Below are 55,523 nucleotides of genomic sequence, written 5' to 3' on the forward strand. Positions count from 1 at the left end.
TGTGCAGACGTCTTCCTCGCCGCCATCACGTTCGCAGCTATTTTCATCTTCTGGATCAATGAGTCCTGACCCTAGGCAGCAAGCTGCCAAGTCTCGCTGCCTCTCCCATCAAGGGAGAGGCGTTCTCGCTGAACAACGCCAGTTCCAGAAACAAAAAAGAGGGCGGACCCTTGCGAGCCCGCCCCCCGCGCCCGCTCAGGACGCTGCTTTCTCCTTAGGCCGGATTGGCCGGGTCGCATTTACCGCACCGCCCACCGGAGAAAATCTGAACTGGGACCCCGCGCCCGTGGGGCGCGGGGGTTTTTCCGGCGGCAGGGTCAGGCCGGGTCGCAATAACCTGGCCCTGCCCCGGAAAACTCGAAAACTCACCTGGCCGATCGTTCAGGCCGCTTCGGAAATCTCCAGCAGCGTGTCGCGATCGATAATCTTCACGCGCCCCTGTTCGAGCTCGATCAGCCCCGCGTCCGACCAGGCCGAAAGCTGGCGATTAATCTGCTCGCGTGACAGTCCCGCGAATGTGCCGAGCTCGCTCTGGCTGAGATCCAGCTTGAGCTTGCCCTCCTTCGCCCCCGAAACCATCAGGCGCAGCAGATAGCGCGCCAGCCTGGGTCCGGAAGTGAAGGCCCGGTCCGCCTCGATCACGTCATTCGCCTGACGCAGCCGCTTGGCCATGACCCTGAGCATCCGTCGCGGCATCGCCACGTGCCGCTCGGCAATCTCGTCGAAAGCCGGCCGCGACAGCGAGAGCGCGGTCACTTCGGTCAGCGCCTCGATCGAGGCCGTGCGCGGCCCGCCATCCAGAAACGCGATTTCGCCAATGACATAGCCGGGCTCGGCATAATCGAGCACGATCTCATGACCGTTGCTCGCCACCATGCTCACCCGGGCAAATCCGGTCAGGATGATCAGCAGATTGTCGCCATCATCCCCCTGCCCCATCAGTTCCTGCCCCTTGCGGTAGCGGACGAAATGCCCGCGCAGGATGATGTCCGACAGTTCGTCATTGTCGCAATCGGCGAACAGGCTGTGGCTGGCCAACAGCGCGGCAAGCTCGTTCGCGTGCATGATTGCCCCTTGTCCCTTCCTTTCTGTCGGCTTTGTCCTTGCCGAGCATCTCGCTGCGGCCGTCCCTGTCGCCGCCGACAGATGTGCTTTTGCCCGAATCGTTTTACGCCGCTGTGCGCCACCGCACAACACCGTCAAATAGAGTAAAATGGCCGTTACAGAATGTGGTAAATTGGCGCATGGCGCAGGAAAATTGCGCCAAAGGGGCCGCGCGGTTAACGCATGTCAACCGCGCGACCCCTTTGGGGTAACCTATATTGTTCAGGTCAGACCAGCCTGCTCTGCGCGACCGCCGCTTCGATGAAGCTGGCGAAGAGCGGATGCGGATCGAACGGCTTGCTCTTGAGCTCGGGATGATATTGCACCCCGACAAACCAGCTGTGATCGGGACGCTCGACGATTTCGGGCAGCACGCCATCAGGCGACATGCCGGAAAAAACGAGGCCGCCCTGTTCAAGCCGCTCGTGATAGGCGGTGTTGACCTCGTAGCGATGGCGGTGGCGTTCGCTGATCATATCGGTGCCGTAGATGCCACGCACGCGGCTGTTGCCCGAGAGCTTGGCCGGAAACGCGCCGAGACGCATGGTGCCGCCCAGATCGCCCTCGGCGCTGCGCTTCTGCAGACCGGATTCGCTCATCCATTCAGTGATCAGGCCGACGATCGGCTCGTCGGTCTCGCCGAATTCGGTGGTCGACGCCGCCGTGATGCCGGATGTGTTTCGTGCAGCCTCGATGCACGCCATCTGCATGCCGAGGCAAATGCCGAAAAACGGGACGTTGCGTTCGCGCGCGAAGCGGACTGACGAGATCTTGCCCTCGCTGCCGCGCTCGCCGAAACCGCCGGGCACCAGGATGCCATGCATCGGCTCGAGCACGGCCGCCAGCTCGTCATCGGGCAGCTTTTCGAACAGCTCGGCATCGAGCCATTTGACATGCACCTTGACCCGGTTGGCGAGGCCGCCGTGCACCAGTGCCTCGTGCAGCGACTTGTAGGCATCCTGCAGGCCGACATATTTGCCGACCACGCCGATCGTCACCTCACCCTCGGGATGCTCATGGCGCTCCATGATATCGACCCAGCGCGACAAATCGGGTTCGCGCGCATCGGTGATGCCGAAGGCGCGCAGCACTTCGCTGTCCAGCCCTTCGCGATGATACTGCATCGGCACGGCATAGATGCTGCGGGCGTCGAGCGCGGGGATCACCGCTTCCTTGCGGACGTTGCAGAACTGCGCGATCTTGGCGCGCTCGGATTCGGGTAGCGGCTTTTCGCAACGGCACAGCAGGATGTCGGGCTGGATGCCCAGCGAGGTCAGCTCGCGCACGCTGTGCTGGGTGGGCTTGGTCTTCAGCTCGCCCGCTGCCGCGATATAAGGCACCAGGGTCACGTGGACGAACAGCGTGTTCTCGCGGCCGATCTCGTTGCGCAACTGGCGGATCGCCTCGATGAACGGCAGCGATTCGATATCGCCGACGGTACCGCCGATCTCGCACAGCACGAAATCGAGATCGTCGGTTTCGGCCTGGGCGAATTCCTTGATCGCGTCGGTCACGTGAGGGATGACCTGCACCGTGGCACCGAGATAATCGCCGCGCCGCTCGCGCTGGATGATCGTCTGGTAGATGCGGCCCGAGGTCACATTGTCCGACTGGCGCGCCGATACGCCGGTGAAGCGCTCGTAATGACCAAGGTCGAGATCGGTCTCCGCGCCGTCATCGGTGACATAGACCTCGCCATGCTGATAGGGCGACATCGTACCCGGATCGACATTGAGATAGGGATCGAACTTGCGGATGCGCACGCGGTATCCGCGTGCCTGCAGCAATGCGCCCAGGCTTGCGGCCATCAGGCCCTTGCCAAGAGAGGAAACCACGCCGCCGGTGATGAAAATATAACGCGCCATGGGAGAAACCCGTTAGCGGTTCGCGCGCAAGACTGACAAGCGCGCGAATCCGCAGGAAAGACAAAAATCTGTGAACAGCCGGGGATTTCTCCCCGACCCGCCTCAATTTCAGTTGGCGGGAGCGTCGCCCTGGGCCGGAGCCGCGGCAGGTGCCTCCGTCGCTGGCGCTGCAGCCGGCGCACCAGCCGCCGACAGCGGATCGCCATTGGCGGGCGCCGCAGGGGCTGCCGGAGCAGGCGCCGTGAGCGGATCGCTGATCGGGGCGGGGGCACCGCGCTGAAGCGAAGTATCGATATCGCCCACCGAGTGCATGTTCGCCGCCATCACCGCCAGAACGATGCTCAGCAGCACGAACAGCGTTGCCAGGATCGCGGTCGAGCGGGTGAGCAGGTCACCGGCGCCGCGCGCCGACATGAGGCCATTGGGATTGCCGCCGACACCCAGACCACCCCCTTCGGAACGCTGCATGAGGATGACACCCACCAGAGCCGCTGCAATCAGCGTCTGCACGATGGTGATGAACAGGAAAATCGACGACATGAACGGTCAGACCCAGCAAATGAATTTCAGGATTGGCGCGCACATAGCGATTAGGCCGCGCCAGCGCAACCGGCGCGGCGGCTCCGCCTTCGACGCGCCAAGGTCCGATTAGCGCGGTGCGGCCTCGATGACCGGGATGAAGGTCTCTGCCTTGAGGCTGGCTCCGCCGACCAGCGCGCCGCCGACATCGGCAATGGCCAGAATTTCGGCTGCATTGGCCGGGTTGACCGATCCGCCGTAGAGAATGCGCACGCCCTGGCCTGCCTCGCCCAGCTTCGCGACCAGCGTCGCGCGCAGCGCCGCGTGCATCGCGGCAATATCCTCGGCCACGGGCACGCGTCCCGTGCCGATCGCCCAGACCGGCTCGTACGCGACCGAAAGCCAATCGCCGCTCGCCGCTGTGGGAAGCGACGCCGACAGTTGCGCGGTGACGATGGCAATCGCATTGCCGGAATCGCGTTCCTCCAGCGTCTCGCCGACGCACAGGATCGCGCCCATGCCGGCAGCGTGCAGCGCCTCGGCCTTGGCAGCGACATCGGCATCGCTCTCACCCTGATCGGCGCGGCGCTCGGAATGGCCGACAATCGAATAGGTGGCCCCCGCCTCGCGGATCATCGCGGCGGACAGATTGCCGGTATGCGCGCCCGACGCCTTGGCATGGCAATCCTGCGCGCCGATCTGCACCTTGCCCGCAGCGGCGGCAAAGGCCGCGATCAGCGTCGCGGGCGGACAGATACCGACATCGACATGGCCGTTCGCTGCGGCGGCCTCGGCGATCGCCTGCAGCACCGCGACATCGGCTGCGCTGCCGTTCATCTTCCAGTTGCCGACGATATAAGATGCTGTGCTGGCCACGATGCTGTCTTCCCCTTTTGTGTTTATGCTGTGGGGCGCGCGGCTAGCAAATCGCGAGCCGCTTGGCCAGCCACGGCATGGGCACACGGGCCACGCGCAGTTTACAGCCGGTTCAGCGGCGCCAAGGGTTGAAGCGCGCGGCAAAGCCCCCTAAAGCCAGCCCGCATTTTCACGCGGCCGGGTCATCGCACGCCCGGCGCTTTGGCGGACCGACCGATGATCACCTTTTTCCGTTCCTTCTTCAATTCCAAGATCGGGGTTGTCGTCAGCCTGATCTTTCTCGCGCTCATCGCTGTCGCCTTTGCGGCGTCCGATGTCACCGGCGGTGCGAGCTTTGGCGGAGTGGGCAATGAAAGCGTCGCCCAGATCGGCGGCGAGGAAATCGGCACCGGCGAGTTCTCGACCACCGTCACCAACGCCTTCCAGCAGTTCCGCCAGCGCAACCCGCAGCTCGACATGGCCTCGTTCGATGCGCAGGGCGGCATCGACGGCGTGCTGGAAGAGATGATCGGCAGCTATGCCTCGGCTGAATTCGCCGCCAGCATCGGCCTGGGCGCGAGCAAGCGTCTGGTCGACAGCGAGATCGCGGGGATCCAGGCATTCAAGGGCGCGGATGGCCGGTTCGACGAGACGCTGTTCCGCAATGCGCTCGCCCAGCAGGGTCTGACCGAAGCGCGCGTGCGCGAGGATATTCGCCGCAGCCTGCTGGGCGACCAGCTGCTGCTGCCCGCGACGTTCGGCGCCAAGCTGTCGCGGCAGATGGCGCTGCCTTATGCCGGGCTGATCCTGGAAGGTCGCGAAGGCCAGATCGCCTTTGTCCCATCGGCCGCCTTCGCCCCCAAGACCGCGCCGAGCAACGACCAGCTGCAGAAATTCTATGCCGCCAACGCCGCGCGCTACCGCATTCCGGAGCGCCGCATCCTGCGCTTTGCCACCTTTACCACCGACCGCTTCCGCGACCAGGTCAAGGTCAGCGATGCCGAGATCGCGGCCCTGTACAAGAAGCGTTCGGCCGAATTTGCCGCGACCGAGAAGCGCGATGTCGAACAGTTGATCGTGCCGACCGAGGCCGCCGCCAAGGCGATCGCCGCGAAGATCAACGGTGGCGCCAGCATGGCTGCCGCCGCGAAGGAAGCCGGGCTAGCGCCGATCGACCTTGGCCTCCAGTCGAAGCAGGAGCTGACCAAGAACGCCTCTGCTGCCGTCGCCAATGCCGTGTTCGCCGCCGCTGCCGGCAAGGTTGCCGCGCCCGCGCGCTCTCCGCTCGGCTGGCATGTCGTGCGGGTCGACAGCGTCAGCGCGATCGCCGGGCGTTCGATCGATCAGGTGCGCAACCTGCTCGAAAACGAGATCGCGCAGGAAAAGCTGCGCCAGACGGTGGCTGATTTCACCGCCAATCTCGAAGACCGGATCGCCGATGGTGCCTCGCTTGCCGATATCGCCAAGGACGAAAAGCTCGAGCTGCAGGTCAGCCCGGAAATGCTCGCCAATGGCCAGGCGCCGGGCAGGCCCGATTTCGCGCCGACCGGCGCCTATCAGGCGATGCTGCCCGTGGCCTTCGGACTGGAAGAAGATGCCGAGCCGCAGCTGGTCGAGGTGCAGCAGGGCAAGGAATTCGCCGTGTTCGAGGTGCAGGAGATCAAGCGCGCGGCACCGCCGCCGCTCGCCAGCGTCCGCCAGCGCGTCGCTGCCGACTGGGCGCTGGCCCAGGGCCTCGCCTCTGCACGCAAGCTGGCCGACGGCATCGCCAAGTCGTCGCGCACTCCTGCAGCGCTCGAAAAGGCGGTCGCCGGAGCCAGCGTGCGCCTGCCCAATATCGAGCAGATCCGTACCAACCGGCAGACGATCATGCAGCAGCAGGGCCGCGTGCCGCCGCCGGTGGCACTGCTGTTCAGCATGGCCGAAGGCACCACCAAGGTGCTCGAAGGGCCGAACCGCACCGGCTGGTTCATCGTGCATCTGTCGAAGATCAACCGCGGCGATGCGAGCAAGGTCCCCGAGCTGATGGCCGCGACCCAGCAGCAGCTTGGCCAGGTGATGGCCGACGAATATGGTCGGCAGCTGGTGGCAGCGCTCAAGGTCGAAGCCAATGTGAAACGCAATCCGGAAGCCATCAAGCGGGTGAAGGACCAGCTGACCGGTCGTAATCGGGAAAATTGATGGCGGGCCCTTCCAGCCAGAACCGCACACAGGCCGCCGGGGCGCTGGCCGATGGCCGGTCGAGCCTGATCTGGCGGCGGCGGATCGCCGATACCGAAACGCCGGTTTCGGCAGCCTTGAAGCTGATCGAGCCCGAGCGCGGTGACTTCCTGCTCGAATCGGTCGAGGGCGGCGAAACACGCGCGCGGCACAGCTTTGTCGGCCTCGCGCCCGATCTGGTATTCCGGGCCTCGGGCGATGCTGCCGAGATCAATACGCAATGGGCGACCGATCGCGCGGCGTTCGCGCCCTGCGAGCAGGGCTCGCTCGATGCCTTGCGCCAGCTGGCCGAGGCCTGCCGGATGGAGGTTCCGCCCGAACTGCCGCGCGCACTCGCGTTTCTGGTGGGCTATTTCGGCTATGAGACGATCGGTCTGGTCGAGAAGCTGCCGCGCGCGCCGCAGTCCGATCTGGCGCTGCCCGACATGCTGTTCGTACGCCCGACCGTGCTGCTGATCTTCGACCGGCTGAAGGACGAGCTGTTCCTGATCGCGCCGATCTGGGCGGGCAGCGGCGATCCCGAGCAGGCGATCGCTGCGGCCGAAGAACGGCTCGATGCGGCCGAACGGGCGCTGCATGCGCCCCTGCCCGCTGCCGTGCGCGATGCCTCGCTCGACCCGGACAGCCTGACGCCGCAGCCCGTGCTCGCGCCGGGCCGCTATGGCGAGATGGTGCTCAAGGCCAAGGACTATATCGAGGCGGGCGATATCTTCCAGGTCGTGCTCGCGCAGCGCTTCACCGCGCCCTTCGCGCTGCCACCGATCGAGCTCTATCGCGCGCTGCGCCGGGTGAACCCCTCGCCCTTTCTCTATTTCCTCGACCTGCCCGGCCTCGCGCTGATCGGATCGAGCCCCGAAATTCTGGTGCGCGTGCGCGATGGCGAGGTGACCATCCGCCCGATCGCGGGAACGCGGCCACGTGGCAAGACGCCGGCGGAAGATCTGGAGAATCGCGCAAGCCTGCTCGCCGATCCCAAGGAACTGGCCGAGCACCAGATGCTGCTCGATCTTGGCCGCAACGATGTCGGCCGCGTCGCAGCGGCAGGCACGGTGCGCGTCACCGACAGCTTCACGGTCGAACAGTACAGCCATGTCATGCACATCGTCAGCAATGTCGTCGGCGAACTGGTGCATGATCGTGACGCGATCGACGCGCTGTTCGCGGGCTTTCCCGCGGGCACCGTCAGCGGGGCGCCCAAGGTGCGCGCGTGCGAGATCATCGCGTCGCTGGAGCCCGAGACGCGCGGGGCCTATGCCGGCGGGGTCGGCTATTTCGCACCCGATGGCTCGGTCGACAGCTGCATCGTGCTGCGCACCGCGATCGTCCGCGACGGCACCATGCACGTCCAGGCGGGCGCAGGCATCGTCGCCGACAGCGTGCCCGAATATGAACAGCGCGAATGCGAAGCCAAGGCTGGCGCGCTATTCGCCGCCGCGCGCGAAGCCGTCCGCCTCGCCAGCGAAGCAGGATTTGGCCAATGATCCTCGTCATCGATAATTACGACAGCTTCACCTACAATCTCGTCCATTATCTGATGGAGCTGGGCGCGGACGTGCGGGTCGAGCGCAACGATGCGCTCACCGCGCGCGAGGCGCTGGCAACCAATGCGCACGCATTCCTCATCTCGCCCGGCCCATGCACGCCCAACGAGGCGGGGATTTCGCTCGATCTGGTCGCGGCCTGTGCCGATGCCGGAAAGCCGCTGCTCGGCGTGTGCCTGGGGCATCAGTCGATCGGCCAGCATTTCGGCGGCGAGGTCGTTCGCGGCGGTCTGATGCACGGCAAGACCTCCCCCGTGGTCCATGACGACACTGGGCTGTTCCAGGGCCTGCCCTCGCCGTTCCTCGCGACGCGCTACCATTCGCTGGTGGTGCCGGAGGAAAGCCTTCCGCCCGAAATGATCGTCAACGCGCGCGTCGAGGCACCGGCAGGCGAGACCGCACATGTGATGGGCTTTCGCCACGCGACGCTGCCGATCCATGGCGTGCAATTCCACCCGGAGAGCATCGCCACCGAACATGGCCACAAGATGCTGGCCAATTTCATGGCGCTGGCGGGGCTAGAGGTGAAGCCGATGCGCGCGGATCTGCTCGCATGACCTGGCTGCCCGATACCGCGCATCCGCTGAACCGCGACGATGCTGCAGCAGCCTTTGCCGCGATCCTTGACGGCACGGTCAGCGACGAGACGATTGCCGAATTCCTGATCGCACTGTCCGAACGCGGCGAGACCGCGATCGAGATCGCTGCCGCCGCGCAGGCGCTGCGCGACCGGGTGATCCCGATCGCCGCGCCCGCCAATGCCATCGATGTCTGCGGCACCGGCGGCGACGGGCACCATACGCTCAACGTCTCGACCGCGGTGTCGCTGGTCGTCGCGGCGTGCGACGTGCCGGTCGCCAAGCACGGCAACCGCGCCGCCTCGTCCAAGGCGGGCGCGGCGGACACGCTCGAAGCCTTGGGCATGGACATGACCGCCGCCGGTGCCAGCGCCGAGCAGTCGCTCGCCGAGATCGGCATCTGCTTCCTGTTCGCGGTCAACCATCATCCCGCAATGCGCCGCATCCAGCCGATCCGGCAGAAGATCGGCCGCCGCACCATTTTCAACCTGATGGGTCCGCTCGCCAATCCCGCAGGCGTCCGCCGCCAGCTGATCGGCATCGCGCGGCCCGGCTATGTGCATGTCTATGCCGAGGCGCTCGAGATGCTGGGCACCGAACATTCGCTGATCGTCTCGGGCGACGAAGGGCTCGATGAGCTGTCGCTGGCCGGTGGCAACGAGGTCGCCGATATCGGCCCCGATGGCGTCATCATGAAGCGCTGGCAGGCCAAGGACGCAGGGCTGCCGACGCATCCGATCGAGGCGATCCGGGGTGGCGATGCGGCGCATAATGCCGCCGCGCTGCGCCGTCTGCTCCAGGGCGAGACCGGGCCGTATCGCGATGCGGTGCTGTTCAACGCCGCTGCTGCGCTGCTGATCGCGGGCGAGGTCGAAAGCCTTGCCGAAGGGGCGGAGGAAGCCGCCGAGGCCATCGACAAGGGGCTCGCCAACGCGCTGCTCAACTGCTGGATCGATTTCACGAAAGCCGCCGCATGAACAAGCTGGAAGAGATTTGCGAGGTCAAGCGGCAGGAGGTCGCACGGCGCAAGGGGCTGATTTCGCAGGCCGAACTGGCGAGCCGCGCTGCGGCTGCCTCCGCCCCGCGCGGTTTCGCACGCGCGCTCCGCGAGACATCGCGCGACGGCTTCGGCCTGATCGCCGAGATCAAGCGCGCCAGCCCCTCCAAGGGGCTTATCCGCGCCGATTTCGATCCCGCCGCGCATGCAGCCGAATATCAGGCCGGCGGCGCGGCCTGCCTTTCGGTGCTGACCGATGAGCCCTATTTCCAGGGGCATGACGATTATCTGGTTGCCGCGCGCGCCGCGTGCGACCTGCCCTGTTTGCGCAAGGATTTCATGGTCGATGTCTGGCAGGTGGCCGAAAGCCGCGCGCTGGGGGCCGATGCGGTGCTGATCATCGTCGCCGCGCTCGACGATGCGACCATGGCCGAGATCGAGAGCGCGGCGCTGGACCACGGCATGGACGTGCTGGTCGAGGTGCATGACGAGGCCGAGATGGAGCGCGCGCTCAAGCTCCGCTCGCCGCTGATCGGGGTGAACAACCGCGACCTGCGCAGCTTCGTCACCGATATCGCCACCACCGAGCGGCTGGTCGGCATGATCCCCGAAGGCCGCATCGCGGTGTCCGAAAGCGGCATCAACAGCCATGCGGATTGCGTGCGTCTGTCAGAGCGTGGCGTACGCTGCTTCCTGGTCGGGGAATCGCTGATGCGCCAGCCCGATGTCACGCAGGCGACGCGCGCGCTGCTCACCGGAGCAGCCGCCTGATGGACAAGCTGACCCATCTCGACGCGACCGGCGCGGCGCAGATGGTCGATGTCTCCGCCAAGGCCGATACCGTGCGCGAGGCGGTGGCCGAAGGCGTGATCACCATGGCCCCGGCGGTGATCGCCGCCATCCGCGCGGGCGATGTCAAGAAGGGCGACGTGCTGGGCACGGCGCGCATCGCGGGCATCATGGCCGCCAAGCAGACCAGCAACCTGATACCGCTCTGTCACCCGCTGCCGATCTCCAGCGTCTCGGTCGATTTCGAGTATCTCGAGACCGGCGTGCGCGTCGAAACCCGCGTGCGCACCAACGGCAAGACCGGCGTCGAGATGGAAGCGCTGACCGCCGCGAACATAGCCCTGCTCACGATCTATGACATGGCCAAGGCGCTCGATAAGGCCATGGTCATCGGCCCGGTGCGGCTGCTCGCCAAGAGCGGCGGCAAGTCGGGCGACTGGACCGCCGACTGATGGCGGGCGGGCTTATCCCGCTCGACGAGGCGCGCGACCGCCTGCTCGCGCTTGCTGCGCCCCGCCCCGCGATCAGCCTTCCGCTCGATCAGGTCACCGGCCTCACCCTGGCCGAGCCGCTGGTGTCGCAGCGCAACCAGCCCGCCGCCGATCTGTCAGCGATGGACGGCTATGCGGTGCGCAGCGCCGACCTGCCCGGCCCATGGCGCGTCATCGGCGAGAGCGCGGCGGGACGGCCCTTCGCGGGCGTACTTGCGCCGGGACAGGCCGCGCGCATTTCGACGGGCGCGATGATCCCCGATGGCGCAGATTGCGTCGTGGTGCAGGAAGACGTCGCGCGCGAGGGTGACCGGCTGACGCTCACCGGCGATGGCCCCGCAGCTCCCGGCGCGCATATCCGCCGCGCAGGGCATGATTTCGCAGACGGGACGCAACTCGCTGATGCGGGTGCGATCATCGACGCGCGGCTGATCGCGCTTGCCGCGATGGCAGGGCACGGCGCGCTCGCCGTCCACCGCCGCCCGCGCATCGCGATCCTCAGCACCGGCGACGAGCTTGTCCCACCCGGAAACCCGCTGCCCTCGCCCGCGCATATCCCGGCGAGCAACGGCGTGATGCTGGCAGCGATGCTGTCTTCCCTACCCTGCGATCTGATCGTCCCGCCGCTGCTGCCCGATGACCGCGCCACCATCGCCGCGGCGCTGCTCGAGCACAGCCAGGCCGATATCATCGTCACCACCGGCGGCGCATCGGTCGGCGATCACGACCTCATCCAGCCCGCATTGCTCGACAGCGGCGGAACTGTCGATTTCTGGCGGATCGCGATGCGACCAGGCAAACCGGTGATGGTCGGACGTCTGGGCGATGCGATCGTGCTCGGCCTGCCGGGCAATCCGGTCTCGGCCTATGTCACTGCGACGTTGCTGCTGCTGCCGCTGGTGCGCAAGCTTTTGGGTTATCAACAGCTTGTCCCTGCCACCTCCCAGGCGATCGCAGGCGAACCCTTCCCGGCGAACGGCCCGCGCCAGGATTTCGTGCGTGCGCGCTTCCACGATGGCGCGCTCATCCGGCTGAGCAATCAGGACAGCGGAGCGCTATCGGCGCTGCTTCAGGCGGATGCGCTGGTGGTCCGGCCAATCGATGCGCCCGAGGCCAAAATCGGCGATCCGATCGATTATATCGCGCTTCGCCACGGGACTTGACACAAGCTCTTGACCTGACCGTCTTTGTTTCGTAATTGTTCCGTATTCGTTCGAACGCAGGTTCGGCGCAGAAAAGGAACATCGGCGATGCTGACCCGCAAGCAACATGACCTGATCCGCTTCATCCAGGAACGGCTGGAGGCCGATGGCGTCTCGCCTTCGTTCGAGGAAATGAAGGAAGCGCTCGATCTCAAGTCCAAGTCGGGCGTGCACCGGCTGGTCAGCGCGCTCGAGGAACGCGGCTTCATTCGCCGTCTTCCCAACCGGGCGCGCGCACTCGAAATCCTGAAGCTGCCAGAGGCGAGCGTGAAGCCGCGCGAGAAGGAGCTCGCCGCTGCTGCCGCCGCGCGCGCCGATGCCGCGCGGAGCAATGTCGTCAGCATGGACGCGGTGCGCAAGGCGGTGTTGCCGGAGCCTGCGAACAGCAATGTGCTCGAAATTCCGCTGCACGGCCGCATCGCCGCCGGTGCGCCGATCGAGGCGTTCGAGGGCACCGAGATCCTGCCTGTTCCCGCCGCCCTGCTCGGCGCGGGCGAGCATTATGCGCTCGAAGTGTCTGGGGACTCGATGGTCGAGGCGGGCATTCTCGATGGCGACTTTGCGTTGATCAAGCGCACCGAAACCGCGCGCGACGGCGAGATCGTGGTCGCGCTGGTGCGCGGCGAGGAGGCGACGCTCAAATATCTGCGCCGCGAGAACGGCCGCATCCGGCTCGATCCCGCCAATGCGTCCTACGCGCCGCAATATTACGCGCCGCACGAGGTGCAGGTGCAGGGCAAGCTGGCCGGCCTGTTGCGCCGCTATCACTGATGCCGATCAAGCGGGCCTGGCGATCGCCGGGTCCGCGTCGGAATGGGCGGGCCGCTCCCCTCGAAGCGGCTCAGGTGCGGGTGAGCCCCATATCCTCGAGCAGCCGCCCCATATGCTGCTTGAACGGGAAGAAGCCCTTGCGCGCGTGCGGCCAGAAGGTGTCGTCCCATGCCCGGCGCACCTGGACGAGTTCGATCCCTTCGCCCGCCAGCGCCTTGGCGATTTCCGTCAGCCGCGTCGCGACCGGGCCGACCGGGGCATAAGGCGTCACCACCCGGTTGACGCCCGCCTCACGCGACGCCTGCACGATCGCCTCGGCATTCAGGGCATCTATCCGCTTCACCGGTGCCCTGCCGGTTTCGCCAAGCGACGCAGCCATGTCGTGCGCAGCATCCGCAACGAAGCCGCGCGCCTTTTCACCCCAAAGCAACGCCGGATCGGCAGCGATGCAGGTGCCGCAGATATCAACCTCGCGGAGCACCGCATCATCCGGGTGCATGTCCTCGCTGGTGATCAGCAGCAGCGCCGGCGCCCCCCTGGCCGATCCTGCCGCAGGCAAGGGCGCTGCGGCAGGTACCGGTGCTTCGGTCAGCGGCTCGGCGATTTCCGCCAGGCCCTTCGGCGCAAACCGCCCCCCGGTATAGCGCGCGATATTGTCGGCCGTGGCGAGATAGGTCTTGCCCGCCGTCTGCAAGCCCGCGACCCAGCGCCAGGACAGGGTATTGCTCGCCGCATCGGCATCGATCAGATGGCGCAGGAAGAAACCCGCGCCCAGCGTCCAGGGCAGCCGCAGCGTGAAGATCCAGATCGAGGCGAACCACATGCGTGCGTGGTTGTGCAGATACCCCGTCTCGACCAGCTCGCGCGCCCAGTCATCGAAGCCCTCGATGCCGGTGCGGCCCGCTTCCGCCTGTTCCAGCGCGCGGACATTGCGCAGCCGCTCGTGCTGCTCGTCGCGCTCGACGAGGAAGCGCTCCCAGATGCCGGGCCGCATCTCGAGCCAGCCCTTCCAATAGGTGCGCCACAGCACCTCCTGCACATATTTCTCCGCCGCCGCGAGCGAATGCCGTTCCAGCACCGCCGCGCACACTTCCTGCTCGTTCAGCAGGCGATAGCGCAGCCAGGGTGAAAGCTGCGACACCGCGCTGGGCCGACCGGGCCCGAGATCGCTGTTGCGCCCCTCGGCATAGGCGCGGCCCGCGTGCGGCACGAAGGCATTCATCCGCGCAAGGCCCGCCGCGCGCGTCGGTTCGAACACTCCGCTCATACCCGCCGCTCGCGCAGCAGACCCTGCAGGCGTGGTCTGATCGTGAGAAAGCGCAGATAGGCACGCTCGAGCATCGCCAGCACCGGCTTCCAGCGCGCGATGAGACCGAGCGGTCGCAGCAGGGGAATGGCACGCCACATCGCCGCAAAGGCCGCTGCGCCAGAGAGCATCACGCCATTTTCGCGCGCATGGAAGCGTTCGAGCAGCGCCGTGCGATCGATCGGGCAAGAGCCGCCCGGCGTCGATACGTCGATGAAGTCGATCGCCCCGCGCCGGTCGAGCCGCCGCATCAGCGCGATTTCGCGCGTACAGAGCGGGCACGCGCCGTCATACCAGACTTCAAGCTTGTCCCTCATTCCGTGCGCGGCCCCGTTTTCTGCTGTCTCGTGTCGAAGATAGATACGCGCAAGACCAGCGCAACGGATGCTGTTTCGCGGAATCTGTTTTTGCTGGAAACAACCATCCCGATTAATGGGAAATTTTCCCAACAGTCAGCATTTGTTCATGTTCAACTTGGGCCTGAAAAAGCCTAAGTCGCTGGAATAGCGTGGTTTTTTCAGTTTGGCACGGCGTGTGCAAAGTATCTGGCATCTCCGGACACACCGACCGGAACCACCAGATACCCACGAAAGGACACCGCCATGACCCTCTTCTCGAACGCCCAGAGCCAGATCGCCGCCGTCGCTCTCGCCATCCTGACCTCCAGCCTGTTCATCGCCGCCAGCGTCGCTCCCGGCGTCGTCGCCTGATCCCCAGCCAGCACCTCAAACCGAAATCGAAAGGACCTTCCCCATGAACATCCTCGCCACCGCTCTCGCTTCGATCTGCTCGGTCATCCTCATCGCCACCAGCGTCGGCCCTGGCATGATCGTCTGATCCACACCGCTTCAACCATCTTCGACACAGGAAACACCATCATGAACGTCATCGCCACCGCTCTCGCCGCCATCTCCTCGATCGTCTTCATCGCTGCCAGCATCGGCCCCGGCGTCATCGTCTGACCGAATTGAGGCCCTGTTAGACCGCAGCGCCGACCAGCCTGCCAATCCCCGCCGTCAGCGCCATGGCCAGCGCCCCCCAGAAAACGACGCGGATCACGGGACGTGCCACCGGAGCACCCCCCGCCCGGGCGCTCACCGCCCCCAAGAGCGCGAGGAACAGGATCGATCCTGCCGCCTCGCCCAGCACCATCGACCCCATCGGCAGCAACGCCGCGAGCAGCAGCGGCAGCGCCGCGCCGACCGTGAAGGTCAGCGCCGAAGCGAGCGCCGCCTGGAGCGGCCTGGCAGCCGTCAGATCATTGATGTGCAACTCGTCGCGCGCATGGCTGCCCAGCGCATCGTGCGCCATCATCTGCACCGCGACCCGATCCGCCGTCGCCGGATCGACCCCGCGCCCGACATAGATCGCGGCCAGCTCGGCGCGTTCGAACTCGGGATCGTCCGCCAGTTCCGCCCGCTCGCGCGCCAGATCCGCCGCCTCGGTATCCGACTGGCTGCTGACCGAGACATATTCGCCCGCCGCCATCGACATCGCGCCTGCCACCAGCCCTGCCGCGCCCGCGACCAGCAGCGCCTGCCGATCCGCCCCCGAAGCCGCGACGCCCAGAATCAGGCTGGCGGTCGAGACGATTCCGTCATTCGCCCCCAGCACCGCGGCGCGCAACCAGCCGATCCGCGCGATCTGATGGCTTTCGGCATGGACGGGCATTCCCGGCTTGGCTGTTCGTGGCACTGGCGATCCCTTATCTGCGTCTGCTGGCCCAGTCTGGCGCAAAGCAGCGAGCCGATCCAGAGGCGAGGCCCAGCCGCAACGATCGATTCCGGCACCACGGTTCTGGACAGAGGCAGCCATCGGATGCCAAGCCATCGCCATCCCCCCTGCCCTGCCGAGCCGGAGATGCCATGAATCCCCTTTATCGCGACATGCCAACCACGATCTTCGAGGCCATGTCGATGCGTGCGCGCGAGACGGGCGCGATCAATCTGGGCCAGGGCTTTCCCGATGGTCCGATCAACGCGGCGGTGATCGCGGCGGCCTGCGATGCGATGCACCAGCGGTCCAACCAATATCCTCCGATGATCGGCCTGCCCGAATTGCGCGGAGCGGTGGCAGGCTGGTACGCGCGGCACCAGGCGCTCGATCTGGCCGCAGAGGAAGTGGTCGTAACCTCGGGCGCGACCGAGGCGATCGCCGCCGCATTGCTCGCGCTGATCGTGCCGGGCGACGAGGTGCTGCTGTTCCAGCCGCTCTACGACGCCTATCTGCCGCTGGTGCAGCGTGCCGGCGGCACCGCGCGGATCGTCGACATGGACCGGACGAGCTGGCGCATCGACCCCGCCAGCCTCGCCCGCGCGATCGGCCCGCGCACGCGGCTCATCGTGTTCAACGATCCGATGAACCCGCTGGGCACCTGCGCGCATCCCGACGATCTGGCCTTGCTCGCGCAGGCGTGTGTGGAACATGACCTAATCGCGATCTGCGATGAGGTGTGGGAGGCGCTGGTCTATGACGGAGCGCAGCATCGGTCGCTGATGCAGCAGCCCGGCATGCGCGAGCGCACGGTGAAGATCGGCTCTGCGGGGAAGATCTTCGGACTGACCGGGTGGAAGCTGGGCTGGATGTGCGCCGCGCCGCCGATTGCACGCGTGCTGGCCAAGGCCCACCAATTCCTCACCTTCACCAGCCCGCCGCACCTGCAATGGGCGGTAGCCGAAGGGTTGGACAGCCAGGACGCCTGGATCGCGATGGCGCGCGACGCGCACCAGGCCAGTCGTGACTTTTTCTGCGCCGGCCTGGCCGCCATCGGCCTTGCCACCATCCCATCGGCCGCGACCTATTTCGTGACCGTGGACCTGGCCGCATCGGAGGTGCCGATGGACGATGTCGCGTTCTGCGAGGCAATCATCGGACAGGCCGGCGTCGCCGCGATCCCGATCTCGGCCTTCTATGCCGAAAATACCCCCAACCATCTGGTCCGCTTCTGCTTCGCCAAGCACCGTGCGACCTTGCAAGCGGCGCTGGATGGGCTTGGCCGGGCGCTGCCATCGCTGCGATAAGCCGCAGAAAGAGCGGTTGGCTGCCTGGGTGCCGCTGCCTCGCTCAGGAGAATGCTAGCGATCCACCTCTGCCCAAAGGCAGGGATCAGCCGACCGCCACGCGATAGCCTATGCCGGGTTCGTTGATGATCAGCTTCGGGTGCGCCGGGTCGAGTTCGAGCTTGCGGCGCAACGCCCGCACCGCGACGCGCAAATAATCGAGATCCTCGCGATGCGCCGGTCCCCAGACATCGGTCAGCAGCTTGTCATGCGTGAAGACGCGGCCAGGATGGTCGCACAAGGCCCAGAGCAGGTTGAACTCGCGCGGGGTAAGATCGATCTGGCTACCGCGTATGGTGACGCGATGCGCGGACCGATCGATCATGCCTTCCTGAAACTGGCGGACAGCCGGATCGGCGACGGGGCCACTCTTCCGCCGAATGGCCGATCGGACGCGCGCGAGCAGTTCCTCTGTGTCGAAAGGCTTGGTGACGAAATCGTCGGCACCAAGGTCGAGCGCAGCGACCTTCTCCCCAGTCGCATCGCGCGCGGTGAGCACGATGACAGCCAGCCCATGGCCCGCAAGCTGGGGCACGATCTCCAGCCCATCGCGATCAGGCAGCCCCAGGTCCAGCAGCGCGACCAGCGGCGCAGGTTCGGCAATGGCGAGGCGAAGCGCCTCGCCGGCTGTGCCCGCCTCGACATGCGTGAGGCCGCTACGATCCAGCGCACCGGTCAAGAGGCGACGGATAGCGGCCTCATCGTCGATGATGAGCACATCGCTACGCATTCTGCTCATGGTCTTGTTCCGGTGCGGGCGCGGTCAGTGGCAGGCTTATCTCGAACACGGCCCCGCCGCCTTCCCGGTTCGACGCCGTGATGCTGCCCCTTACCGCCTCGATGAAGTTCTTGGCAATCCACAGACCGAGGCCCGATCCGCCCACGCGGTCGCTGCCCTCGAGGCGATGGAAGCGGTCGAACAGTCCGTCGCGATCGGCTGGCAGGCCGGGTCCACGGTCTGCCACTCGGCACAAGGCCGCATCGGGGCCGCAAAGCAGCTCGACATCGACGCGCGAACCGGCGGGCGAGAATTTGAGTGCATTGTCGATCAGGTTGATGAGCACGTGCCGCAGCAGCAGCGGGTCGCTTCGGATGAACGGACAGTCGGGATCGATGCTGGCCACCACGCGGCTGCCGGGCCGATCCTGCCTCAGATCGCGCAGCACGGCATGGATGATGTCGGTCAGGTCGAGGCTTTCCCATCTCGGTTCGATCGACCCGTCCTCGATCCGCGAGGCTTCGAGCAGATCGTTGAGGAACCGCTGCAACCGGCGCGTCTCGCTGCGCGCGATGCGCACTTCGTCGGCATAGGCGCCTTCGGCCGGAATGGCCTCGGTTGCAGCGATGACGGCTGTAAGCGGCGTGCGCAGATCATGCGCGATACTGCCGAGCAGCGCCCCGCGCAGCCGGTCGCGCTCGCGAAGGCCATCGACCTGTCGCGCCTCGGCTTCCAGCACCAGTCGCTCATGCGCCAGCGCAGTCTGATCGACGATAGAGGCGAGCAACGTCGCGTCATCGGGCCGGATCACCCGCTCGTTGCTTGATCGCGCCACGCCCAACGCCCCCATGGTGCCGAGCGCGGTCTTGAGCGGATGAAACTGCCAGTCCGCCGAAGCCAGCGTTCCGGTGTCGCGGCCTGCCGTCTGGCCATGCTCCAGCGCCCAGCGCGCGGCGGTCTCATCGACCATCTCGAGTTGCTGGAAATCTTCATTTCCGCGCACGATGACCGCGCCGTCTTCCAGCGACACGATCATCGCCTGCACATCCAGCAGATTGCCGATCTCGCGACAGGCGACCCTTGCGGTCTCGTCGCGGTCGGACAGCGAACCCATCAGTCCGGCAAAGCGCGCCAACGAGGCATTGAGCCGGGCGACCCCGGCGCTGGTTTCGGCCTGCCGGCGCACCTTGCCTGCGAGCGCACCGATCACACCTGCCACCATTGCCAGCGCGATGAAGGTGACAAGATCAGCCGGGCTGTGAATCGAGAGCGTATAGAGCGGCTCGATGAAAAAGAAGTTATAGCCCAGCGCCGCCCATAGCGCTGCCCAGAGCCCGGCGCGCATCCGCAGGAACATCGAAGTGATGACCACTGGAAACAGCAGCAGCAGATCGATTGCGCCGGGGGCGATCCACGGCTTCAGCAGATACAGCACGCCCACGACGGCCGCGACCGCAACAAAGGCGATGGCATTGTCACGCTGCGAATAGGGGTCATATACCGGCACCGGCTTTTCGTCGGCCTCGTTGAGCGGCACGACATGCACCGGAATGCTCCGGGCATGGCGGATGACATCCTGTGCCACCGATCCGTGTCGCCATTCGAACCAGCGGCTTCGCCGGCTCTTGCCGATGACGATCTGGCTGGCGCGCAGTTCGCGGGCCTGTTCGACCAGTGCCTGGCCGACATCCTGCGCCGCGACGGTCATCAGCGACGCGCCCAGCGAGGATGCCAGCGCGAGATTGTCCGCAAGCTGCTCGCGCTGGCTGCCCGCGACTCCGCGCGCGCTTGCGCTCTCTACGACGACGGCGGTCCAGGGGGCGTGCAGCAGATCGGCCATGCGTTTTGCTTGCCGGACCACCCGCGCACCACCGCGTCCGGGGCTGACCGCCACCATCAGCCGCTCGCCGGAGACGAAATCCGCGCGCTCCCCGCTCAGCTCGAGCTGGCTGCTCAATCGGCGGTCGACATTGTGTGCGGCAAAGCGCAGCGCCAGTTCGCGCAGCGCCGCCAGCTTGTTGGGGGTGAAGAAATTGGCGAGCGCGCGGCCTGCCGTATCGGGCAGATAGACCTTGCCCGCGCGCAGCCGCTCGATCAGCGCATCGGGCGGCAGATCGACGACGATCAGTTCGGCATCGTCGAGAAAGCTGTCAGGAACGGTCTCTCGCACGCGGATATGCGTGAAACCGGCGACCAGGTCGTTCAGGCTTTCGATATGCTGGATGTTGACCGTGGTGGCAACATCGATGCCCTCGCTGAGCAGCTCGGCCACGTCCTGCCAGCGCTTGGGATGGCGGCTGCCCGGCGCGTTGGTGTGCGCGAGTTCATCGACCAGGATCAGTCCGGGCCGCCGGGCCAGCGCGGCATCGAGATCGAATTCCTCCAGCCGGTGCCCCTGATGATCGACCGCGCGGCGCGGCAGGATCTCGAACGGGGCGAGCAGCGCTGCCGTCTCGCCTCGCCCGTGTGTTTCGGCGACCCCGACAACGACATCCTCGCCCTCTGCCCTGCGCCGCGCCGCTTCCTGCAGCATCCGGTAGGTCTTGCCGACCCCCGGAGCTGCGCCGAGATAGACCGTCAATCGGCCGCGCTGTTCGGCCTTGGCGATCCGCAGGAAGCGGTCGGCATCGCTGGTAGTGGGGCTTTCGTTCATCTCAGCGGTGGCTTAGCGCCCCAAGCGGTCAAGGGCCAGATTGAGCTCGAGCACATTGACGATCCGGGCGGGCGCGGCAGGGCCTCCCGGCGCGAAGGCCATCCGGTCGATCAGCGCCTCGACATCGGCAACAGGCAGCGCGCGGGCAGCGGCGACGCGTGCAGCCTGATAGCGCGCTCCGGCCAGCGAGATATGCGGGTCGAGCCCGCCCCCCGATGCCGCGACCAGATCTGGAGGCAGCGGGTTGTCGGCGGCGGCCGCGTAACGCGATACCGTCTCGGACGCGCGCTGCTTGAGCTTGTCGCTGGTCGGCGACAGGTTGCTGCCCGCCGCTCCCACGCCGTTATAATCGGCAGCAGACGGGCGCGGCCAGAAATAGCGCTCCTGCGCGAAATTCTGCGCGATCAGCGCGCTGCCCACCGGCTTGCCGTCGCGCATCAGGATCGAGCCTTCGGCCTGGAACGGTGCCACCGTCTGCGCGAAGCCGTACACCAGCGCCGAATAACCGAGCGCGCACACCAGAAGGCTCACGATCCAGAGCCGGAGCGAGGGGAGAAGATAGGTCGTCATGTCCTTATGTCCTTTGCTTTGGTCCGGTTCAGCGCATCAGCGTGACGTGTTCGGCAATCGGGCCCAGGGCAGCCGCCGGCAAGAAGGTGAGCGCGCCGAAGATCAGGATCGTGATCAGCAGCATGATGCCGAAGGTGCTGCTCTCGACGCTCAGCGTACCTGCGCTTTCCGCGCTGCGGCGCTTGCTCATCAGCGAACCGACGATCGCCAGCGGCACCAGGATGGGCAGGAAGCGCGCGATCAGCATCACGATACCCGTTGCCCAGTTCCACGGGCCGGTATTGTCGCCAAGCCCCTCGAAGCCCGAACCATTGTTCGCCGCCGACGAGCTGAACTCGTAGAGAATCTCCGAAAAGCCGTGAGCGCCGGTATTGTTGAGCGTGTCGGTGCCCCAGGGGGTGGCGGCGAACAGTGCCGTGCCGCCCAGGATCAGCAGCGGATGGCTGATCAGCGCGAGCACCGCGAGCCGCATCTCGCGCCCCTCGATCCGGTGGCCCAGATATTCGGGGGTGCGGCCAACCATCATGCCAGCCACGAACACCGCGACGACGATGTACAGGAACATGTTGATCATGCCGACGCCGACGCCGCCAAAGGTCTCGTTGAGCCACATGCCCGCCATGGGGACGAGCCCTGCCAGCGGATTGAGGCTGTCGTGCATCGCGCCGACCGATCCGTTGCTCGTGGCGGTGGTGAGCGCCGCCCAGAGCGGACCGGTGGTCGCCCCAAGCCGCAGCTCCTTGCCCTCCAGGTTGCCGACATCCTGCGCGACCGGCAGCTCGGCAAAGGCCTGGGTGGGAGCCGCTTCAAAGGCGAGCGCAGCGGTGATCTTGACCAGCAGCAGCGCCGTCATCACGCCGAAGATGACGACCGCATGCTTGGTTCGCCCGATCATCCGACCGAACATCCATACGCACGCCATCGGGAGGATGACGATCGCCGCCATCTCGACCAGATTGGCCCAGAATGTCGGATTCTCGAGCGGATGCGTCGAATTCGGGCCGAAAAAGCCGCCGCCATTGGTGCCGAGCTGCTTGATCGCGACGAATGCCGCCGCCGGGCCGCGCGCGATCGTCTGGACCGCGCCTTCGAGCGTCGTCACCTCGGCGGCGCCATGGAACGTCATCGGCACGCCGGAAACCGCGAGAACGAGCGCGACAAGGATCGCCAGCGGCAGCAGCACCCCGAACGAAGCGCGCTGCAGGTCGATGAAGAAATTGCCCATGCTCTTCTGGCCGCCAATCCCGCGCGCGAGCGCTGCCAGCGCGGCGATGCCGGTCGCTGCCGAAACGAACTGCAACCACATCAGCCCGGCAAGCTGGGCGAGATAGCTCCAGGTGCTCTCGCCCGAATAATGCTGGAGATTGGTGTTGGTGACGAACGAGGCCGTGGTGTTGAAGATGAGATGGATCGAGGCTGGTCCCTGGCCGTCCGGGTTGAGCGGCAGCAGGTGCTGGAGCGACAGCAGCGCGAACACGAACGCGAACATGACGGCGTTGAACGCCAGCAGCGCGATCGAATAGGCCTTCCAGTCCTGATCGGCCGAGGACCCGCCAAGCTTGGCGAAAGTGCCGTCCGTGCTGGCAAAGCGCCCCGAAAACAGCGCAGCCATATAGCGGCCGAGCGGCCAGGAGAGCAGTATCGAACCGCCGACGACGATTGCGACGGTAAGTAGGGATGCAAGCATGATGTTAGGTCCTCTCGCTCAGGCCAGGCCGAGGCCGGCGACGGCGATGTCGATGAGCTTGATGCCGATGAACGGCGCGATCACGCCGCCTAGGCCGTAGATGCCAAGGTTGCGCAGCAGCTGGCTGGCGGCGGGCATCGGACGATATGCCACGCCCTTGAGCGCCAGTGGCACGAGCAGCGGGATGATGATCGCGTTGAAGATGATCGCCGACAGGATCGCGCTCGACGGCGTTGCCAGTCCCATCACGTTGAGCACGCCCAGCGAGGGGTAGAGCACGACGAAGATGGCAGGCAGGATGGCGAAATATTTCGCCACGTCATTCGCGATCGAGAAGGTGGTGAGCGCCCCACGCGTCATCAGCAACTGCTTGCCGATGCCGACGATCTCGATCAGCTTGGTCGGGTCGCTGTCGAGATCGACCATGTTGCCCGCCTCGCGCGCGGCCTGGGTGCCGGTGTTCATCGCGACGCCGACATCCGATTGCGCCAGCGCGGGCGCGTCATTGGTGCCATCGCCGCACATCGCGACCAGCTTGCCGCCCGCCTGTTCCTTGCGGATCAGCGCCAGCTTGTCTTCGGGAGTCGCCTCGGCGAGGAAATCGTCCACGCCGCTTTCGGCCGCGATCGACGCGGCGGTGAGCGGATTGTCGCCGGTGATCATGACCGTGCGGATGCCCATGCGGCGGAGTTCGGCAAAGCGCTCGCGAATCCCCGCCTTGACGATGTCCTTGAGGTGGATGACGCCGAGCAGCCGGTTGCCATCGGCGACGGCCAGCGGCGTGCCGCCCGACCGGGCAATGCCCTCGGAGGCTTGATGGAGCGCGGCAGCAGCGGTCGGATCAGCCTTGTCGCCCAGTCGCCGCAGCACGGCATCGACCGCACCCTTGATCAGCGCGCGTTCGCCGATCATCAGTCCGCTGACACGCGTCTGCGAGGTGAACGCGATCGGTTCAGCCCCTTCAGGCATCGCATCTCCGTCGCCGGCCAGAGCCACGATCGACCGGCCCTCGGGCGTCGTATCGGCAAGGCTCGAGAGGCGCGCAGCCGCGACCAGATCGGCCAGGGCCACGCCGGGCAGCGGCACGAACTCGCTGGCCTGACGGTCGCCGATGGTGATCGTCCCGGTCTTGTCGAGCAGCAGCGTGCTGATATCGCCCGCCGCCTCAACCGCGCGGCCCGACTTGGCGAGCACGTTGAAGCGGATCAGCCGGTCCATGCCCGCAATGCCGATCGCTGAAAGCAGCCCCGAAATCGTGGTGGGGATGAGCGCGACGAACAGCGCGACCAGCACGGGCACCGCAATCTCGCCCCCGGCATAAGCGGCAAAGGCAGGAAGGGTGCCGACGGCGATCAGGAAGATCAGTGTCAGGCCGGTGAGCAGAACCGTGAGCGCGATCTCGTTCGGCGTCTTCTGGCGGCTGGCGCCTTCGACGAGTGCGATCATGCGATCAAGAAACCCGCTGCCGGGTTCTGCCGTGACCTTCACGTCGATCTGGTCGGCAATGACCATGGTGCCGGCGGTTACCGCAGACCGATCGCCACCCGCTTCGCGAATGACCGGCGCACTTTCGCCGGTGATCGCCGCCTCGTTGACCGAGGCCACACCGGCCACGACCTCGCCATCGGCGGGAATCGGCTGCCCCTGGATAACCCGCACTACATCACCCGCGTGGAGCTGCGTGGCAGGGATTTCGGCAAGCTTGCCATCCTGCCCGATGCGGAAGGCAATGAGCTGGTCCTTGGTGGAGCGCAGCGACTGTGCCTGCGCCTTGCCACGCCCTTCGGCCAGCGCTTCGGCAAAGTTGCCGAACAGCACCGTGAGCCAGAGCCAGAAGACCAGCTGGCCCTCGAACAGCGGATCGCCGCTGCCCGTAGCCAGGTTGCGAACCATCACCACGGTGGCGACGGCAGCCACCACGGCGGTGGTGAACATCACCGGATTGCGGACCAGCGTGCGCGGGTCGAGCTTGACGAAGGAGTCGCGCAGGGCCGGAACGACGAGCTTGCGTTCGAAAAGGGACGCGCGCTCCATCAGAAGCGCTCCGGGGTCATCAGAACGACGACAAGATACACCAGCAGGCCGACGGCGACGACGCCGGCAAGCGCAAGATTGAAGGACATAGGAGCTCCTTGGTTGGCGGAGCGTCAGGTGCGCCTGAGACCCGTGAAAATGCGCGGTGCAAAAGCGGCGAGCGGCATGAAAAACGCATGAAAATCGCTTTCTTCACTCGGCACCGAGCGCGGGTTTCACGAGGATTTCATGCCGCAAGGCGTTGAGGCACATGGATATTTTACGGCGCCATGCGTCATCCGGCGGCCGGCAAGATGCGTCTTGCCCTGACGAGAATTGTCCCGCCAGACTCGTCGAAACTCGCACCCCGGGGCCGACAAGAATCGCGGTCCCGGGGTGCCTTTTGATCGATGCTCCTTGAGCTGCGTCCTGCATTTGCTGGTGACGTTCAGCTGCCGGATCAGAACGTTGTGCGCGAGGACGGGTCCCGAAACCGCTCATCAGCAGCACGACCGGCGGGCGCTGGGCGGGATCGGCAAGGGTATCAATATGGGGCGCGGCCGCCGGACAGGCGTCCGCGCAGACATTCTGCAATTGATACACGGTGAAAAGCTCCGACAGGGCCGGAGCCAAGCGCATAGGATAGAGTTACACCCCGGCGGGTCCGACAAATCGGTTCAGATTGTCAGGAGCACTGCCGGTTGGCCGCGCAGCGGCGGCCTGAGATCGAAAGAGGGTTGCAGGACCGGCGCAATAGGCTGCGCGAAACCGGTCGCCAGAATGACCACCAGGGCATAGGCGAGCAGGTCGGGCGGCGCCCCGCCGAGCGAAGCCATCGACAACACCGAGAAGGCGCAATGACCTTTGCCTTAGACATGATCGCCCGAGGACCCGTCCGAATCGTCCTTCATCGGAATGACGATCTGCTTTGCTGCCTCGTCGCTGGTTGGCCACACATGGGCAAGCCGGACGCACGCTCGCACGACTGTATATTTTTCTGTATATTCAAAACACAAGCCATCCGACCAAGTATCTGTCTCAAAACAGAAAATAAAAATTGGTCGGGGAGACAGGATTCGAACCTGCGACCCTCTGCTCCCAAAGCAGATGCGCTACCAGGCTGCGCTACTCCCCGATCCGGCCAGTTCTGGTCGGCTCCTGGCGGTGTCTTTCCGGACGGACTGGTGGGCCCGGAGGGACTCGAACCCCCGACCTAGCCGTTATGAGCGGCCAGCTCTAACCAACTGAGCTACAGGCCCGTCCCGGCTGTGCCAGAGGCGCGGTTAGCCCAGCGCGGGGCTGGATGGCAAGCGCGAAAAGCCTCGGCATGGGTTTTAGCGCACAACGCGCACCGGCATCATCTCAGGATATTGGCGTCGATATCCGCAATGCTGGTCGGCTTCACCCCGCGCTGCGCGAGATAGGACAGCACGTGATGCCACCAGTCGTAGAACGCGGTCACATCCTCGTCCTTGCGGACATAGGGCGTATAGCCCGGCTTGAGCGACGGTGAATGGAACGAGAAATTGAGCACCGGCAGCCCATCGTCGAGCGCAATGTCGATACCGCGCACCACCTCGTCGATCGAGATGCCCTCGGGCGTCAGCGAGATCCGCTCGAGCAGCCGCCCACGTGCCATCAGCGATTTCGTGACACCTGCCATCTGGGCCAGCGGGAACAGCGTTCCCTGACGGCGCAACAGGCCCCAATAGACCGAGGTTACCGGCAGCTCGACAATACCCAGCTTGCGGTCAAGCCAATAGGGCTCGAGCGGATATTGCGAGAAATCGGGTCCTTCCGCCTTGCTGTAATCGAAATTGGCGCGCACCGAGGTGTCGTAGAGCACCCCCGCCTCGCGCAGCAGGTTGAGCGTTTCGCCGCCAATGCCATAGCGACCGGCGCGATAGGCAATCGGCTGCTTGCCGGTCACCTCGGCAATCGCATCGCGCAGCTTGAAAAACTTGGCGCGCTCGAGCTCCTTGGGCAGGTTGCCAGCATAAGTGTTGCGCTGGTTGACCTCTTCCTCGAACGGCGGATTGACCCAGGGGTGCAGCTGGATGCCGACCTCGGCCCGCCCTTCGCGCACCAGAGCGCCATAAATCTCGCGCCCGCGCGGGTCCGAAATCACCGGCCAGTCGACGAGATACAAGGGCGTTACGCCATAATCCTCGCACAGTTTCTGGAAATCGGTGATGGCCTCGACCGCTTCGAGCGAATAGCCCTCGCGCTCGATCGGCCGGGTCCAGTCAAACTCTTCCTCGACATCGACCGTCACCAGATAACGCTGGCCGAATTCGGGCGAAAAGCGAACAAAGTCATCCTTGCCCGGCAATCTTGCAAAGGTCATGCGCTCATGTCTCGCAGCGTCGCAAATGATCGGCCTGGCCCCTCCCCGGTCGCCACTCCGTGCGCGCTCCTCCCGCCTAGGATCGTGCGGCTTCTGCGCTAATCCCCGCCTCGGGCAAGGTCAAGCGCAGAGCTTCGTCCTCGATCGCGAGCGCGCCGCCATGGCTGGCAAGCAGATTGCGCACCAGCCTGAGGCAGAAGCCCAGGCCGAGCAGCGGACCGCCGTCGCGCGGCCCGGCATCGGCGCGGTCGACATCGAACAGCGCCGCTTCATCGAGCCCGACGAGCGTCTTCGGGCGGCTGAACAGGATGTCGACGGTCGGGCTGTGATCGACGAACTGCACGTGCAATGTCTCGCCCGCCTCGCAGCTGCCGATCAGCGCACCGGCCAGGCGCGGAACAATACGGTCGAGCGCCTGGGCCGACATGGCAATCACCGAAGCCTGCGGAACCGGACCCAGAACCAGCGATGCCCCCGCATAATCGAGCAGTGGCTGCACCCGAGCCGACAGGCGTTCGGCGAGCTCACTCAGCGCGACATGGCCATCGGGATCGTCGATCGCGTTGCGGTCGAGCCTGAGCGCGGTGTCCAGATCGTCAAAGCCGTTCAGCAATTGCCGCGCGTCCTGGCGGATGCGCTGCGCCATCTCGCGGTAATCGCTGAGCACGGGGCCGAACAGCTGCTGCTCGATAATCTCGGAAAAGCCCATGATCGCATTGAGCGGCGTGCGCAGTTCATGCACGATCTGGCGCAGGCCATCGCGCCCGGTCAGCCCCGATGCTGCCGCATCCGGCCCCGCACTTTCCCAGGGCATCGGGCGCCGCAGCGTTCCGCTATAGCCGGTGAAACGGCCGGTCGCGCGGTCGAAGCACGGATCGGCATCGACGCGCCATTCGCCCGCCAGCGACGCGGCACTGCCCAGATCGGCCCGCCCCCCGCGGATCGGCATGCGACGACTGAACGCCGTCGCGACCGAGGCATCGACGCCGCGAAAGCCGCTCAGCGCCGGCTGAGCGAGCGAAAGCCCGTGCACCATGCCGAGCAGCATGCCACGCGTGCTGCTGATGCTGCCGTCGATGCCGGTGGCGAACTGGAAATGCTGATGCCCCTCGGGCAGGGCGCTGGCCGTCTCGACCGGTTCGGCGGCAGGGCTTTCCGGCGTGCCGAGCGTCTGTTCGAGCTGCTGCCAGCCATCGCGGCTGGGGGGCTCCTGCTCCATCGCCTGACGGATGCGCACTTCCTGCAGCGCCTCGATCCGCTTGACGATCTCGCCGATGCTCTGCGGACTGGCGGCGACCGGTGCGGGTTCGGGTTCGACCACCGGTTCGGGATCAGCCTCGACAATCGGCAAAGCGGCAGGCTCGGGCGCAGCCACCGGCTCGGCCGCGGCCTCGGGGTCGAGGATCGTTTCGGTGTCGACCGGTGGCGGCGCGGCAGGTTCGGCTTCGGGGGCCTGGGCCACCGGCTCGTGCTCGGTGGGTCCCGCAGTTTCGGCCGCCACCTGAACCTCTGCGGCGGGAAGCGCGGTATCGTAAAGCCCCAGCTGATCGAGCAGGGCCTGGGTGCGCGGGCCGATATCGCGGCGATGGCGCAGGAAGCCGCGCGCGCGCGTGGGGAGCGCGGGGACGAGCGTCGCCCAGCTTTCGTCGTCCAGCCGTGCGGCGCGGATCGCCGCGCTGGCGATTTCGGGACGCTCCGATGCGAGATACTGCACCAGCACCGGCGACACCAGCCGCCCGGAAAGGCACTGCACGGTCAGCAGCCGATCGGCATCGCTCACACTGGTGCGCAGTTCGTGGATCCGCGCCAGCGCAGGCGCGTGGCGCGCGTCGAGATCATTGCCGCCGATTTGCCCGAGCAGGTCCACCAGCTGGCGATATTGCGCCACTGCCGCTCCGCCAGTGGGGACGCTACCGGCCAGGACGGTGGAAAGGCGGTCGTCGTAGCGCATCGGCTTGGGCAAGGTCCTTGGAACAGCACGATTTGTTGGATCGGCGGGCCGTGTTCGTTACACGCAGCCGACCGATCGGCACAAGGGATAGCTCCGTCGGCTCGCCTGCGAAAGGGCGCTTTTTATCGCGTCGCAATGTGGGACAATTGCGTTACCGAGTAATTATATTATAGGTAGGTGGCGTGATGTTGCGGATTATTTCTGCTTCACGCCCAAATACCGCAGCTTGCACGCGGCCGACGATGGCAACCCACCGTCGGCACCGGCGGTTGCCTAGCAAAGCCAGGGGAAAAATCGTGTCAAGTCTGGACCATATCGACCGACAGCTGCTGACCCGGCTCCAGGATGAGGGGCGGATCACCAATGTCGAGCTCGCGAGCCGCGTCGGGCTGACCGCGCCGCCCTGTCTGCGCCGCGTGCGGGCGCTGGAGGAAGCCGGCATCATTCGCGGCTATCATGCCGATATCGACCCGCAGAAACTGGGCTTTGCGATCACCGTGTTCGCGATGGTCAGCCTGAAGAGCCAGGCGGAGAGCGATCTCAAGGCCTTCGAGGAGCATGTCAGCACCCTGCCCCAGGTGCGCGAATGCCATATGCTCAACGGCGAGATCGACTTCATCCTCAAGATCGTGGCGCGCGACCTGCAGGAATTCCAGGCGTTCCTGACGTCGAAGCTGACGCCCGCAGCCAATGTCGCCAGCGTCAAGACATCGCTGACCATCCGCACCAGCAAGCAGCAGCCGGGCGTCCCGCTCGAGGAATGATCGCCTTTGCCGGACGCGAAAAAGGCAGGCCGGGCGAATTGCCTGGCCTGCCTTTTTGCTGATCGGCTTGCGCGTGATCAGGCGGCGGGAGCGGTCGCGCCAGCGCCTGCCTTCTGGTCGATGTACAGCGTCCACAGCTTGGCGAGCGGAGCGCGCACGCCGGTGACGCCAGCCAGCGTCTGACGCGCGGGTTCGTACTTGCCCTGCGCCACCTGCGCGATCGCCTGGACCATCAGCGCGCGTTCCTTGTCGGTCGCGCCCTTGGTCACGGCGATGCCAGCCAGCTCTTCGGCCTCGGCATATTGCTTGTTCGCAAGCAGCGCGTCTGCGGTCGCCAGCGTAACGGTGGCGGTCGCCTTGCCCCGCGAATCGCGCACGGACTCAGGGAGCGTCGCGACATATTCGCCGCGCGCGCCACTGGCGGTAGCCAGCGCATCCTTGAAATAGGCATTGCCGTCGGTGATGATGCCCGCGGCCTTGCCTTCCTCGATCAGCGCGATGACTTCGGTCGGACGACGCGCGGCGCCGGCGGCTTCGATATATTCCTGATAATCGCTGGCGCTGGTCATGCCGCCCGCCATGCGCAGCAGGCGCATGGCATCGAGATTCTGCTCGCTGGTGAAGTTGCGGTTATCGGCCTGCACGGCCTGCACCACCTCGTGCCACGCACCCTTGCCCGCGTCGGCGCGGAGCAGCAGGTTGGCAAAGACGCTGCTGTCGGTCTTGGTCGCCCGCGCGATCTGGAAGCCGCGCTTGGCCCAGCTTGCCGAATATTGCTTGGTACCGGCAAGGTCCGCTTCCACCGCGCGCTGCAGATACGGCAGGCCTGCGGCAGCGATCGGCGCGTTGGTCGCATCGATGCTGCGGCCGCCCGACTTGGCGATCGCCTCGCCGAAATGCGCTTCGGCCAGCTGGAACAGGTTCACCGGACCATTCTGACCCGCCTCGACCGCAGCCGTCAGATACTGGCGGGCGCGCGCGAAATCGTTCTTCAGCAGCGCCTTTTCGCCGATGAAGCTGTTGAAGGTCTTCTTCTCGGCGTCGGTCGACTTGCCGCTCGCCAGCGCCTGTTCGATGCCCTTCATCTGCATCGCCTCGTCATTCTTCTTGAGGCCGATCTGCAGCGTCAGCTTGCCGGTCAGATATTTCTCGTCGGCGCTCGCGGCGACCGCGGCGGCTTCGTTCAGCTTGGCTTCCGCCGTGACGAAATCGCTGGCGCCAAAGGCGGTCTGGGCAGCCGAGAAGGCGTTGCGGAACTCGGCGCTCAGTTCCATCTGCGGCGCTTCATCCTTGCCTTTCTTGCCCTTCTTTTCGGCGCGCTGGGCAAAGGCTCCATCGACCGGCAGCGCCAGCGAAACCGCGGTGGTTCCGGCCAGCGCCAGCATCAGGGCCATGTTGAAACGGGAAATGCGACGCATGTTATCCTCCGAACTAAAACACGGCAAAGCCTGAGCTGCCGATCACCTGTCAGCCTTTGGCGGCTGGTTGATGAAGCCGTCCTTAATGGCTCTGGCAGGAACGGACAACGACCTTTGCGGTTCCGGTCCAAAAAGCCGATGGCGGCGGTGACAAGCGGGCGCAAGCCCTGCTCGTCCGACTATGTTCGATGGCCTTTGCATCGGTTCGTCGCTCGTCTATGCGCTGGCCATCATGATCATCCTGCTTTCCCCCGCCAAATCGCTGGATTTCGATTCGCCCGCCCCTGCCATCAGCCCGAGCGAGCCCCGCTTCGAGCCGGAGACCGAACGGCTGGTGAAATCCGCCGCGCGGCTGAGCAAGGCGAAGATGAAGCAGATCATGCCGGTGTCCGATGCGCTGATCGATCTCAACTATGCGCGCTATCGCGGTTTTTACGACCAGCCCGAGCGGCCTGCAGCCTTCGCGTTCAACGGCGATGTCTATACCGGGCTGGAGGCCAAGACGCTCGAAGAGCCCGCGCTCGACTTTGCGCAAACCCATGTGCGCATCCTGTCGGGCCTGTATGGCCTGCTGCGACCATTCGACAGCATCCGCCCCTATCGTCTTGAAATGGGGACGCGCTGGGCACCGCGCCACAATTCGCTGGTCGCCTTCTGGGGTGACCGGATTGCCGCCGCGATCGCCGAGGACCTGAGCGCGAGCGGCGGCGACACCGTGATCAACCTTGCCAGCCAGGAATATTTCGCTGCTGCCGGCAAGGGGCTGGCCAAGCGCGGCATCCGCGTCATCACCGCCGATTTCCGCCAGCAGGGGCCCAAGGGGCCGCGTTTCGTCAGCTTCGATGCCAAGCGCGCACGCGGCATGGCGGCGCGTTTCCTGTGCGAGAACCGGCATGCCGAGCCGGAGGCGCTCAAGGGCTTCGACAGCGACGGCTATCGCTTCGATGCCGAGGCAAGCGACAACGACGTCTGGCGCTTTGTGCGCGCATGAGCCGCACCACGGTCATCATCGGCGCGTCGGGCGGCATCGGCGCGGCCTTCGTCCGGCAGGCTGGGGCGCGCGGCGATACGGTGATCGCGCTTGCCCGCAGCCTTTCCGGCGAAGGTCATATCGATCTCGATGACGAGGCGAGCATCGCTGCGGCGGCAGCGCGTCTTGCTGACCGGGGCCTAGCCCCCGACCGGGTGATCGTCGCCACAGGCATGCTTCACGCAGACGGACGCGGGCCGGAAAAGAGCATGAAGGATCTCGATGCCGCCTGGATGGCACGCAACTTTGCGGTCAACACCATCGGCCCGGCGCTCGCCGCCAAGCATTTCATTCCGCTGATGCCGCGCAAGGCCCCTACCATGTTCGCCGCGATCGGCGCGCGCGTCGGCAGCATCTCGGACAATCGGCTGGGCGGCTGGTACGGCTATCGCGCGGCCAAGGCGGCGCTGCACATGACGATCCGCAACATCGCGATCGAATGGGGGCGTCGCAACGACCAGTCGATCGCGGTCGCCCTGCACCCCGGAACGGTCGACACCGCCTTAAGCAAGCCCTTCCAGGCCAATGTCGCAGACGGCAAGCTGTTCGATGCGGACCGCAGCGCGGGCATGATGCTGGACGTGCTCGACGGGCTTTCTGCGGCCGATTCGGGCGGTATCTTCGCCTTTGACGGCAGCGCCATTCAGCCCTGACTTTGGCGCGCTGCCAAGCGCCTGTTTTTCCTGTTGAAAAATACCCGTAAAATGCCCGCAAAAGCTGGCTTTTCAGCGCCCTGTCGCCTAGAGCCGATCGTGACGCGAAAGCGTCACAAAAGGCATAAAAGGCGCATGGAATGAACGATACCACCGCAACCGCGGAACCCAATGAAATCGAACGCATCGACATCGTCGACGAGATGCGGTCGAGCTATCTCGACTATGCCATGTCGGTCATCGTCAGCCGCGCCCTGCCCGATGTCCGCGACGGCCTGAAGCCCGTCCATCGCCGCATTCTCTTCGCCAGCCAGGAAGGCGGCTTCGTCGCTGGCCGACCCTATCGCAAGTCCGCCAAGATCGTCGGCGACGTCATGGGTAACTATCACCCGCATGGCGATAGCGCGATCTACGACGCCTTGGCGCGCATGACCCAGGACTGGTCGATGCGCGTGCCGCTGATCGACGGCCAGGGCAATTTCGGATCGATGGACCCGGATCCGCCAGCCTCGATGCGTTACACCGAGGCACGCCTCGCCAAGGTCGCCAACAGCCTGCTTGACGATCTCGACAAGGACACCGTCGACTTCACGCCCAACTATGATGGTTCGCGCGACGAGCCGCAGGTTCTGCCGGCGCGCTTCCCCAACCTGCTCGTCAACGGCGCTGGCGGCATCGCGGTCGGCATGGCGACCAACATTCCGCCGCATAACCTCGGCGAAGTGATCGACGCGTGCCTCGCGTGGATCGACAATCCGATGATCGAGCTGGAAGATCTGATGAAGATCGTGCCCGGCCCCGACTTCCCCACCGCGCCGCTGATCCTGGGCCAGGCGGGCGTGCGCAACGCCTATTCGACCGGTCGCGGGTCGATCATCATGCGCGCACGGCACAAGATCGAGGAAGGCCGAAACGACCGCCGCTCGATCGTGCTGACCTCGATCCCGTTCCAGCTCGGCAAGAACAGCCTGGTCGAAAAGCTCGCCGAAGCCGCCAAGGACAAGCGGATCGAGGGCGTCAGCGACATTCGCGATGAATCGAACCGCGAAGGCGTACGCGTTGTCATCGACCTCAAGCGCGACGCGACGCCCGAAGTCGTGCTCAATCAGATCTGGCGGCACAGCCCGGCCCAGTCGAGCTTCCCGGCGAACATGCTCGCGATCCGCGGCGGCCGCCCCGAGGTGCTGCCGCTCAAGGAGATCATCGAGGCGTTCGTCCGCTTCCGCGAGCAGGTGATCACCCGCCGCACCAAGTTCGAACTCGCCAAGGCGCGCGACCGTGCGCATATCCTGCTCGGCCTCGTGGTCGCAGTGACCAATATGGACGAGGTGGTGCGGATCATCCGCTCGTCCGCCTCGCCCGCCGAAGCCCGCGCGGCGCTGATCGCACGGCAATGGCCGATCGAGGAAATCGCCCCCTATATCCGGCTGGTCGAGGCGATCGAGGCGGAGATCGAAGGCGATACCTACACGCTCAGCGACATTCAGGTCCGCGCGATCCTCGACCTGCGCCTGCACAGGCTGACCGCGCTGGGCCGCGACGAGATCGGCAACGAGCTGAAGGCGCTTGCCGCGAGCATCGAGGAATATCTGGCTATCTTGGGTGACCGAGCCAAGCTGTACCAGGTGCTGCGCGACGAGCTGATCGCGGTGAAGAGCGAGTTCGCCACGCCGCGCCTGTCAGAGATCGCGCCGGCGGCCGACGGCATCGACGACGAGGACCTGATCGAACGCGAGGAGATGGTCGTCACCGTCACGCTGCAGGGCTATATCAAGCGCACCCCGCTCGATGCATTCCGCGCCCAGGGCCGCGGCGGCAAGGGCCGGTCCGGCATGGCGACCAAGGACGAGGATGCCGTCACCAGCATGTTCGTCACCTCGACGCACACGCCGGTGCTGTTCTTCTCCACGCACGGCAAGGTCTATCGCCAGAAGGTGTGGCGCCTGCCCGAGGGCGGTCCGGCGACACGCGGACGGCCGATGGTCAACCTGCTACCGCTGGCGCAGGGCGAGACCATCCAGACCGTGCTGCCGCTGCCCGAGGACGAGGATAGCTGGGCCGATCTGCACGTGATGTTCGCCACCGCCAACGGCACCGTGCGCCGCAACTCGATGGATGCGTTCACCAACATCCCCTCGAACGGCAAGATCGCGATGCGCTTCGACGAGGGATCGGACGACCGGCTGATCGGCGTCGCGCTGCTCACCGAGGGCGACGACGTGCTGCTCGCCACGCGCCAGGGCAAGGCGATCCGCTTTGCCGCGACCGATGTGCGCGAGTTCCAGAGCCGCACCTCTACCGGGGTGCGCGGCATGACGCTGCGTGAGGGTGACGAGGTGATCTCGCTCTCGATCCTGGGAGGCTTTTCGGCCAGTACCGAAAAGCGCGACGAGTATCTCCGCGCTGCTCCTTGGAAAGGCAATGATGCCGAGCCGACCTTGTCAAAGGTTGAAATGGACGCGTTTGCCGAGGCCGAGCAGTTCATCCTCACGGTCTGCGCCAATGGCTATGGCAAGCTGTCCTCCGCCTATGAATATCGCCGCACCGGACGCGGCGGCCAGGGCATCACCAATATCGACAATATCGACCGCAATGGCCCGGTGCTGGCGAGCTTCCCGGCGCACCAGTCGGACCAGCTGATGCTCGTCACCGATCAGGCCAAGCTCATCCGATTGAGCCTCTCGACCATGCGCGTGATCGGCCGCAACTCTGCCGGCGTGCGGCTGTTCAACGTGGCCGATAACGAGCATGTGGTCAGCGCCGCGCGCATCGCCGAAGAAGAGAATGGCGACGAGGCGGCAGAAAATCCCGAGCCCGCGAGCGAATAAGGCTCAGCTTTGCGGCACGATATGATCGCGAAACCAGCGGGCGACCTCATCCTCGGTGAGGTCGCCTGCGGCGAGCGCTAACGTCATGACGACAAGCTCGGCTTCGGTGATTTCAAACTCGATACCGTTGAGCAGCAGAAAGGTCAGCGCGACCACCGCCGCACTGCGCTTGTTGCCATCAGCGAACAGGTGGTTGCGCGCGAGGCCAAACGCATAAGCTGCCGCCAGATCAGCGGCATCCGGCTCTCCATAAGCGGCGAGGTTCAATGGTCGAGCGAGCGCGCTTTCGACCAGAGCAGCATCGCGAATGCCGCTCAGCCCACCATGTTCGGCTATCTGTTCATCGTGCAGCGCGAGGACGACATCGTGCCGCACCCAGATCCAATCGGCCACCTCACTTGGCCAGTTCGCGAAGTGCGTTGCGGTAACGCGCCATCACATCGCGGGCAGCCGACATCTGCTTGTCGAAATCCGGATCCGCAGATTTGAGTGCAATGCCATCGGCCTGCTTGACCACCGACACCTCATCGCCTTGCGACAGGTTCAGATGCGCCAGCACGTCCTTGGGCAGGATGACGCCGGTCGAGTTGCCGATCTTGATGAGCTTCAGCGGCTTGTTCATACGGATGTTATAACACTTTGGCCCCGCTCCATCAACCGGCGACGCGCGGGTCCTTGTGGCGCAGGCTCTGGATCACGCCGGTGCAGATCAGGAACTGGCCGAAATAATAGAGCGGCCAGATCAGCCATTCGGGGATGGCAGAGCCTTCCAGCGGTCCCAGCCGCGCGAAGATCAGCAGATCGGACACCACGAACAGCAGCGCGCCGGTGCCAACGCGATAGCGCGGGAAATCGCTGGTCCAGGCCATGGCTGCCATCACCGCGAGGAACAGGCTGTACAGCGCGATGCCCCCTGCCCCCGCCCGGTCCATCGGCAGCGCCCAGGCGATCAGCACCACGCCCGGCACCAGCAGCAGCGCGAACAGCCGCTGGCTGAAGGTGACACTCACCCGGCGGTGCCGCGCATAGAGCCAGATCGCGACGACATGGCCGAGCAGAAAGGCGATCGCCCCGTAAATCATGTCGATCTCGATAGCCATGTCGCCGATCGCGCCGAGCGTCATCACGGCGCCGACCAGTCGTGCGTCGAACGAATGGTGCCGGGCAAACGCGAACACGGCGAGAAATCCGACGCCCAGGCCCTTCCACACCATCAGGTAGAGGCCCGGAATCGGCGCATCGCTGACGAAATAATAGCTGATCGCCGCCACGAGGCTCAGCAGCAGCCAGGGCCGCGATTCCGCCAGTGCGCGCTTTACGACCATGTATCTTCCCCCGGCTTGCGTCCGTACCCCTGATGGCACCGAAGGCCAATCATGCGCAAGCTGGGCAAATGCCCTCGCACACGCTATCTGCACGCGCATGAGCAACAGCAACGATTTCCAACACCAGATTCATATCATCGGCGGCGGCCTGGCCGGATCCGAAGCGGCATGGCAGCTCGCCCAGGCAGGCGTGAAGGTCCGCCTGTCCGAGATGCGCGGCAGCGGCGACATGACGCCCGCGCACCAGACCGAGGGCCTGGCCGAACTGGTCTGCTCGAACAGCTTCCGCTCCGACGATGCCGATCGCAACGCCGTCGGCCTGCTCCACCAGGAAATGCGCACGCTGGACTCGCTGATCATGGCAGCCGCCGACAAGGCCAAGGTGCCGGCGGGTTCCGCGCTGGCGGTGGACCGCGACATCTTCTCCGATATCGTCACCAAGGCCCTGAGCGAGCACCCGAATATCCGCATCGTGCGCGAGCGGATCGACACGCTGCCCAGCGAAGGCCCGACGATCGTCGCGACTGGCCCGCTCACCGCCATGTCGCTCGCCCAGTCGATCGGCGCAGCCACCGGCGAAGACGCGCTGGCCTTTTTCGACGCCATCGCGCCGATCGTCCACCGCGACAGCATCGACATGGACATCTGCTGGATGGCCAGCCGCTGGGACAAGGTGGGGCCCGAAGGCGACGGCAAGGACTATATCAACTGCCCGATGGACAAGGACCAGTATCTCGCCTTCCATCGCGGCCTGATCGAGGGCGAGAAGACCGAGTTCAAGGAGTGGGAGAAGAACACGCCCTATTTCGAGGGCTGCATGCCGATCGAGGTGATGGCGGCGCGCGGCGTGGACACGCTGCGTTTCGGCCCGATGAAGCCTGTCGGCCTCGATAATCCGCGCACCGGGCGCTGGCCCTATGCGGTGGTGCAGCTGCGCCAGGACAACAAGCTGGGCACGCTGTGGAACATGGTCGGCTTCCAGACCAAGCTCAAGCACGGGGCGCAGGTGGAGCTGTTCCGCACCATTCCGGGGCTGCAAAGGGCCGAGTTCGCGCGGCTCGGCGGACTGCACCGCAACACCTTCATCAACTCGCCGCGCCTGCTCGATGGCCAGCTGAGGTTGCGCAAGGCGCCGCATATCCGCTTTGCCGGGCAGATTACCGGCTGCGAGGGCTATGTCGAAAGCGCCAGCGTCGGGCTGATGGCGGGGCGATTTGCCGCTGCCGAACTGCAGGGCCGCAAGCTGGCAACGCCGCCGGTCACGACGGCACTCGGCGCGCTGCTGGGCCATATCACCGGCGGCGCGGAAGCAAGCGACTTCCAGCCAATGAACGTCAATTTCGGCCTGTTCCCGCCGCCCGAGGACAAGGTGCACAAGAAGCAGCGCAAGGAAGCCTATACCGCGCGCGCGCGCGCCGATCTGCAGGGCTGGCTCAATGGCGCGGGCAAGGTCATCGCCGCCGAATAGTCAGCATTTGCAGCGCTGTAGCGGGCGCTTGGGCCGGGTTGTCGCGAACTCCTCGGGCGACAGGCGGCCATTGCGGTCTTCATCGGCCTTGGCGAAGCGATCCGATGTCGCCACCGCCCATTCCTCGAAGGTCAGCAGGTTGTTGCCGTCCTTGTCGAGCGCCTTGAACGCCTTGGTGCGGCTGGCGAGCAGTTCCTCGCGCGTGATGATGCGGTCGCCATTGCGATCGAACCGGGCAAAGCGGCGTTCCTCGCGAGTCATTTCGGTCGCTTGCGGCGGTTCCGGACCACGCAGCTGGCCCGGATCGGCCATCGGCAGGCCGGTGTCCTGAGGCTCGGGCGGAGGAGCCACGATCTCGGCCAGCTCGTCGTCCTGCTGCTGCGCGCGTATGAGGAAGAAACCGCCGACCAGCAAGGCGATGGCCCCCAATCCGCCGAACAGGATCCGCATCGCCCTTCCCCCTCTCGTCAGCCGGTCACCGTCCGGTTACCCCGTGCCAGACCAGGCGCGCGAACAGGCCGGGCCCGGCCCATGGACGATCCAGCCGACCCTTGGCGATGTCAAGCCGCACCGCGCGGTTGATGATCGACAACGGGCGCAGCTGCGCGGGGAGCGCGATGCGCTCCAGCGCCCGCGTATCGACCGCCGCGAAGGCGGCATCGAGCGCAGGCGTACGGCGGTGGAAGCGCACCATATCCCACAGTGCCCAGGCCTGGCCGATGCGCTGCAGATCGGCGGCATCGCCCCCCTGCCCCGCAAAGGCCGCGAACAACTGCCCCCGGCCCGCTGCGAAATCGGCGATCGCCTCGCTCTCCTCGCATTCGAGCGCCGCTTCCCAGCCACGGATGACCGGTCCCAGTGCATCGGCCAGCGCCAGCCCATCCGCCTCGATCGGTGCGAGGGCAGCGAGCACCGGATTGGCCGAAGGACGCGATGCCACCGGCTTGGCCAGCACATCGTGCCACCATTGCAGGCGGATCTGCGCCAGCATCGGCTCGCGCGCCTGCAGCACAATGCCCGCCATCTGCGCATCGAAGGCAAACAGCGCCCGGGCCCAGTCGCGGACCTGCCGGTCGCCATAGCCGACCGCCAGCGTGACGAGCGGAGAAACAGGGGTTTCTGGAGGAGCCATGGCGCGCGCAGTCCCCCAATTTCCGGAGCAAATCAAGGTAAACTTGGGCTTAACCATCTCCCTTTGAGGGCTGCTTACCATTGCGCGGATACAAGGCACGCTGCGTCCAGGGGGCATTAACCACATCATGACCATCCGCCACACCGAAGATCAGCGCTTTGGCACCAGCGCGCGGGCCGATGCCGCGAAGGCTGATGCGCGCCCGTGGCTCAACCGGCTGCTGGCATCAAAGCGCGGCAACGTGCTGCCCATCCTGGCCGCCAGCGTGCTGCCGATGGCGGCGATGATCGGCGGCGCCGTCGATATGAGCCGCGCCTATATGGTCAAGTCGCGACTGCAGCACGCCTGCGATGCCGGTGTACTCGCGGGTCGCCGCGCGATGGCCGCCAGCACGTACACCGACGCCGCCAAGGCCCAGGCGCGCGACTTTTTCGACGTCAACTATCAGCCGGGCTATAACGACACCACCAACGTGACGTTCGACACCAACAACGTGTCGGGCACCAGCCAGGTCACCGGTACGGCGTCTGCGGTGATGCCGACCACGATCATGGGCATGTTCGGCAAGAAGACGCTCAACATCGACGTCGCCTGCCAGGCCGAGCTCAACCTCACGAATACCGACACGACCTTCGTGCTCGACGTGACCGGGTCGATGCTGGATTCGATTCCCAACGGCTCGGGCGGTTCGATCGTCAAGATCAGCGCGCTGCGCAATTCGGTGATGAGCTTCTACGATACGCTTGCCAATGCCTCGTCGGGCAGCAACGCGCGCATCCGTTATTCGTTCGTGCCCTATTCGACCAACGTGAATGTCGGCGAACTGCTGTACGATGCCAATCCGCAATGGCTGAACGGGGGCAATGTCGCCGATACCTGGACCTATCAGTCGAGACGTCCGATCTGGCGGACGACGACCGTCGATTGCCAGGTCTATGGCGGCAACCAGTCGTTCTCGTGCCCCAACCGTTCGCATTCGACGATCTCGGGCGGCGGCACCAACATATCGCGTCAGAATTGCACCAGCTATGGCAGCAACTCGAGCTTCACCGGCTTCAGTCCCAACCCCGCGGGCACGCCGCTGCCGCCGGTTGTCTCGGGCACCAGCACGACGACCGTCTCCTTTGTCCGCTACAGCTGGGGCGGCGCAGCTCCGGGCTGGAGCGGTTCGGACAGCAGGCAATGCGTGAGGCAGCGCACGACGCAGGTCGATTCAACCGTGCCGGTGAGCGGCGCCACCGTCGTGTGGATCTATGAACAGCGCAGCCTTGCGACGCACAATTTCATTCGCTCGATCAAGTCGGCCAATCCGGCAGTCACCACGCCGAGCGAAGTCGACGGCAGCACCAGCCGCTGGGGCGGATGCATCGAGGAGCGCGACACGATCGCGGCGGCGAACTTTGCCAGCACGTCGAGCGGCATCACCGCCGATGGCAGCCTGGGCGCGCACGATCTCAACATCGATGCCGTGCCCAACAGCATGGAAACCAAGTGGCGACCCTATTGGGAAGAGGTCTATTTCTTCCGCGACGATGCGACCAGCATCAAGAACAAGGGCGGCGGCTATACCGCCTGTCCCAGCAAGGCCACGCTGCTGTCGACCATGACGCGCGACCAGGTGCAGACCTATGTCAACAATCTGGTCGCAGTCGGCGGCACCTATCACGATGTCGGCCTGCTCTGGGGCGCGCGCCTGGCGTCGCCGCAGGGGATCTTCCAGTCGACGGTAAACGCCAATCCGGGCAATCCCGGATCGGTCAGCCGCCACATGATCTTCATGACGGACGGTCAGCTGACCAGCTATGACTTTGTCGCCAGCATGTACGGCGTCGAGATGTACGACCGGCGCGTGACCGGCGGCAGCACCGATCCGACGCAGCTCGAGCGCCAGCGCCGGCGGTATCTGGCGATCTGCGAGGCGATCAAGTCCAAGGGGATCCGTCTGTGGGTGATCGCATTCGGCACGACGCTGACCACCGACATGACGACCTGTTCGAGCAGTGGTAGCTCGTTTACCGCATCGAACAGCTCGCAGCTCAATTCCGCATTCCAGAACATCGCCAAGCAGATTTCCGAATTGAGGTTGACCCAGTGATGCGCGCCCCTGCCTTCATCCGCCGGGTCGGCCAGGATCGGCGCGGCGTGACCGTGACCGAATTCGGGCTGATCGCGCCCACCTTTCTCATGCTGCTGCTCGGCGTGTTCGACCTCGGCTATACCGTCTATGCGCGTGCGATCCTGGATGGCGCGGTGCAGAAGGCCGGACGCGATGCCGCGCTGGAGACGGGGACGACCAATGTCGCGAACCTGGACGCGAAGGTGAAGGAAAATCTCGGCGTGCTGGGCGCCGATGCCACCTTCACCTATACCCGCCGCAATTATCGGGACTTTGCCAAGGTCGGCCTGCCCGAGGATTTCGAGGACAAGAACAGCAACGGCCAACGTGATCCGGGCGAGTGCTTCACCGACGAGAATGCCAATGCGGTATGGGACCGCGACCTTGGCAAGGACGGGGTCGGCGGCGCGCGCGACGTGGTGATGTACGAGGTGCTGATGTCGTACGACCGCAAGTTCCCGCTCTATGCGCTGATCGGCATGTCCCGACGGACAGCGATCAAGTCCGCCACCGTTCTGCGCAACCAGCCTTATGCAAGCCAGAATGCCGAGACCAAGCAGGTGATCTGCACATGATGACCACGCCCATTGCCGCCGCCGACGCCCGCCCCGGCTTCATCGCCCGCACCCGCAGCCTTGCGCGGCGGCTGAAACGCGATCGTTCGGGCCTTGCGCTGATCGAGTTCGCCTTTTCGCTGCCGATCTTCATCGGCCTCGGCTTTTACGGCGTCGAGGTATCGAACCTTGCCATCACCCAGATGAAGATGAGCCAGATCGCGCTCAACATGGCCGACAACGCCTCGCGCATCGGAACGCTCAACGCGACGCTAGGCGCCAAGGTGATCAGCGAAGAACAGATCAACGACGTGTTCCAGGCGGCGGCGATCCAGGCGGGCGCGGCGGGCATCTATCAGGATGGCCGCACGGTATTGTCCAGTCTAGAACTCAACGCCGATGGCGGCCAGACGATCATGTGGCAGCGCTGCAAGGGCATATTGTTCGATGATTCGGATTATGGCCCGGAAGGTACCGGCAAGACCGGAACCAGCTTTGTCGGAATGGGCCCGCCGGGGGAGAAAATCGCCGCTAGCACCGGCACGGCGGTGATGTATGTCGAGCTGACCTATGTCTATGATCCGCTGTTCGGCAGCATGTTCATGGAGCCGAAGGAACTGCACCAGGAGGCGGCCTATACCGTGCGCGACGCACGCGAGATCGGCAAGCCGCCGTCCGACAATGTGTCCGCCACGCGCAAGTCGACGTGTGACAAATATGATGCCGTGTTGCCGCAGACCAGCGACGCACAGATTGCTTCGGCCCAGGCCGCAGCGGATGCCGCCAGAGCCAACGACATGAAGGACGGCGTGCTCGACGGCAATGCCGGCAGCGGCGACAACAAGGGTATTTGCAGCGCCAGTCTGATCTGCATCAGGATATGAAATCGGCCGGGCCGTGCTGCCCGGCCGATCGTATCATAACGGTCGCGCTCAGCCCTTGTAGGTGACCTTCTTCACCGCCGCGATCACGCGGGCGCTATCGACCAGCGCAAGCTTTTCGAGGTTGGCGGCATAAGGCAGCGGCACATCCTCGTTGGTCACGCGCAGCACCGGCGCGTCGAGATCGTCAAATCCCTGCTCCATCGCGACCGCGCAGATTTCCGACGCGATCGAGCAGACCGGCCAGCCTTCTTCGACCACGACCATGCGGTTGGTCTTTTTCAGGCTTTCGAGCACGGTCGCGGTGTCGAGCGGACGCAGCGTGCGCAGATCGACCACCTCGGCCTCGATGCCCTCGGCGGCCAGCTTCTCCGCCGCCTCGAGCGCAACGCCGACGCCGATCGAATAGCTGACGATGGTGACGTCCTTGCCTTCGCGCATGATCCGCGCCTTGCCGATCGGCAGGACATGGTCGTCGAGCTTGGGCACATCGAAGGTGCGGCCATAGACCAGCTCGTTCTCCAGGAACACGACCGGGTCCTCGGTGCGGATCGCCGCCTTGAGCAGCCCCTTGGCATCGGCACTGTCATAGGGCGCGATGACGATCAGGCCTGGGACATTGGCATACCAGGGACCGAAATTCTGGCTGTGCTGCGCGCCGACACGGCTCGCCGCGCCATTGGGGCCGCGGAACACCACCGGGCAGCGCATCTGGCCGCCCGACATGTAGTTGGTCTTGGCCGCCGAGTTGATGATATGGTCGATCGCCTGCATCGCGAAGTTGAAGGTCATGAACTCGATGACCGGGCGCAGGCCGCCCATCGCCGCACCCGCACCGATGCCGGCAAAGCCATATTCGGTGATCGGCGTATCGATCACGCGGCGCGGCCCGAATTCCTCGAGCAGGCCCTGCGTCACCTTGTACGCGCCCTGATATTCGGCGACTTCCTCGCCCATCACGAACACGCGCTCGTCGCGGCGCATTTCCTCCGCCATCGCATCGCGCAGCGCCTCGCGCACCGTGGTCGGCACCATCTCAGTGCCTTCGGGGATCGCCGGATCACTGACCTGCGCGCGCTTGGGCGTTTCGGGGACGATCTCAGCGTTCTCGGTCGGGGCCTTGGCTTCGGGCTCGGACGCAGGGGTCCGAGCGGGTGCCGGTGTGGCTTCAGCCGACGACGCGTCCTCGCCTTCGCCCGCGATCAGCGCGATCACTGCGCCGACCTTCACATTGTCGGTGCCCTCGGCGATCAGGATCTTCGAGATCGTGCCTTCATCGACCGCCTCGAATTCCATGGTCGCCTTGTCGGTCTCGATTTCGGCGAGAATGTCGCCGGACGACACGGTATCGCCTTCCTTGACCAGCCACTTGGCCAGCGTCCCCTCTTCCATCGTGGGGGACAAAGCAGGCATTTTCAGTTCGATGGCCATCAATATTGCTCCACCAGCACATCGGTATACAGTTCGGACGGATCCGGCTCGGGCGAGGTTTCGGCAAAGTCTGCCGCTTCGCTGACGACCGTGCGGATTTCCTTGTCGATCGCCTTCATCGCGTCTTCGCTCACGCCCATCTTGATCAGTTCGGCCTTTGCCGCCTCGATCGGGTCGGACTTTTCCTTGACGTTCTGCACCTCCTCCCGGCTGCGATATTTGGCCGGGTCGGACATCGAATGGCCGCGATAGCGATAGGTCTTGAGCTCCATCAGCAGCGGGCCGTTGCCGCCGCGGACATATTCGAGCGCCGCCTCGGCCGCGCCGCGCACTTCGAGCACGTCCATGCCGTTGACCTGCATGCCGGGAATTCGGAAGGAATCGCCGCGCCGGTAGAATTCGGTCTCTGCGCTGCTGCGCGCGACCTTGGTGCCCATGGCATAGCCGTTATTCTCGATCACGAAGATGATCGGCAGCTTCCACAAGGCGGCCATGTTGAAGCTTTCATAGACCTGGCCCTGGTTCGCCGCGCCATCGCCGAAATAGGCCATGCACACGCCGCCATCCTCGGAATATTTGTGCCCGAAAGCGAGGCCAGCACCCAGCGGCACCTGCGCGCCGACGATGCCATGGCCGCCATAGAATTTGTGCTCGGTCGAGAACATGTGCATCGAGCCGCCCTTGCCGCGCGAGATGCCCGCGCCGCGTCCGGTGAGCTCGGCCATGATGATCTTGGGGTCGATGCCATAAGCCAGCATATGGCCATGGTCGCGATAGCCGGTGATCACGCTGTCCTTGCCCGGCTCGAGCGCCGATTGCAGGCCGACCGCGACCGCTTCCTGGCCGATATACAGGTGGCAGAAGCCGCCGATCAGGCCGAGGCCGTAGAGCTGACCCGCGCGCTCCTCGAAGCGGCGGATGAGCAGCATTTCCTTGTAGAAATGCAGCAGCTCTTCCTGGCTGGCTTCATAGCGCTCAGGGTTGCGCGGACGCGGATGGTTGCTGCCCTCCTCGGGCAGGACCGGAGCTTTCGACGAGGCCTTTGCGGGCGGTTTGCGAACGGGCTTTGCAGCGGGTGTCTTGACCAAGACGGAAAACCTTTCACGCTGATGGATCAGTGCCATGCGGCAGGGGGAGGATTGACCCCCTTCCTATAGAAGCAGAGCAAAGGTTTACGCAACGGCCAAGGCGGTTTTTGCGCAATATTCCCGCAGCATCGAGCCGTTTGCGGCACGGCTTATTTCAGCGGAACGATCACCTCGTCGGGATGCGCGACATTGAGTTCGCGGCGCACCAGCTCGCTCACCAGATCGGGATCGACCGCTTTGGGATCGAGCAGTTCGACCCGGTTGCGCAGGGCGTCGCGCTGCTTCTGCAGCCGCGCCAGTTCGACCTTCTGCACCTCCAGCCGCTGGCGATAATCGCCCCAGGCGAGCACACCCGTCGGCCCCAGCAGGGCATAGGCCGCAATGGCGAGCAGGGCGACGAGCGAGATGCCCGGCGCGATCGCCTGTTTTGCGGGTTTTATGACGGGTTTGCGCGACGACATTAATCTCTTGAATCACAAATGATTCGGGCTGGCAAGCCGAAACGGCCAGCCCGAATCAAATATGCGATCAATGCCTTGCAAGTCGCGGAACAAAACGGGTTTTGTTCAACGGAAGATGGCAGCACCCGCATAATGCGCCGATGCGCCCAGCTCTTCCTCGATGCGGATCAGCTGGTTGTACTTGGCGAGCCGGTCCGAGCGCGCGAGCGAGCCGGTCTTGATCTGGCCGCAATTCGTAGCGACGGCGAGATCGGCGATCGTCGCGTCCTCGGTCTCGCCCGAACGGTGCGACATCACCGCGGTATAGCCTGCGCGATGCGCCATGTTGACTGCTTCCAGCGTTTCGGTGAGCGTGCCGATCTGGTTGACCTTGACCAGCAGGCTGTTGGCCAGGCCCTTCTCGATACCCATCGCCAGACGCTCGGGATTGGTGACGAACAGGTCGTCGCCGACCAGCTGCACCTTGTTGCCGAGCAGTTCGGTGACCGCGAGCCAGCCTTCGAAATCGTCCTCGCTCATGCCGTCCTCGATCGAGCGGATCGGATATTCGGCGCACAGCTTGCCGAGATAATCGGCCATTTCGGTCGGAGACAGCGAAAGCCCCTCGCCGCTGATCTCGTACTTGCCGTCGCGGAAGAATTCGGTCGCAGCGCAATCGAGCGCGAGCATCACGTTCTCACCCGGCTTGAAGCCCGCCTTCTCGACCGAGGCCATGATGAAGTCGAGCGCGGCGCGGGTCGAAGCGAGATTGGGGGCAAAACCGCCCTCGTCGCCCACTGCCGTTGCCAGACCCTTTTCATGCAGGCCCTTTTTCAGCGTGTGGAAGATTTCCGAACCCCAGCGCACCGCCTCGGCCAGGCTGTCCGCGCCGACGGGCATGATCATGAATTCCTGAAAATCGATGGGGTTGTCAGCATGTTCGCCGCCATTGATGATGTTCATCATCGGAACCGGCAGGACGTGCGCCGAAACGCCGCCGACATAGCTGTAGAGCGGCAGGCCGCGCGCGTCGGCAGCGGCCTTGGCGACCGCCAGGCTGACGCCCAGGATCGCGTTGGCGCCCAGGCGCGACTTGTTCTCGGTGCCATCGAGGGCGATCATCGCCATGTCGATGTCGCGCTGATCCTCGGCATCGAGGCCGACGATTGCCTCGAAAATCTCGCTATTCACCATGTCGACGGCCTGGGTCACGCCCTTGCCCAGATACATGGACGTGTCGCCGTCGCGCTTCTCGACCGCCTCATAGGCCCCGGTCGATGCGCCGGAAGGCACGCCGGCGCGACCGAAACTGCCGTCTTTGAGCAGCACGTCGACCTCGACCGTGGGGTTGCCGCGGCTGTCGAGAATCTGGCGGGCGTGGATGTCCATGATCGCGGTCATAAGCGGCACTCTTTCCGGTATGTGGTGGGTGGAAGGATGGCGCCCCTCTAGGCGGTGGGCCGCGTCTTTGCAACAGGCGCAGGTGATCCCCAGAAGCGCTGTAAAGTCGCCTTGCTGCGGCCGCGAAAGCGCTTGAAAATATGCCGGGAGAGGCCAGAATATAACTTGGGCAAGCGGAACCGTGGCGGCGCTTCATGCGTCTGCCCTCAAGCTTGAGGAGGAATTCATGTCCGAAGAAGAAACCAAGGCCGCAGCCGCGCCGAAAAAGCCGCGTGCGAAAAAGGCAGCAACTGGTGACGGTGCCGCGAAGCCCGCCGCCCCCAAGCGCAAGGCGGCTCCCAAGCCCGCTGCGGAAAAACCCGCCGACGTCACCCCCACGCCGAACAGCGCAGTGCTGGTGTCGAGCGGCGTCGCTGCCGCCGGTGCGACCGTCGCCGCGCAGTCGAGCAACGCATTCCAACAGGTTTCCGAAAAGGTGAGCGCAATGATCCCCGAAGACATGGGCGGCAAGGCCAAGGATGTGGCGAGTGACGTCAAGGACATGGCCTGTGATGCGGTCAACAGCATCGCACAGATCCTGAACGACAGCGCCGGCGCGATCGACGACAATATCGGGCCCAAATATGGCGACTATGCCCGCAGCGCAGCGCAGAGCGTCACCGATGCGGCAGAGCGGCTGCGCGCCAAGCCGGTCGAGGAAATCGCCGAGGATACGCGCGAATTCGTCCGCACCAAGCCGGTTGCTGCCGCAGGTATCGCTGCGGTCGCCAGCCTGTTGGTCGCCAAGCTCCTCTCGTCGGTGTTCGGCAAGCGGCGTTGAGCGCCCAGTCCGGACCGCAAAGCGCGTGACCCAACCCATTCCCGATAGCGCGCCAGTTCCGGGTGCACCCGATCTTCCGCCTCCTCATGAGGCAGCAGCGGACAAGCCCGGCCTGGTCGAACAGTTGCGCGGCCTCTATTCCGATGGCCGCGAACTGATCGATGCAGAAATAGACTTTCAAAAGGCCCGCGCTGGAGCGGCCGGACGCCAAGTCCGCGCGATGGCAGCGCTCGCCTTTGTCGGGCTGGTGCTGATCAGTTGCGCCCTGATCGCGCTGGTCGTCGGCACGATGATTGCTCTGATTCCCTTTCTCGGTGCTTGGGGAGCCATGGGCGCAACGGTGGCGGGCACGCTGGTGCTGGCCGTGCTTTGCTTCTGGCTTGCGGTGCGCCGCATCAGCAAGATCGGCGCGCTGTTTTCGAGCGACGAGGAAGAGACGAAAGCCGCTGCATGACCGAGCCACTAGCCCCTGCGGACCACGATCACGATGACGAAGGCGTCGAAAGCCTAGCCGAGGTTTCCGCGCGCCGTCTCGCTGCGCGCAGCCAGTGGCAAAAAGCCCTGGCCCGCGCCAAGGATCGCTTTGCCCCTGCCAATCTGCGCGACGAGGCGATCGAGACTGTCGCCGAGAAGATCGGCAATGCCGCCGATCAGGCTGCGGGGCTGGCCTGGACGCACCGCTGGAAGATCGCGCTGGCCGGTTTGCTAGGCGGGCTGTTCCTGGCGCGCAAGCCGATCACCAAGGCCGCCGCGCCGCTGGCCGACAAGGCCAGGGAACAAGCAGAGAAGGCTCGCGACGCTCTGCGCAGCACCGGCAAGCGCTGACAGCGCGCAACAGGGCTGGAAAATCCCGCGCAACCGCATTATGGCGCCCCCCAGCAACGCGATGGGGCATGGCACGCAACACCCTGTCGCACGGGAGAGGATGCCGCCCGGCATCCGTTTCATCTGTCAGGGACGCATATTCACATGAGCAAACTTCATCTCGTCATGGGCGGACGCGTCAGCGACCCCCAAACCCTCGATTATTGCGAACTGGACAAGATGGACCTTGTCGGCGTCTATCCCGATTATGCCAGCGCCGAGGAAGCCTGGCGCAGCAAGGCCCAGGCCACCGTCGACGATGCCGAAATGCGCTATGTGATCGTGCATCTGCACCGTCTGCTCGATCCGGAAGAAACGCCGGCGAGCTGAGTTAGCGGATCAGGGAATATCGTGACGCGGCCGCCGGACCTGGTGGCTGCGCACGAGCGGCACCGCGAGCAGCAGGCCCGCGGCAAAACCGCCGATATGCGCCCAGATGGCGATCCCCAGCGCACTGCCCGCAAAGGCGAACTGGCTGAGCAGATTGATGCCGGTCCATGCCGCCATCAGCCAGGCCATGTGTACGACGATCTGCGGGACCGGGCCGATCGCGGGCGGCTTGCGGCGCGAGAAGAGCAGGAAATAGGCCGCCATCAGCGCCGAAATCGCGCCGCTCGCGCCGACCACCGGCACCATCGATACCGGGTCGATCACGTAATGCATGGCCGCAGCGGCGATCATCCCTGCGCCATAAAGCAGCAGATAGCGCTCCCAGCCGAGCGCCAGCTCAACGATCCGCCCGATCACGATCAACGCCAGCATGTTCATGGCAAGGTGAAACAGCCCGGCATGCAGAAAGGCCGAGGTGAACGGCGTCAGCCAGACCGGCACGACCCATGGATAATCGACCGGCAGCGCGCTCGAATGCCCGTACAGCGCGTCATGCAGCCGCGCGGACCAGAAGCCGCCCTCGATCTGCATCGTCTCGGTCCAGCCGGTGGTAAAGCCCACCAGCCAGACCAGCACATTGGCGATCACGAGAAAATTGGTTGCCGACCGCTGCGGCACGGCGGGCATGGTTCAGATGAACTCGATCTTGGACACGAGGTAGAACTTGTCGCCCGAAGGCACGCTCACCTCGACCTCGTCGTCGAGCTGACGGCCGATCAGCGCGCGGCCCAGCGGGCTTGAATAGCTGATCCGGCCCTTGCGCGCGTCCGCTTCGGCCTCACCGACAATCTGGTACTTGACCGGCTTGTCGTCCTCGTCGAGCAGCGTCACGGTCGCGCCGAACACGATCTTGTCGCCCGACAGCGTGGTCGGATCGATGATCTGCGCGCGGCTCAGCTTGCCTTCGAGATCGGCGATGGTCGCCTCGACCTGGCCCTGGCGTTCCTTGGCGGCGTGATATTCGGCGTTTTCCGAAAGATCGCCATGCGCGCGCGCTTCCTCGATCGCCTCGACGATCAGTGGACGTTCTTCCTTGAGCGCCTTCAGCTCGCGCGAGAGCTTTTCATAACCTTCTGCCAGCATCGGCAGCTTATCGACGGTTGCCATTCGGCATATCCCTTCATCCTTGGCCGACGCGAAGCCGAACGTCCGACAATAATGCCTTTAGCGGCCCTCGAACGGGGCCGCATCAGGGTAACGACTTGTCGGGGGGCTCAAGCGTCAGGCCGTATATTATAGGCCTGAAGCGGCTTTACTTCAAGGCTTGTCGCCGCAAGCGACGCCATGGCCTTGACCGCCGCGACGCTGGCAGCCGCCGTGGTGAAATACGGAATCTTCCCCGTCAGCGCGCTGGCGCGGATCGATTGCGAGTCTTTCAGACTCTGCCAGCCCTCGGTGGTGTTGAAGATCAGCGCGATCTCGCCGTCCTTGATCTTGTCGACGATATGCGGGCGGCCCTGCGCAACCTTGTTGACCTCGGTCAGCGTCACGCCATTGTCGGAAAGGTAGCGCGCAGTGCCTCCCGTAGCGACGATGTCCATGCCGAGCGCGATCAGCCCGCGCGCGGCCTCCAGGATCACCGGCTTGTCGCTGTCCTTCACCGAGATGAACACCGTGCCCTTGGTCGGCAGCGTCAGCCCTGCGCCGATCTGCGCCTTGGCAAATGCGGTGGCGAAATCCTTGTCGATGCCCATCACCTCGCCGGTGGACTTCATTTCCGGGCTCAGCACCGGGTCGACCCCGGCAAAGCGCGCCCAGGGGAAAACCGCCTCCTTGACCGCCATATGGTCGATATTGCGGTCGATGGTCGGCAGGTTCGCCAGCATCTCGCCCGCCATCACCCGCGCGGCATATTTGGCCACCGGCTGACCGATCGCCTTGGCGACGAAGGGCACGGTGCGGCTGGCGCGGGGGTTCACCTCGATCAGGTACACCTGGCCGCTCTTGACCGCGAACTGGATGTTCATGAGGCCTCGCACCTTCAGCCCCTCGGCGAGCAGTTTCGTCTGCCGCTCCATCTCGGCGATGATGTCGTTGCTCAGGCTATAGGGCGGAAGGGTGCACGCGCTGTCGCCCGAATGGACACCGGCTTCCTCGATATGCTGCATCACGCCCGCAATCGCGACATCCCTGCCGTCGCAGATCGCATCGACATCGACCTCGATCGCATCGCGCAGATACTGGTCGATCAGGACCGGGCTGTCGCCCGACACCTGCACGGCGGTGGCAATATAGCTTTCGAGCTGCGCCTGTCCGTCGACGATCTCCATCGCGCGGCCGCCGAGCACATAGGACGGACGGATGAGCACCGGATAGCCGATGCGATTGGCCACCGCGATCGCCTCTTCACGGCTGCGCGCGATGCCGTTGGCGGGCTGCTTCAGGCCCAATTTGTCGACCAGCTTGGCAAAGCGCTCGCGGTCTTCGGCGAGATCGATCGCGTCAGGCGATGTGCCGAGGATCGGGATGCCCGCATCCTCCAGCGCCTGCGCGAGCTTGAGCGGGGTCTGCCCGCCAAACTGCACGATCACGCCGACCAGCTCGCCGGTCGAACGCTCGACATCGAGAAGCTCGAGCACGTCTTCTGCGGTCAGCGGCTCGAAATAGAGCCGGTCCGAGGTGTCGTAATCGGTCGAGACGGTTTCTGGGTTGCAATTGACCATGATCGTCTCGAACCCGGCGTCGCCGAGCGCGAAACAGGCATGGCAGCAGCAATAGTCAAACTCGATGCCCTGGCCGATGCGGTTGGGTCCGCCGCCCAGGATCACCACCTTGCGCCGCGTCGTCGGCTGGCTCTCGCATTCGGGCTCGCCGAAGGTCGGGGCCTCGTAGGTCGAATACATGTACGGCGTCTTCGCGGCGAATTCGGCCGCGCAGGTATCGATGCGCTTGAACACCGGGCGCACGCCCAGCCTGTGGCGCAGCGCGCGCACCTCCTCTTCGGTGACGCCGCCGGTCATTGCGACCACGGCATCGCGCACCATGCCCGATCCGCGCGCCAGCGCATGCCCCATGCCGGGGCGCAGGTTCGCCGACTTGAGCGCGAGATAGGCGAGGCGCTTGTCGGAAAAGCCCATCGACTTGAGGCGGCGCATCCCCGCCGCATCGCGCGGTAGTCCATTGGCCAGCACCTCGGCCTCGGCATCGACGATCTGCTTGATCTGCTCGAGGAACCAGGGGTCGAACTTGGCGACGGCATGGATCTGCTCCACCGTCATCCCCTCGCGCAGCGCCTGCGCCGCGATCAGCAGCCGGTCGGGTGTCGCCTGGCTGAGTTCCGCAACGATGTCCTCGTGCGGTGCGCCGACGAGATGATCGACAAAGTTGAAGCCCGACAGGCCGGTTTCCAGTCCGCGCAGCGCCTTCTGCACCGATTCCTGGAAATTGCGGCCGATCGCCATCACTTCGCCGACCGACTTCATCGCGGTGCCGAGCAACGGGCTCGATCCCTTGAACTTCTCGAAGGCGAAGCGCGGAATCTTGGTGACTACGTAGTCAATGGTCGGCTCGAAGCTGGCAGGCGTCGCGCCGGTAATGTCGTTGGTGATCTCGTCGAGCGTATAGCCCACCGCCAGCTTGGCCGCGACCTTGGCGATCGGAAAGCCCGTCGCCTTCGACGCCAGCGCCGACGAACGCGACACGCGCGGGTTCATCTCGATGACGATCAGGCGGCCGTCCTTGGGGTTGACCGCAAACTGGACGTTCGATCCGCCCGTCTCGACGCCGATCTCGCGCAGCACCGCGATGCTGGCCGAGCGCATGATCTGATATTCCTTGTCGGTCAGCGTCAATGCGGGCGCGACGGTGATGGAATCGCCGGTGTGCACGCCCATCGGATCGACATTCTCGATCGAACAGATGATGATGGCATTGTCGTTGCGGTCGCGCACGACCTCCATCTCATATTCTTTCCAGCCGAGCAGCGATTCCTCGATCAGCACTTCGGTGGTCGGCGATGCATCAAGCCCGCCGGTGACGATCTGGACGAACTCGTCGCGATTATAGGCAATGCCGCCGCCGGTGCCGCCCATGGTGAAGCTGGGGCGGATGATCGACGGCAGCCCGGTGCGTTCAAGCACCGCGAGCGCCTCTTCCACCGTATGCGCGATGCCCGAGCGCGCCGATTCCAGCCCGATCTTGTCCATCGCCTCGCGGAATTTCTGCCGGTCCTCGGCCTTGTCGATCGCCTCGGCCTTGGCGCCGATCAGTTCGACATCATATTTGGCCAGCGTGCCATTGGCATCGAGCGCCAGCGCGGTGTTGAGCGCGGTCTGCCCGCCCATGGTCGGCAGCACCACCAGCTTCTCGTCCGGGCGCTCGGCGCGTTCCTTGGCGATGATCTTGGCGACGATCTCGGGCGTGATCGGCTCGACATAGGTCGCGTCGGCCATGTCCGGGTCGGTCATGATCGTCGCGGGGTTGGAGTTGACGAGGACGATGCGATAGCCCTCCTCCTTCAGCGCCTTGCACGCCTGCGTGCCCGAATAATCGAACTCGCACGCCTGGCCGATGATGATCGGACCGGCGCCGATGATCAGGATGCTGTCTATGTCGCTGCGCTTGGGCATTGTTTATCGTGCTCTCTTTGTATACATTGATTGCATTGAAATCATTTCGAGGAGGCCGTCATGGCCAGCCTGACCGTTCGTAATCTGCCCGACGAGGCCAAGCTGCGCTTCCGCCAGGTCGCTGCCGCGCATGGTCGCTCGATGGAGGAACATCTGCGCCAGCTGGTGATCGAGGCGGCGGGCATGGCCCCTGTTGCATCGACGGTCGCTGATGCATCGGTGCCGTTCCAGAGCTTCCCGCCCGAACAGACGCCCGAGGCCAAGGCCGAAAGCCGCGCGCGGATCGAACGGCTCATCGAACTGGGCCGCGGCATCGACTGGGAGCCCGAACCGCGCAAGCCGGAGCCTCTGACCAATTTCGAATTCGACCCGAAAGACTTTGAGTGATCCTGGTCGATACCAACGTCTGGAGCGAGATGGTGTCCCGCAATGGCGAGCCCGGGGTGATCGCCTGGCTCGCCAACAATGATGAACGCCTGTTGCTGTCCGTCCTCGTCATTGCCGAAATCCGGGCGGGCTTCGAAAAGCCCAGCGCCCGATCGTTCCGACCACGCCTCGAACGCTGGCTGGCCCAGCTGGAAACCGATTATGCGGATCGCATCGTTCCGTTCGACCGCCATGATGCGCATGTCTTCGGCCAGCTTGCAGCGCAACGCACCCTGGGCGGCAACACGCTCGATGCGCAGATCGCCGCGCAGGCCATCGTCCGCAACATACCCGTCGCCACGCGCAACACGACGGATTTCGCCTGGACGGGCGTCCGCATGATCAATCCCTGGCAGGATTGACCGCATCATCAATGCACCGTGCCGGTCTGGGCTTCGCAGCCCCAGCCGTCATATTCGAGGTCGAACAGCTGCGCGATCTGCAGGCAGAGCTCGGTGAGCGCGCGGATCGATTTTTCGTCGACCGCTTGCACCCGTTCGAGAAACAGCCAGGGATCGCCACCCTCGGCATCGTCCTCATGACCGAGCTCGGTCAGCCCCAGCTCCTCCGCCGCCTCGGACAGCCGCTCGAGATTGGCCTCCGACCCGCGAAAGCTCACGTCCACCGAACGACGAATGCTCGCCTGATCGCCATTGGCGGCCAGATTGCGCAGCACGTCCTGATCGGCGG

At 65.1% G+C, this 55,523-nt stretch carries 54 protein-coding genes and 2 tRNA genes (1 of these 56 running past the window's edge); 23 read left to right on the forward strand and 33 right to left on the reverse strand.

The window, feature by feature from the left end; translation table 11 throughout:
* Positions 1–381: 381 nt before the first annotated feature.
* The 4 genes from OPU69_RS17295 to tpiA form a co-directional block, all read right to left on the reverse strand.
* Positions 382–1,065 (reverse strand): Crp/Fnr family transcriptional regulator, encoded by a 684-nt coding sequence (locus OPU69_RS17295; RefSeq protein ID WP_060979024.1) that lies wholly within the window; start codon positions 1,063–1,065, stop codon positions 382–384.
* A 266-nt stretch (positions 1,066–1,331) separates the two neighbouring features.
* Positions 1,332–2,969 (reverse strand): CTP synthase, encoded by a 1,638-nt coding sequence (gene pyrG / locus OPU69_RS17300; protein WP_060979025.1) that lies wholly within the window; start codon positions 2,967–2,969, stop codon positions 1,332–1,334.
* Between the two features lie 108 nt (positions 2,970–3,077).
* Complete coding sequence (gene secG, locus OPU69_RS17305; RefSeq protein WP_498512780.1) at positions 3,078–3,500, reverse strand: preprotein translocase subunit SecG; 423 nt, start codon at positions 3,498–3,500, stop codon at positions 3,078–3,080.
* 117 nt (positions 3,501–3,617) lie between these two features.
* On the reverse strand, positions 3,618–4,364 hold the full coding sequence (gene tpiA, locus OPU69_RS17310) for a triose-phosphate isomerase (RefSeq protein ID WP_498512715.1): 747 nt from the start codon (positions 4,362–4,364) through the stop codon (positions 3,618–3,620).
* Positions 4,365–4,580: 216 nt separating this feature from the next.
* Between tpiA and OPU69_RS17315 the strand changes: the two genes are divergently transcribed.
* From OPU69_RS17315 to lexA, 8 genes are all read left to right on the forward strand, one after another.
* Positions 4,581–6,524: a peptidylprolyl isomerase gene (locus tag OPU69_RS17315; protein ID WP_498512717.1), complete on the forward strand. Its 1,944-nt coding sequence runs from the start codon at positions 4,581–4,583 to the stop codon at positions 6,522–6,524.
* A complete protein-coding gene (gene trpE / locus OPU69_RS17320) occupies positions 6,524–8,044 on the forward strand; it encodes an anthranilate synthase component I (RefSeq protein WP_498512719.1) in 1,521 nt (506 codons plus the stop codon). The genes OPU69_RS17315 and trpE overlap by 1 nt, the downstream gene beginning before the upstream one ends.
* Entirely contained in the window at positions 8,041–8,661 is a 621-nt protein-coding gene (locus OPU69_RS17325; RefSeq protein ID WP_498512721.1) for an anthranilate synthase component II, read from the forward strand. The genes trpE and OPU69_RS17325 overlap by 4 nt, the downstream gene beginning before the upstream one ends.
* The gene (trpD, locus tag OPU69_RS17330) at positions 8,658–9,659 is read left to right on the forward strand and encodes an anthranilate phosphoribosyltransferase (RefSeq protein ID WP_498512723.1); all 1,002 of its coding nucleotides are present in this window, start codon (positions 8,658–8,660) and stop codon (positions 9,657–9,659) included. The genes OPU69_RS17325 and trpD overlap by 4 nt, the downstream gene beginning before the upstream one ends.
* Positions 9,656–10,450, forward strand: a complete 795-nt coding sequence (gene trpC / locus OPU69_RS17335; protein WP_498512725.1) for an indole-3-glycerol phosphate synthase TrpC — start codon at positions 9,656–9,658, stop codon at positions 10,448–10,450. Before trpD ends, trpC begins: the two co-directional genes overlap by 4 nt.
* Complete coding sequence (gene moaC, locus OPU69_RS17340) at positions 10,450–10,920, forward strand: cyclic pyranopterin monophosphate synthase MoaC (RefSeq protein WP_498512727.1); 471 nt, start codon at positions 10,450–10,452, stop codon at positions 10,918–10,920. The genes trpC and moaC overlap by 1 nt, the downstream gene beginning before the upstream one ends.
* Positions 10,920–12,122 (forward strand): molybdopterin molybdotransferase MoeA, encoded by a 1,203-nt coding sequence (locus OPU69_RS17345; protein WP_498512728.1) that lies wholly within the window; start codon positions 10,920–10,922, stop codon positions 12,120–12,122. Before moaC ends, OPU69_RS17345 begins: the two co-directional genes overlap by 1 nt.
* A gap of 87 nt (positions 12,123–12,209) precedes the next feature.
* A complete protein-coding gene (gene lexA / locus OPU69_RS17350; protein ID WP_060979034.1) occupies positions 12,210–12,932 on the forward strand; it encodes a transcriptional repressor LexA in 723 nt (240 codons plus the stop codon).
* Between the two features lie 70 nt (positions 12,933–13,002).
* On the opposite strand, the gene OPU69_RS17355 is transcribed toward lexA, so the two are convergent.
* The 3 genes from OPU69_RS17355 to OPU69_RS17365 all read right to left on the reverse strand — a co-directional run bounded on the left by OPU69_RS17355 (position 13,003) and on the right by OPU69_RS17365 (position 15,909).
* Positions 13,003–14,199 carry an FAD-binding domain-containing protein gene (locus OPU69_RS17355; RefSeq protein WP_498512730.1) on the reverse strand — a complete coding sequence of 399 codons (1,197 nt, stop codon included), beginning with the start codon at positions 14,197–14,199 and terminating at the stop codon, positions 13,003–13,005.
* Entirely contained in the window at positions 14,196–14,555 is a 360-nt protein-coding gene (locus OPU69_RS17360; RefSeq protein ID WP_060979036.1) for a thiol-disulfide oxidoreductase DCC family protein, read from the reverse strand. The genes OPU69_RS17355 and OPU69_RS17360 overlap by 4 nt, the downstream gene beginning before the upstream one ends.
* A gap of 661 nt (positions 14,556–15,216) precedes the next feature.
* Positions 15,217–15,909, reverse strand: coding sequence for a VIT1/CCC1 transporter family protein (locus OPU69_RS17365; protein WP_498512782.1), 693 nt, complete (start codon positions 15,907–15,909; stop codon positions 15,217–15,219).
* Between the two features lie 194 nt (positions 15,910–16,103).
* Between OPU69_RS17365 and OPU69_RS17370 the strand changes: the two genes are divergently transcribed.
* The gene (locus OPU69_RS17370; protein ID WP_498512732.1) at positions 16,104–17,258 is read left to right on the forward strand and encodes an aminotransferase; all 1,155 of its coding nucleotides are present in this window, start codon (positions 16,104–16,106) and stop codon (positions 17,256–17,258) included.
* Positions 17,259–17,343: 85 nt separating this feature from the next.
* On the opposite strand, the gene OPU69_RS17375 is transcribed toward OPU69_RS17370, so the two are convergent.
* The 12 genes from OPU69_RS17375 to OPU69_RS17430 all read right to left on the reverse strand — a co-directional run bounded on the left by OPU69_RS17375 (position 17,344) and on the right by OPU69_RS17430 (position 29,236).
* On the reverse strand, positions 17,344–18,027 hold the full coding sequence (locus OPU69_RS17375; RefSeq protein WP_060979040.1) for a response regulator: 684 nt from the start codon (positions 18,025–18,027) through the stop codon (positions 17,344–17,346).
* Entirely contained in the window at positions 18,020–20,668 is a 2,649-nt protein-coding gene (locus OPU69_RS17380) for a DUF4118 domain-containing protein (RefSeq protein WP_498512734.1), read from the reverse strand. The genes OPU69_RS17375 and OPU69_RS17380 overlap by 8 nt, the downstream gene beginning before the upstream one ends.
* Positions 20,669–20,680: 12 nt before the next feature.
* The gene (kdpC, locus tag OPU69_RS17385; RefSeq protein WP_498512736.1) at positions 20,681–21,238 is read right to left on the reverse strand and encodes a potassium-transporting ATPase subunit KdpC; all 558 of its coding nucleotides are present in this window, start codon (positions 21,236–21,238) and stop codon (positions 20,681–20,683) included.
* Between the two features lie 28 nt (positions 21,239–21,266).
* A complete protein-coding gene (gene kdpA, locus OPU69_RS17390; RefSeq protein ID WP_498512738.1) occupies positions 21,267–22,925 on the reverse strand; it encodes a potassium-transporting ATPase subunit KdpA in 1,659 nt (552 codons plus the stop codon).
* An 18-nt stretch (positions 22,926–22,943) separates the two neighbouring features.
* Positions 22,944–24,959 (reverse strand): potassium-transporting ATPase subunit KdpB, encoded by a 2,016-nt coding sequence (gene kdpB / locus OPU69_RS17395; RefSeq protein WP_498512740.1) that lies wholly within the window; start codon positions 24,957–24,959, stop codon positions 22,944–22,946.
* A complete protein-coding gene (gene kdpF, locus OPU69_RS17400) occupies positions 24,959–25,048 on the reverse strand; it encodes a K(+)-transporting ATPase subunit F (RefSeq protein WP_498512741.1) in 90 nt (29 codons plus the stop codon). Before kdpF ends, kdpB begins: the two co-directional genes overlap by 1 nt.
* A gap of 103 nt (positions 25,049–25,151) precedes the next feature.
* The gene (locus tag OPU69_RS17405; protein ID WP_498512743.1) at positions 25,152–25,577 is read right to left on the reverse strand and encodes a hypothetical protein; all 426 of its coding nucleotides are present in this window, start codon (positions 25,575–25,577) and stop codon (positions 25,152–25,154) included.
* A gap of 38 nt (positions 25,578–25,615) precedes the next feature.
* The gene (locus tag OPU69_RS17410; protein ID WP_498512745.1) at positions 25,616–25,774 is read right to left on the reverse strand and encodes a hypothetical protein; all 159 of its coding nucleotides are present in this window, start codon (positions 25,772–25,774) and stop codon (positions 25,616–25,618) included.
* A 222-nt stretch (positions 25,775–25,996) separates the two neighbouring features.
* A tRNA-Pro gene (locus tag OPU69_RS17415) sits at positions 25,997–26,073 on the reverse strand.
* 47 nt (positions 26,074–26,120) lie between these two features.
* Positions 26,121–26,197: transfer RNA gene (locus tag OPU69_RS17420), tRNA-Ile, on the reverse strand.
* Between the two features lie 98 nt (positions 26,198–26,295).
* The gene (locus OPU69_RS17425) at positions 26,296–27,285 is read right to left on the reverse strand and encodes a polysaccharide deacetylase family protein (protein ID WP_060979046.1); all 990 of its coding nucleotides are present in this window, start codon (positions 27,283–27,285) and stop codon (positions 26,296–26,298) included.
* 76 nt (positions 27,286–27,361) lie between these two features.
* Positions 27,362–29,236 carry a sensor histidine kinase gene (locus tag OPU69_RS17430; protein WP_498512747.1) on the reverse strand — a complete coding sequence of 625 codons (1,875 nt, stop codon included), beginning with the start codon at positions 29,234–29,236 and terminating at the stop codon, positions 27,362–27,364.
* Between the two features lie 296 nt (positions 29,237–29,532).
* Here OPU69_RS17430 and OPU69_RS17435 point away from each other — a divergent pair, with 296 nt between their 5' ends.
* On the forward strand, positions 29,533–30,000 hold the full coding sequence (locus OPU69_RS17435) for an Lrp/AsnC family transcriptional regulator (protein WP_060979048.1): 468 nt from the start codon (positions 29,533–29,535) through the stop codon (positions 29,998–30,000).
* A gap of 77 nt (positions 30,001–30,077) precedes the next feature.
* On the opposite strand, the gene OPU69_RS17440 is transcribed toward OPU69_RS17435, so the two are convergent.
* Positions 30,078–31,418 (reverse strand): hypothetical protein, encoded by a 1,341-nt coding sequence (locus tag OPU69_RS17440; protein WP_060979049.1) that lies wholly within the window; start codon positions 31,416–31,418, stop codon positions 30,078–30,080.
* A gap of 232 nt (positions 31,419–31,650) precedes the next feature.
* Between OPU69_RS17440 and OPU69_RS17445 the strand changes: the two genes are divergently transcribed.
* The 3 genes from OPU69_RS17445 to gyrA all read left to right on the forward strand — a co-directional run bounded on the left by OPU69_RS17445 (position 31,651) and on the right by gyrA (position 35,929).
* Positions 31,651–32,409 carry a YaaA family protein gene (locus OPU69_RS17445; protein ID WP_498512784.1) on the forward strand — a complete coding sequence of 253 codons (759 nt, stop codon included), beginning with the start codon at positions 31,651–31,653 and terminating at the stop codon, positions 32,407–32,409.
* Positions 32,406–33,101, forward strand: coding sequence for an SDR family NAD(P)-dependent oxidoreductase (locus OPU69_RS17450; protein ID WP_498512750.1), 696 nt, complete (start codon positions 32,406–32,408; stop codon positions 33,099–33,101). Before OPU69_RS17445 ends, OPU69_RS17450 begins: the two co-directional genes overlap by 4 nt.
* Positions 33,102–33,241: 140 nt before the next feature.
* The gene (gyrA, locus tag OPU69_RS17455) at positions 33,242–35,929 is read left to right on the forward strand and encodes a DNA gyrase subunit A (protein WP_498512752.1); all 2,688 of its coding nucleotides are present in this window, start codon (positions 33,242–33,244) and stop codon (positions 35,927–35,929) included.
* Between the two features lie 3 nt (positions 35,930–35,932).
* Here the strand turns inward: gyrA and OPU69_RS17460 are convergent, their stop codons facing one another.
* Genes OPU69_RS17460 through OPU69_RS17470 form a run of 3 tightly spaced genes read right to left on the reverse strand, consistent with a single transcriptional unit; the run spans position 35,933 to position 37,254 of the window.
* Complete coding sequence (locus tag OPU69_RS17460) at positions 35,933–36,322, reverse strand: type II toxin-antitoxin system death-on-curing family toxin (RefSeq protein WP_060979052.1); 390 nt, start codon at positions 36,320–36,322, stop codon at positions 35,933–35,935.
* 1 nt (position 36,323) lies between these two features.
* Positions 36,324–36,551: an AbrB/MazE/SpoVT family DNA-binding domain-containing protein gene (locus OPU69_RS17465; RefSeq protein ID WP_060979053.1), complete on the reverse strand. Its 228-nt coding sequence runs from the start codon at positions 36,549–36,551 to the stop codon at positions 36,324–36,326.
* 31 nt (positions 36,552–36,582) lie between these two features.
* Entirely contained in the window at positions 36,583–37,254 is a 672-nt protein-coding gene (locus OPU69_RS17470) for a lysoplasmalogenase (RefSeq protein WP_498512755.1), read from the reverse strand.
* A gap of 97 nt (positions 37,255–37,351) precedes the next feature.
* Here OPU69_RS17470 and trmFO point away from each other — a divergent pair, with 97 nt between their 5' ends.
* Complete coding sequence (gene trmFO, locus OPU69_RS17475) at positions 37,352–38,722, forward strand: methylenetetrahydrofolate--tRNA-(uracil(54)-C(5))-methyltransferase (FADH(2)-oxidizing) TrmFO (RefSeq protein WP_060979055.1); 1,371 nt, start codon at positions 37,352–37,354, stop codon at positions 38,720–38,722.
* Here the strand turns inward: trmFO and OPU69_RS17480 are convergent, their stop codons facing one another.
* Positions 38,723–39,172 carry an EF-hand domain-containing protein gene (locus tag OPU69_RS17480; protein WP_060979056.1) on the reverse strand — a complete coding sequence of 150 codons (450 nt, stop codon included), beginning with the start codon at positions 39,170–39,172 and terminating at the stop codon, positions 38,723–38,725. It abuts the gene before it with no gap.
* A 25-nt stretch (positions 39,173–39,197) separates the two neighbouring features.
* Complete coding sequence (locus OPU69_RS17485; protein WP_498512757.1) at positions 39,198–39,854, reverse strand: squalene/phytoene synthase family protein; 657 nt, start codon at positions 39,852–39,854, stop codon at positions 39,198–39,200.
* A gap of 127 nt (positions 39,855–39,981) precedes the next feature.
* On the opposite strand from OPU69_RS17485, the gene OPU69_RS17490 reads away from it, so the two are divergent.
* The 3 genes from OPU69_RS17490 to OPU69_RS17500 are packed head-to-tail and all read left to right on the forward strand — an operon-like array spanning position 39,982 to position 43,408.
* Positions 39,982–41,949, forward strand: a complete 1,968-nt coding sequence (locus OPU69_RS17490) for a TadE/TadG family type IV pilus assembly protein (protein ID WP_066113979.1) — start codon at positions 39,982–39,984, stop codon at positions 41,947–41,949.
* Positions 41,949–42,545, forward strand: a complete 597-nt coding sequence (locus tag OPU69_RS17495) for a TadE/TadG family type IV pilus assembly protein (RefSeq protein ID WP_060979059.1) — start codon at positions 41,949–41,951, stop codon at positions 42,543–42,545. The genes OPU69_RS17490 and OPU69_RS17495 overlap by 1 nt, the downstream gene beginning before the upstream one ends.
* Positions 42,542–43,408 (forward strand): TadE/TadG family type IV pilus assembly protein, encoded by an 867-nt coding sequence (locus OPU69_RS17500; protein WP_060979060.1) that lies wholly within the window; start codon positions 42,542–42,544, stop codon positions 43,406–43,408. The genes OPU69_RS17495 and OPU69_RS17500 overlap by 4 nt, the downstream gene beginning before the upstream one ends.
* A 48-nt stretch (positions 43,409–43,456) precedes the next feature.
* On the opposite strand, the gene OPU69_RS17505 is transcribed toward OPU69_RS17500, so the two are convergent.
* The 4 genes from OPU69_RS17505 to eno all read right to left on the reverse strand — a co-directional run bounded on the left by OPU69_RS17505 (position 43,457) and on the right by eno (position 47,765).
* Positions 43,457–44,836: a pyruvate dehydrogenase complex E1 component subunit beta gene (locus OPU69_RS17505; RefSeq protein ID WP_060979061.1), complete on the reverse strand. Its 1,380-nt coding sequence runs from the start codon at positions 44,834–44,836 to the stop codon at positions 43,457–43,459.
* Positions 44,836–45,855 (reverse strand): pyruvate dehydrogenase (acetyl-transferring) E1 component subunit alpha, encoded by a 1,020-nt coding sequence (gene pdhA / locus OPU69_RS17510; RefSeq protein ID WP_498512786.1) that lies wholly within the window; start codon positions 45,853–45,855, stop codon positions 44,836–44,838. The genes OPU69_RS17505 and pdhA overlap by 1 nt, the downstream gene beginning before the upstream one ends.
* A gap of 218 nt (positions 45,856–46,073) precedes the next feature.
* Positions 46,074–46,385 carry an FtsB family cell division protein gene (locus OPU69_RS17515; protein WP_060979062.1) on the reverse strand — a complete coding sequence of 104 codons (312 nt, stop codon included), beginning with the start codon at positions 46,383–46,385 and terminating at the stop codon, positions 46,074–46,076.
* A 105-nt stretch (positions 46,386–46,490) separates the two neighbouring features.
* A complete protein-coding gene (gene eno / locus OPU69_RS17520) occupies positions 46,491–47,765 on the reverse strand; it encodes a phosphopyruvate hydratase (RefSeq protein ID WP_498512761.1) in 1,275 nt (424 codons plus the stop codon).
* A 226-nt stretch (positions 47,766–47,991) separates the two neighbouring features.
* On the opposite strand from eno, the gene OPU69_RS17525 reads away from it, so the two are divergent.
* The 4 genes from OPU69_RS17525 (at position 47,992) to OPU69_RS17540 (ending at position 49,779) form a co-directional block, all read left to right on the forward strand.
* A complete protein-coding gene (locus tag OPU69_RS17525) occupies positions 47,992–48,585 on the forward strand; it encodes a hypothetical protein (RefSeq protein ID WP_498512763.1) in 594 nt (197 codons plus the stop codon).
* 25 nt (positions 48,586–48,610) lie between these two features.
* Positions 48,611–49,039 carry a phage holin family protein gene (locus tag OPU69_RS17530; RefSeq protein WP_498512765.1) on the forward strand — a complete coding sequence of 143 codons (429 nt, stop codon included), beginning with the start codon at positions 48,611–48,613 and terminating at the stop codon, positions 49,037–49,039.
* Entirely contained in the window at positions 49,036–49,410 is a 375-nt protein-coding gene (locus OPU69_RS17535) for a hypothetical protein (protein WP_498512767.1), read from the forward strand. Before OPU69_RS17530 ends, OPU69_RS17535 begins: the two co-directional genes overlap by 4 nt.
* A gap of 144 nt (positions 49,411–49,554) precedes the next feature.
* On the forward strand, positions 49,555–49,779 hold the full coding sequence (locus OPU69_RS17540; RefSeq protein WP_060979067.1) for a DUF4170 domain-containing protein: 225 nt from the start codon (positions 49,555–49,557) through the stop codon (positions 49,777–49,779).
* A 9-nt stretch (positions 49,780–49,788) separates the two neighbouring features.
* Here the strand turns inward: OPU69_RS17540 and OPU69_RS17545 are convergent, their stop codons facing one another.
* The 3 genes from OPU69_RS17545 to carB all read right to left on the reverse strand — a co-directional run bounded on the left by OPU69_RS17545 (position 49,789) and on the right by carB (position 54,407).
* A complete protein-coding gene (locus OPU69_RS17545; protein ID WP_060979068.1) occupies positions 49,789–50,466 on the reverse strand; it encodes a rhomboid family intramembrane serine protease in 678 nt (225 codons plus the stop codon).
* 3 nt (positions 50,467–50,469) lie between these two features.
* A complete protein-coding gene (gene greA / locus OPU69_RS17550) occupies positions 50,470–50,946 on the reverse strand; it encodes a transcription elongation factor GreA (protein ID WP_023836660.1) in 477 nt (158 codons plus the stop codon).
* A gap of 107 nt (positions 50,947–51,053) precedes the next feature.
* On the reverse strand, positions 51,054–54,407 hold the full coding sequence (gene carB / locus OPU69_RS17555; RefSeq protein WP_498512770.1) for a carbamoyl-phosphate synthase large subunit: 3,354 nt from the start codon (positions 54,405–54,407) through the stop codon (positions 51,054–51,056).
* A gap of 60 nt (positions 54,408–54,467) precedes the next feature.
* On the opposite strand from carB, the gene OPU69_RS17560 reads away from it, so the two are divergent.
* Both OPU69_RS17560 and OPU69_RS17565 read left to right on the forward strand, forming a co-directional pair.
* Positions 54,468–54,794 carry a FitA-like ribbon-helix-helix domain-containing protein gene (locus OPU69_RS17560; protein WP_498512772.1) on the forward strand — a complete coding sequence of 109 codons (327 nt, stop codon included), beginning with the start codon at positions 54,468–54,470 and terminating at the stop codon, positions 54,792–54,794.
* The gene (locus OPU69_RS17565) at positions 54,791–55,195 is read left to right on the forward strand and encodes a PIN domain-containing protein (RefSeq protein WP_498512774.1); all 405 of its coding nucleotides are present in this window, start codon (positions 54,791–54,793) and stop codon (positions 55,193–55,195) included. Before OPU69_RS17560 ends, OPU69_RS17565 begins: the two co-directional genes overlap by 4 nt.
* An 8-nt stretch (positions 55,196–55,203) precedes the next feature.
* Here the strand turns inward: OPU69_RS17565 and OPU69_RS17570 are convergent, their stop codons facing one another.
* Positions 55,204–55,523, reverse strand: the 3' portion of a protein-coding gene (locus tag OPU69_RS17570; RefSeq protein WP_498512776.1) for a ribonuclease E inhibitor RraB. It continues 52 nt past the right edge of the window; the window shows 320 of its 372 coding nt (coding positions 53–372); its start codon lies beyond the right edge, outside the window; the stop codon is at positions 55,204–55,206.

Source organism: Blastomonas sp. 34TW (genome assembly GCF_059803595.1).

What these genes read in the sequence shown, in the direction of transcription:
- OPU69_RS17425 (WP_060979046.1), bottom strand. Translation starts at nt 27,285, where the DNA reads ATGACCTTTGCAAGATTGCCGGGCAAGGATGACTTTGTTCGCTTTTCG.
- OPU69_RS17370 (WP_498512732.1), top strand. Translation starts at nt 16,104, where the DNA reads ATGAATCCCCTTTATCGCGACATGCCAACCACGATCTTCGAGGCCATG.
- OPU69_RS17515 (WP_060979062.1), bottom strand. Translation starts at nt 46,385, where the DNA reads ATGTCGTCGCGCAAACCCGTCATAAAACCCGCAAAACAGGCGATCGCG.
- OPU69_RS17325 (WP_498512721.1), top strand. Translation starts at nt 8,041, where the DNA reads ATGATCCTCGTCATCGATAATTACGACAGCTTCACCTACAATCTCGTC.
- OPU69_RS17380 (WP_498512734.1), bottom strand. Translation starts at nt 20,668, where the DNA reads ATGAACGAAAGCCCCACTACCAGCGATGCCGACCGCTTCCTGCGGATC.
- greA (WP_023836660.1), bottom strand. Translation starts at nt 50,946, where the DNA reads ATGGCAACCGTCGATAAGCTGCCGATGCTGGCAGAAGGTTATGAAAAG.
- OPU69_RS17440 (WP_060979049.1), bottom strand. Translation starts at nt 31,418, where the DNA reads ATGCGTCGCATTTCCCGTTTCAACATGGCCCTGATGCTGGCGCTGGCC.
- OPU69_RS17480 (WP_060979056.1), bottom strand. Translation starts at nt 39,172, where the DNA reads ATGCGGATCCTGTTCGGCGGATTGGGGGCCATCGCCTTGCTGGTCGGC.
- kdpA (WP_498512738.1), bottom strand. Translation starts at nt 22,925, where the DNA reads ATGCTTGCATCCCTACTTACCGTCGCAATCGTCGTCGGCGGTTCGATA.
- pyrG (WP_060979025.1), bottom strand. Translation starts at nt 2,969, where the DNA reads ATGGCGCGTTATATTTTCATCACCGGCGGCGTGGTTTCCTCTCTTGGC.
- OPU69_RS17365 (WP_498512782.1), bottom strand. Translation starts at nt 15,909, where the DNA reads ATGCCCGTCCATGCCGAAAGCCATCAGATCGCGCGGATCGGCTGGTTG.
- gyrA (WP_498512752.1), top strand. Translation starts at nt 33,242, where the DNA reads ATGAACGATACCACCGCAACCGCGGAACCCAATGAAATCGAACGCATC.
- eno (WP_498512761.1), bottom strand. Translation starts at nt 47,765, where the DNA reads ATGACCGCGATCATGGACATCCACGCCCGCCAGATTCTCGACAGCCGC.
- kdpB (WP_498512740.1), bottom strand. Translation starts at nt 24,959, where the DNA reads ATGGAGCGCGCGTCCCTTTTCGAACGCAAGCTCGTCGTTCCGGCCCTG.
- OPU69_RS17540 (WP_060979067.1), top strand. Translation starts at nt 49,555, where the DNA reads ATGAGCAAACTTCATCTCGTCATGGGCGGACGCGTCAGCGACCCCCAA.
- trmFO (WP_060979055.1), top strand. Translation starts at nt 37,352, where the DNA reads ATGAGCAACAGCAACGATTTCCAACACCAGATTCATATCATCGGCGGC.
- OPU69_RS17525 (WP_498512763.1), top strand. Translation starts at nt 47,992, where the DNA reads ATGTCCGAAGAAGAAACCAAGGCCGCAGCCGCGCCGAAAAAGCCGCGT.
- OPU69_RS17545 (WP_060979068.1), bottom strand. Translation starts at nt 50,466, where the DNA reads ATGCCCGCCGTGCCGCAGCGGTCGGCAACCAATTTTCTCGTGATCGCC.
- moaC (WP_498512727.1), top strand. Translation starts at nt 10,450, where the DNA reads ATGGACAAGCTGACCCATCTCGACGCGACCGGCGCGGCGCAGATGGTC.
- OPU69_RS17315 (WP_498512717.1), top strand. Translation starts at nt 4,581, where the DNA reads ATGATCACCTTTTTCCGTTCCTTCTTCAATTCCAAGATCGGGGTTGTC.
- carB (WP_498512770.1), bottom strand. Translation starts at nt 54,407, where the DNA reads ATGCCCAAGCGCAGCGACATAGACAGCATCCTGATCATCGGCGCCGGT.
- trpC (WP_498512725.1), top strand. Translation starts at nt 9,656, where the DNA reads ATGAACAAGCTGGAAGAGATTTGCGAGGTCAAGCGGCAGGAGGTCGCA.
- OPU69_RS17505 (WP_060979061.1), bottom strand. Translation starts at nt 44,836, where the DNA reads ATGGCCATCGAACTGAAAATGCCTGCTTTGTCCCCCACGATGGAAGAG.
- OPU69_RS17410 (WP_498512745.1), bottom strand. Translation starts at nt 25,774, where the DNA reads ATGGCTTCGCTCGGCGGGGCGCCGCCCGACCTGCTCGCCTATGCCCTG.
- OPU69_RS17445 (WP_498512784.1), top strand. Translation starts at nt 31,651, where the DNA reads ATGATCATCCTGCTTTCCCCCGCCAAATCGCTGGATTTCGATTCGCCC.
- OPU69_RS17295 (WP_060979024.1), bottom strand. Translation starts at nt 1,065, where the DNA reads ATGCACGCGAACGAGCTTGCCGCGCTGTTGGCCAGCCACAGCCTGTTC.
- trpD (WP_498512723.1), top strand. Translation starts at nt 8,658, where the DNA reads ATGACCTGGCTGCCCGATACCGCGCATCCGCTGAACCGCGACGATGCT.
- OPU69_RS17430 (WP_498512747.1), bottom strand. Translation starts at nt 29,236, where the DNA reads ATGCGCTACGACGACCGCCTTTCCACCGTCCTGGCCGGTAGCGTCCCC.
- OPU69_RS17360 (WP_060979036.1), bottom strand. Translation starts at nt 14,555, where the DNA reads ATGAGGGACAAGCTTGAAGTCTGGTATGACGGCGCGTGCCCGCTCTGT.
- OPU69_RS17470 (WP_498512755.1), bottom strand. Translation starts at nt 37,254, where the DNA reads ATGGTCGTAAAGCGCGCACTGGCGGAATCGCGGCCCTGGCTGCTGCTG.
- OPU69_RS17355 (WP_498512730.1), bottom strand. Translation starts at nt 14,199, where the DNA reads ATGAGCGGAGTGTTCGAACCGACGCGCGCGGCGGGCCTTGCGCGGATG.
- OPU69_RS17500 (WP_060979060.1), top strand. Translation starts at nt 42,542, where the DNA reads ATGATGACCACGCCCATTGCCGCCGCCGACGCCCGCCCCGGCTTCATC.
- OPU69_RS17375 (WP_060979040.1), bottom strand. Translation starts at nt 18,027, where the DNA reads ATGCGTAGCGATGTGCTCATCATCGACGATGAGGCCGCTATCCGTCGC.
- OPU69_RS17485 (WP_498512757.1), bottom strand. Translation starts at nt 39,854, where the DNA reads ATGGCTCCTCCAGAAACCCCTGTTTCTCCGCTCGTCACGCTGGCGGTC.
- OPU69_RS17345 (WP_498512728.1), top strand. Translation starts at nt 10,920, where the DNA reads ATGGCGGGCGGGCTTATCCCGCTCGACGAGGCGCGCGACCGCCTGCTC.
- kdpF (WP_498512741.1), bottom strand. Translation starts at nt 25,048, where the DNA reads ATGTCCTTCAATCTTGCGCTTGCCGGCGTCGTCGCCGTCGGCCTGCTG.
- OPU69_RS17465 (WP_060979053.1), bottom strand. Translation starts at nt 36,551, where the DNA reads ATGAACAAGCCGCTGAAGCTCATCAAGATCGGCAACTCGACCGGCGTC.
- OPU69_RS17490 (WP_066113979.1), top strand. Translation starts at nt 39,982, where the DNA reads ATGACCATCCGCCACACCGAAGATCAGCGCTTTGGCACCAGCGCGCGG.
- OPU69_RS17535 (WP_498512767.1), top strand. Translation starts at nt 49,036, where the DNA reads ATGACCGAGCCACTAGCCCCTGCGGACCACGATCACGATGACGAAGGC.
- kdpC (WP_498512736.1), bottom strand. Translation starts at nt 21,238, where the DNA reads ATGACGACCTATCTTCTCCCCTCGCTCCGGCTCTGGATCGTGAGCCTT.
- OPU69_RS17450 (WP_498512750.1), top strand. Translation starts at nt 32,406, where the DNA reads ATGAGCCGCACCACGGTCATCATCGGCGCGTCGGGCGGCATCGGCGCG.
- lexA (WP_060979034.1), top strand. Translation starts at nt 12,210, where the DNA reads ATGCTGACCCGCAAGCAACATGACCTGATCCGCTTCATCCAGGAACGG.
- OPU69_RS17560 (WP_498512772.1), top strand. Translation starts at nt 54,468, where the DNA reads ATGGCCAGCCTGACCGTTCGTAATCTGCCCGACGAGGCCAAGCTGCGC.
- trpE (WP_498512719.1), top strand. Translation starts at nt 6,524, where the DNA reads ATGGCGGGCCCTTCCAGCCAGAACCGCACACAGGCCGCCGGGGCGCTG.
- OPU69_RS17495 (WP_060979059.1), top strand. Translation starts at nt 41,949, where the DNA reads ATGCGCGCCCCTGCCTTCATCCGCCGGGTCGGCCAGGATCGGCGCGGC.
- OPU69_RS17405 (WP_498512743.1), bottom strand. Translation starts at nt 25,577, where the DNA reads ATGCGCTTGGCTCCGGCCCTGTCGGAGCTTTTCACCGTGTATCAATTG.